The following is a 56,841-nucleotide window of genomic DNA, read 5'->3' on the forward strand; positions in this document are numbered from 1 at the left end:
AGGTGGGTTCGCCTCTGCGGTGGGCGCTTTCGTCGTCTGTGGACTGTTGCTGGCGTTGTGTGGTCTCGTGCGACCGCTCGAGCGGCTCGTCGAGGCGATCCCCGGGCCGCTCGCGAGCGCGATGCTCGCGGGGGTGCTGCTGACGCTCTGCGTCGCCCCGTTCCGGGCGGTCGTCGCGACGCCGGCCGCCATCGCGCCGGTCATGGTGACCTGGCTCGTGCTCGTCGCGGTCGCGCGGCGGTGGGCCGTCATCGGTGCGCTCGTCGCGGCGCTCGTCGTCATGGCGGTGCAGGGGGTCTTCGGGCGGCTCGACCTCGGGTCGGCCGCGCCGTCCGTCGTCCTCGTCGCACCGACCTGGGACGCGACCACCCTTCTCGCCGTGGCGGTCCCGCTCTTCATCGTCACCATGACGAGCCAGAACATCCCCGGCATGGCGGTGCTCGCGTCGTTCGGCTACCGGCCCGGCATCCGCGGTCCGCTGCTCTACACCGGTGGTGCGAGCGCGCTGGGAGCCATCGGCGGCGCGCACGCGATCAACCTCGCCGCGATCTCCGCGGCGCTGGCCGCCGGGCCCGAGGCGCACCCGGACCGCAGCCGGCGCTGGGTCGCGGGTGTCGCGTGCGGCGTCACGTACCTCGCCTTCGGCCCGCTCGCCGGGATCGTCACGGCAGCAGCGCGTTCGGCGCCCGCCGGCCTCATCGAGACCATCGCGGGCCTCGCCCTGCTCGGCACCTTCGCGAACGCGGCAGCGGCCGCGCTGACCGACGTCTCGAGCCGCGAGGCCGGTGCCGTCACCCTCGTCGTGGCCGCGTCGGGCATCACCGTCGCCGGGGTCGGCGCCGCCTTCTGGGGGCTGGTCGCCGGCGTGCTCGTCCTCGTCGCCCTGCGACTCGAACGTCGCCGCCGGGACCGGCTCACCGGCTAGTCACTCCTCGGAGGCGCCCGCGGAGGCCTTCTTGGAGCGGGCCGCGCGGGCAGGAGCCGTCTTGGCGGCCCGCTTCGCGTCGCGGGCGGCCTTCTTCGCCGTGGCCGACGCCTTGGTCGTCTTCTTCGCGGCGACGTAGCGCTCGGGGTCCTTGTCCTTCGGGGTGATCCCCTCGGCCCAGCGGACCGCCTCGTAGCGCAGGAACTGGACCGCGATCTCGTGACGCAGCTCGAGACTCGCGCGCTGGCGGAAGTCGGCGAGGTCCTGGCGCTCCTCCTCGCCCATGTGGTCGCTGTTGTGGACGTTGGCGTCGACGACGGCCGTCCACCACGCGTCGGACCCGGTGCGGCAGCGCCCGACCTTGCGCACGGACTTGCGGATGTCGTTGTGGTCCTTGACGGCGTCCTCGACCTCCTCGTCGACGGACTCGGCGTCGGCGCCGCCCGTGCCGATGCGCAAGAGCTCCGGGTAGAAGTAGAGCTCCTCGGCCTCGGCGTGCGTCTCGAGGAGGATCTCGAGCCGCTTCCAGACGGCGGCGAGGCCCTCGTGGTCGTCGCGCGGCCACTCCTCGAGCATGGCGAACATCCGTCGCTGCTCGTCGTGCTGGCGGAGGATGACGTCGGTGATGTCCACGGGAGGGCCTCTCTGTCGTCCGGCGGGTTCCGGATCCACTGTGCCGCATCCATACCCGATGCCGTCGTGGGCTTGGCCGTTTCGCGTATCACCGGCGCCCGCTGGTGCCACCGTTGGTCGGGAGAGTTCACCGGCGCAGGGATGGGTGGTGGGTCCGCATGACGAGCAACGACCTGGTCGTGGTGCTTCCGGGGATCACGGGCAGCACGCTCGGGGTCCGGGGGGAGGACGGCTCTCCGGCGAGCGAGAACCTCATCTGGGCCCCGAGCGCCGGGGCCGTCTGGAAGCTGCTGACCGGCGGCCAGTCGATCCTCAAGAAGGTCCTGCCGGAGGGGATCGGCGACGATCACCCGGGCGACGGCGTCGAACCCGTCGCGCTCATGCCCGACGTCCACGTCCTGCCGGGCATCTGGACGCCGATCCGCGGCTACGACGTGCTCGTCAGCGCCCTCGAGAAGCAGGGGTACCAGCGGGGCACCGGCGGCAAGCCGGCCACGCTCATCACGTACGCGTACGACTGGCGCCTCTCCAACCGCTACAACGGCGCGCGACTCAAGACCGTCGTCGAGCCGGCGCTCGAGCGGCTGCGGGCGCAGGGCGGGGCGTATGCCGACGCGAAGGTCGTCTTCGTCTGCCACTCCATGGGTGGCCTCGTCGCCCGCTGGTACATCGAGAAGTGCGGCGGCGCCGAGGTGACGCGCAAGCTCATCACCCTCGGCACCCCCTGGCGCGGTGCGACCGACGCGCTGACGCAGCTCGTCAACGGCGTCAAGAAGGGCATCGGCCCGCTGTCGGTCGACCTCACGGACTTCTCGCGCAGCATGCCCTCGCTCTTCCAGCTGCTGCCGGAGTTCGCGTGCATCGGCAACGCCGGGGGCTACGCGAAGACGACCGAGGTGTCGGTGCCCAACGTCAGCACCGCGATGGTCGCCGACGCGATGGCCTTCCACACCGACCTCCAGGCCGCCGAGTCGGCCCGGCCGGAGAGCCGGACGTCCGCGCACATGATCGTCGGTATCCGGCAGCCCACCGCGACGACGGTCCAGCTCTCGGGTGGCACGGCCACGGCCTACCAGGACTTCGGCACCGACAACGACTTCGGTGACGGCACGGTGCCGCTGACCGGGGCCGTCGGTCTCGGCGAGGCGCTCGACACGAACCTGGCCGTGCGCGTGCCGGACCAGCACACCAACCTCCAGTGCAACCAGCTCGTCCTCGACCAGGTGCAGGAGATCCTCAGTGCCAAGCCGGTCCGTCGGCGCGAGATCACCGACACGAACGTGCGCGCCGTCGTGCCCGACCTCGTGACCCAGGGGCAGGCCCTCAAGGTGGCCTTCGACCTCGAGGCGGACGACCCGGGCGTCGACCCGCCGCGCAAGGCCGTGACCGTCACCGTCACGAGCGAGCAGGGCACGGTGCTCGCGAGCGTCGAGCCGACCCTGCGCAGGGGCCACGGCGTCGCGACCTTCGACGACCTCCCGCCCGGCACGCACACCGTGAGCGTCAGCGGCTCGGGACCCACCTCGACCGTGCGACCTGTCACCTCGACGACGCTCGTCTGGCCGAGGTCCACCGGCTGACGGTGTCGGCGACGGGTGGTTGGGTGAGGGGATGACCTCAGAGACCACTGGATCGACGATCGGCTGGGACTGCGTCGCGCTCGACTGCGCGGACGCGGCGGGAGTGGCGCAGTTCTACGCCGACCTGCTCGGTGGCCGCGTGGAGGCCGACCCCGACGGCGACTGGTTCAACGTGCTGTGGGACGGCCCGCGCATCGCGACCCAGCTGGCACCGGGGCACGAGTCGCCCGACTGGCCCCGCGGCCAGCAGCAGGCGCACCTCGACTTCGTCGTCGTCGACATCGCCGCGGCCCACGAGCGGGTGCTCGCCCTCGGCGGCACGGCCCTCGACCCCGTCGAGCCACCTGAGGCGGGTCCTGAGCGCGGCTTCCGCGTCTACGCCGACCCTGCCGGCCACCCGTTCTGCCTCTGCCGCCCGACCCCTGACGCCTGGGGCTGAGGCCGGCCCGCGGCCGTCAGCCGAGGCCGAGCCCGTCGAGCGAGGTCGACGGCTTCTGGTCGGGCAGCCGCAGCATGCGGAACGAGTTGGCGAGACCCAGCAGGCCCGCGATGAGCGGGACGAGCAGCGCGATCTGGAGAGAGCGGTTGCGGGCCTCGTCGTTGATGGCCAGCACCTCGGCCTCCACCTCGGCGGGCTGGCCGGAGATCTGCTGCTCCAGCTGGCTGTTGCTCATGATCTCGGCGTCGTGCTCGAGAGCCTGGGCGATCTGCTGCTGCTGCGCGGCCGGGATGACCGGGCTGCTCTGCGCCAGCTGGGTGAAGCCGACCGAGAGCGCGGCGAGCATGAGACCGCCCGCCATGGCGAGACCGAACGAGAGGCCGAAGGACCCGGCGGCGGAGTTGACGCCGGCAGCCTCGCTGACGCGCTCCTCCTCCACGGGGGCGAGGGTGTAGTTGTTCAGCTGCGACACGAGGAGGCCGAGGCCGCAACCGGTGATCGCGAGCGGGACGACGAAGTACCACGCGCTGTCGGCGCGAGGCACGAGCGGGAGGATGACGGCGACACCCAGACTCGTGAGGACGAAGCCGGTGCGGATGATCGACGCCGGTCGCCGGTCACCGGCCCTGCGTCCGGCCACCAGGGCCGCTGCGAACATCGTCAGCGACAGCGGGGCCAGCGACAGGCCGGACTGGAGGGCGTTGTACTCCAGCGTCATCTGGAAGTAGAGCGGGAGGGCGATCATGGCGCCGCCGAGGGTGACCTGCTGGAGCAGCTGGCCCGAGACGCCGGCCGTGAAGTTCGGGTGTCGGAACAGGTCCGGGTCGAGCAGGGTGACCTGTCCGGCACGCTTGCGCCGGCGGAGCCACCGGGCCAGGAGCACGAGCGCCGTCGCCCCGACGACGAGGAGCAGGCCGACGTACCGACCGCCCTCCTGCCAGACGAGGATGCCGAGCACCACCCCGCCCATGCCGAGGGCGGACAGGATCGCGCCGACCACGTCGATCTCGCGCGAACCGGTGTACTCCACGTCCCGGACCAGCCGGATCTGGCTCAGGACGACGACGATGATGAGGACCTCGAGAGCGAACCCGACGCGCCACGACAGGTACGTCGTGACGAACCCGCCGAGCAGCGGGCCGATCGCGGCGGCGATGGCTGCCGAGGCGCCGACGAGCGCGTAGGCCTGCTTCTGGGCCGCCCCGGAGAAGTTGCCGTGGATCAGTGACTGCATCGCCGGAAGGAGCAGCGATGCTCCCAGGCCTCCGATGATCGCCCAGAAGATGATGATCGCCGTGAGGCTCTGGGCGAGGGTCATCGCGAGCGCACCGATGGCGTATCCGAGCAGACCCAGGACGTAGGCGCGCTTGCGCCCGACGAGGTCGCCGACCTTGCTGTTGATGAGGATGAAGGCGGCGGAGACGAGCGCCTCGAGCGCGATGGCCGACTGGACCCCGCTGGCCGTCGTGTCGAGGTCGGTGATGACGGCCGAGATCGACACGTTCATCAAGGAGGTGTCGACCACGAGGACGAACATCGCCATGGCCAGCAGGAGCATCAGGCGGCGGCTCCCCGGCACCTCGGGGTCCGAACCTTGGGCGGGGTTCTGCGTCATGTCACCCTCTCGGCCACCGAATGGCCGAAGTCTACCGACGTCGAAGGACGGCGTCAGTCAGTCGAGGACGATGCCGAAGTGGGCGACGAGGGCTGCGCGCACGGCGTCCTCGTCGGCGAGAGCCGTCTCCTCGCGTCGGCCCTGTGTCGTCGTGATGAGCCGGTCCCCGCTCAGGGTGACCCGTCCCGTCGGGGTCAGCAGCGACGCGAGCCGTGACCGCGTGAAGTGGCTGTCGGGCGAGGTCTGCTGCCACTCGTTGCGCGCCGCGAAGTCGGAGAGCGGGTGGGGCACCGTCGAGAAGCCGAACCGGTCGCGCCAGTCCTCGCCGTCGCGGCGCTCGCGCGAGACCCATGTGTCGTCGCGCCGCACGAGTCCCACGAGGTGGCCGCGTTCGCGTCGCTCGACGCTGTCGCGCAACGGCAGCGGCTCGATGAACCCCTCGCCGAACCCGACGTCCGCGAGCACGGGCTCCTCGAGCCGGCCGCCCGACACGACGAGCGCGACGTGGTCGCAGTCGTCGGTGAGCCCACCGGCCGCCGTGGTCACGCGCGCGGAGACGAGGTCGACGGCATACCCGAGGCTGCGCAGCAGCAGGGCGAAGAGGCCGTTGAGCTCGTAGCAGTAGCCGCCGCGCCGGGCACCGACGACCTTGGCCAGCAGCGACGCGCGGTCGAGTCGGATCGGACGGCCGAGCGAGATGTCGAGGTTCTCGAACGGCACCGCCAGCAGGTGTGCCCGGTGCAGTGACGCGAGCGCCGTCGGGGTGGGGGACTCGGGAGCGGCCGCGCCGATGCGCCGAAGGTATGCCGTCGCCTCGGTGGCCGTCAGCGTGTCGGTCGTCGTCAGTGAGGTCACCCCGTCATCCTGCGACCTCGAGCCACCTCGAGGTCAAGCGGGCGCCGGAAGTGGCAGCGTCACGCCGACCATCGTCACGCCTCGGCCGTCCCACTCGTAGGCCGTGCGTTCGAGCAGGTCTCCCGCGGCGGACCGGAGGACGGCCGGGTCGAGCGACGGGACGTCGAGCGGGCCGCGCTCGAGCACCTGGGTGCCGTCGTCGTAGCGGACGAGGACCTCGAGGCGGCGGGGGAGACGCGGCGGTCCGTCGAGCGAGAGCACGCGCGCGACGGCACGCTCGACGCAGCCGTCGAGGACCGCCACGACCTTGGACCGGGTCCGCGTCGCGGGCAGCGACCGGCTCGCGCTGACCGACCTGCGCGGTCCGGGGAGGCGGATCGTCGCGTCGTCGGTGCCGCGTGCGATGGAGACGAGGCGCCGGGCCATCGCGGTGGTGACGAGGCGCTTGAGGTCGTCCTCATCGAGACCGTGGAGGTCGGCGACGACGAACAGCCCTGCGGCGTGGAGCTTCTCGTACGTCGTGGGACCGACGCCCCAGAGCTCGTCGAGGCGCAGACGAGGCCGGACCCGCGCCTCGAGCTCGGCGTCGACGACGACGAGGCCGTCGGGCTTGGCACGCCGGCTCGCGAGCTTGGCCATGAGCTTGGTGCGCCCGACGCCGACCGAGACCGGGAGCCCGACCTCGGCGCGGGCGGCCGCGCGCAGGGCCACCGCCATCCCGCGCGGATCGCCGCGGTCACGTCCGGTGACGTCGAGGAAGGCCTCCTCGACCGATCCCGGCTCGACGAGGGGCGTGAAGCGGCGGAACACCTCGAACAACCGGACGGACGCCTCCTCGTAGGCCTCCGCGCGGTAGCCGGTGACGAGCACCTGAGGCCAGCGGCGCTGGACCTGGCGCAGCGGCATACCGGCGTGGATGCCGAGTGCACGTGCCTCGTAGGACGGGCACGCGACGACCTCGTGCGCTACGACCATCGGCCGCCCGCGGAGCGCCGGGTCGTCGCGTTGCTCGACGGAGGCGAAGAACGCGTCGGCGTCGGCGTGCAGGATCACCACCGGCCCAGTCTCCGCCCGGCCACCGACAGGCCCGACGGATGGCGCGCGTGGTGGTGCTGCGCCGGGTGGGGTGATCACCCCACCGACTGCCGCATCATCCGCGACACGATCCGCCGGATCATGCCCGGGCGCTCAGTAGCCGGCGTGGTCGAGGGCCTCGGTCGTCAGCTGGCGGCCGAGCTCGATCATCTCCGCCGCCCGGTGGAAGTCGAGGGTCCGGACGGCGTTCGACGGCACGGTGACGAGCACGTCGGGCGGGTTGCTCGCCATCCGGTAGCGCGAGATGAGGGCGCTCATCGTCTCGAACGACATGTTGAGCAGGTCGACGAGCCCGACGTCGGCCGACCGTACGACGAGGGCCTCGCTCGGCGTCTGGGGCAGGTCGGCCACGGCCTCGGGAGGGATCGGCTGGTCGTGGGGGAGGTGGTCGTGGTCGCGGGAGTGCCCGCCGAAGCGGCTCGTGATGGCGCGGATCCGCTCGGACTCGAGCACCTCGGCGGCGCTGCGCCGCAGCCGGGTCGTCCACTCCTCGCGCGACACGGGCTCCGACGACTCCTTGACCGGGGTCGTCGCCCCTCCGGTGGCCCGCATGCCCGACAGCGAGATGGCGATCGTCAGGTCCGCCGAGGACGCGGCGGTCGGCTCGATGGGGATGGGGTTGATGAGTCCTCCGTCGACGAGGACCCGGCCGTTGATGACGGCGGGGGTGATGACGCCGGGGATGGCGATCGACGCGCGGATCGCGTGCTCGACCGGCCCGCGCTGGAACCACACCTCTCGGCGCGCGTTGATGTCGGTCGCGACGGCGGTGTACGGGATCGGCAGGCTCTCGATCGTCGCTCCGTCGAGGATCTCCCCGACCTTCGCGATGATCCGCTCGGCCCGGATCGCGCCGTTGGGCGAGGTGATGCTGAGGTCGAGCAGCCGCCACACCTCACGCTGGGTCAGGCTCCGGGCCCACTCGGTGTACGCGTCGAGCTTGCCCGCGGCCGCCACTCCGCCGACGAGCGCGCCCATCGACGTGCCCGCGATCGACACGATCTCGAAGCCACGCTCGGCGAGCACCTCGAGCGCGCCGACGTGGGCGTAGCCGCGCGCCCCGCCCGACCCGAGCACGACCGCTGCACGCATCCCCTCAGCCACGTCCTCGACGATAGTCCGCGTCCCGGACGGCTCGCGCGCCGGTCAGGACGTCAGGAACCAGATCTCCATCGCGTCGAGGCGCTCGCGGTCGGCGACCATCTCGATGCCGGTGACGAGGTCGCGGTCGTCCACCGTGAAGCGGAAGGCCACCATCGCCTCGCCCCGCAGCGTCCACACTGCGCCGATGCCGCCGTCGAAGGCCGCGAGCCGTGCCGACCTGGCGCCGCCGTTGAACCGCTGCGCCACGGCCTCGGGTCCGCGGAGCACGTCGGGAGAGCCCATCGCGACCGCTGCCTCGTCGGCGCTCAGCACGACGTCCGGGTCGAGCATCTCGAGCAGGGCGGAGAAGTCGCCGCCCCGTGCGGCGGCCAGGAAGGCGGTGACGACCTCGCGCTGCCGGGTCCGGGCCGGGGCGGACTCGTCCGCGTCGGCCGCGCGCACCCGGCGGCGGGCGCGGCTCGCGAGCTGCCGGGTCGCGGCGGGGGAGCGGTCGAGGATGTCGGCGATCTGCTCGAACGGCATGCCGAAGAGGTCGTGGAGCACGAAGGCGAGCCGCTCGGCCGGGGCGAGCGTGTCGAGGACGACGAGCAGGGCCAGGCCGATGCTGTCGGCGAGCTCGACCTCGCTCGCCGGGTCGGGGGCGGGGCGCGTCGGCTGGGTCGGCGCGGTGCGCGCGTCGCCACCCGCGACGAGCTCGGCGAGGCCGGCGTCCCAGCTGTCCTCGCGGCGCGAGCTGCGCGACCGCAGCATGTCGAGGCTGATCCGCCCGACGACGGTCGTGAGCCAGCCCGCGAGGTTGGTGACCTCGGTCGTGTCGCTGCGGCTGAGGCGCAGCCACGCCTCCTGCACGGCGTCGTCGGCGTCCGCGCCCGAGCCGAGCACGCGGTAGGCCACGGCGCGCAGCCGCGGCCGCTGCTGCTCGAACTCTCGGGCGAGCCACTGCTCGCGGGTCCCGTCGTCCATCTCGTCACATCCTCCGGTCGTGATCCGTCATAGCACTGACGAGCCGGCGCCACCCGATGTGACACCACCGCTCGACAACCCACCGGATCACCCACCCGATCACCCACAGGAGACCACGATGTCCGCCGTGAACACCCTCATCTACCCCGTCACCGACCTCTCCGCCGCGAAGCAGGTCTTCACGACCCTCCTCGGCACCGAGCCGCACACCGACGAGTCCTACTACGTCGGCTACTCCGTCGACGGCCAGGAGATCGCCCTCGACCCGAACGGGCACCGCAAGGGCCTGACCGGTGCGACGCCCTACTGGTCGGTCGACGACCTCGAGGCGACGGTCGCGGCACTCACCGCGGCCGGCGCGACCGTCAGCCAGCAGCCGACCGCGGTCGGTGGCGGCCGCACCGTGGCGGTGCTGTCCGATGCCGATGGCAACATGATCGGCGTGATGCAGGGATGACCGCCGACGACGTCACCGACAGCACCGAGGGCGTATGCCGTCCGGCCGCCGACGTGCCCCCGTCCCCTCCTCCTCCGCGCCCCACGGCGGAACGGGTCCGGGACACCCGGGAGCTGCTGGACCGGGAGATCGACTGCTGGGTCGCGACGACCGACCCCGCGACCGGTGCGCCTCACCTCGTGCCCCTGTCGTTCGACTGGGACGGGCGCGCGATGCTGCTCTCGACCGGTGAGCGCAGCGTCGCGGGACGCGGTCTGGCGTCCGGCGCAGGAGTGCGGATCGGGCTCGGTGCGACGCGTGACGTCGTCATGGTCGACGGCTCCGTCGAGGTGGTCCCGACCGCCGCGCTCGAGCCCGCCGAGGCCGATCGTTTCGCCCAGCGGACAGGTTTCGACCCTCGGGAGACCTCGGGTTCGTACGTCTTCTTCCGGGTCGTCCCGAGTCGCATCCAAGCCTGGCGCGAGGAGAACGAGCTGCGTGACCGCGACGTGATGCTCGATGGCCGCTGGATCACGTCCGACGACTGACCGAGCCTGACGAGTTCGACTGTGTCACAGTCGATCCCACGCCCACCACAGGTCGACGGGGCGGCGGCTCCGAGGGGGCGTGACGGCATACGCGATCGGCGTCGGTGACGCCGCGTGACGAGGGGCCGGGAGGGATGTCACCGACACCCGCCCGGCCCCTCACGGCTGCCCGCAGCGAGGGGCGGGTCTTGCGCCCCCGCGCCGACCTGTGCACTATGGAGGTGCAGATGTAAGCGCTTACAGGGCCGGGGAGACCCGGTCAGGGGCTTGGTCGCGACACATCACTCAACGACGAGACGCGAGAGGTGGGACCCATGGCGACAGCACGCAAGAACCCGGACGGCACCGCCTCGGCGGGCGCCACCATCTACTCCGTCGCCGAGCGCGCCGGCGTCTCCATCGCCACCGTCTCCCGCGTCCTCCAGGGCGCCGGCACCGTGTCGACGACGACGGCCCAGAAGGTCCTCGACGCCGTCGACCAGCTCAACTACGTGCCGCTCGGTGCCGCCCGCAGCCTCGCCGTCCGCCACCACGAGGCGCACGGTCTCGTGCTGCCCGAGCTCACCGGTCCCTACTACTCCGAGCTGCTCATGGGCTTCGAGTCCCGGGCCGCCGAGCTCGGCCAGAGCGTCACCCTGATGCTCACCGACGGCAAGGCCGATCTCGCCCGTGCCGTGCGCCAGCTCGCCACCCGGGTCGACGCCATCGCCGTGCTCGGCTCGGCCGCCATGCCGCCCGCCGTCGCCCGGGCCCTCCACGGCCAGAAGCCCGTCGTCATCATCGCGGGCACGCCGCAGGAGGGCATCGAGAGCGTCCGCGCCGAGAACGCCCACAGCGCCGAGCAGCTCACCGAGCACGTGCTCGCCCACGGCCGCACTCGACTCGTCTTCGTCGGTGACCCCGAGGGCGCGCCCGACATCGCGGAGCGCCACGCCGGCTTCGTCGCCGCCCACCGGGCGCGCGGCCTGGAGCCCGCTGCCCCGGTCCGCGTCCCGTTCCGCGAGGGGGAGGGCGCGGCCGTCGCCGAGCGCATCCTCGCCGGCGAGATCGAGGCCGACGCCCTCGTCTGCGCCAACGACGAGCTCGCCCTCGCGATCATGAGCCACCTCCAGGACGCCGGCCGCGACGTCCCCGGCGACATCGCCGTCGTCGGCTGGGACGACGTCATGACCTCGCGCTACGTGCGCCCCGGCCTCACCACCGTGCGCCAGCCCGTCCACGAGCTCGGCGTCATCGCCGCCGAGCGCCTCCACCAGCGCGTCTCCGGCGGGCTGCCGCAGCTCGAGCCGCAGATCCTGCCGACGGAAGTCGTCGTCCGCGGGTCGTGCGGCTGCCCCACCCGCTGACCGCCGCGCGCGACGCGCCTCCGCCCATCCCCCTGCCCCCGTCCGTCCCTCCCCCAACCCCCGACACCGATGTCGGAGACACCCGAGAAAGTGAGACACCGATGAGACGCACCACAGCCATCACGGTCGCGTGCATGACTGCCGCGGCCCTCACCGTGACCGCCTGCGGTCGCAGCGCCGAGAACGGCGGCACCACCGCCGGTCAGACAGGCGCCGCGGTCAGCACCGGCAAGGCCACCGGCACGATCACCGTCTGGGCGATGGGTGCCGAGGGGGACAACCTGCCCAAGCTGACGAAGGACTTCGAGGCCGCCAACCCCGGCGTCAAGGTCCAGGTCACGGCCATCCCGTGGGATGCCGCGCACGACAAGTTCACGGCCTCGATCGCCTCCGGCAACACACCGGACGTCGCCATGGTCGGCACGACGTGGATGGGCGAGTTCGCGAGCAGCGACGCGATCGACCCGACGCCGGCGCAGATCGACAAGTCCGCGTTCTTCGAGGGTGCCCAGAAGACCACCGAGGTCAACGGCACGTCCTACGGCATTCCCTGGTACGTCGAGACCCGCGTGCTCTTCTACCGCACCGACCTCGCCAAGAAGGCCGGCTACGACAGCGTGCCCACCGATGCACAGGGCCTCAAGGACATGGCCAAGGCCATGCAGACCAAGGCCGGCGCGCAGTACGGCATCGGCCTCCAGGCCGGTGGCGAGGGCTCGTGGCAGACCCTCATGCCGTTCGCCTGGAGCGACGGCGCCGACCTCACGAAGGACGGCGGCAAGTCGTACAACTTCGACAGCCCCGAGATGGTCAAGGCCGCGAAGTACTACCAGTCGTACTTCACCGACGGCATCTCCAACAAGAGCGCCCCGGCGACCCCGACGACCGAGCCCGACTTCGCGAGCGGCAAGGTCCCGATGTTCATCTCCGGCCCGTGGATGATGTCCGCGGTCGAGAAGGTCGGCGGCGCCGGCTTCAAGGACAAGTACAACGTCGCGCCGATCCCCGCCGGCTCGGCCGGGTCGTCGTCGTTCGTCGGTGGCTCGAACTTCGTCGTCTTCAAGAACACGAAGAACCGCGACACCGCCTGGAAGTTCGTCCAGTGGCTCGCCGACCCCAAGGTCCAGTCGAAGTGGTACACCATCTCGACCGACCTCCCGTCGGTCAAGAGCGCCTGGCAGGACCCCGCGCTCGCCTCGGACAAGAAGCTCGCCGTCTTCGGCAAGCAGCTCGAGACCGCCAAGGCGCCGCCGTCGTTCCCGACGTGGGAGCAGGCCGTCAAGGGGCTCGACACCGAGATGGAGAAGATCACCAAGACCGGCGAGGACCCGGCCACCGGTCTCAAGACGGCCCAGCAGCAGGCCGAGTCCATCGGCACGGGAATGTGATCCGATGACCGCCCAGACCGGCACGACCGGGTCCCCCGCCGGACCCGTGACGCCGCCTCCGGTCACCGCCCCGGGACGACCCGACACAGGGTCGTCCCGGGGGGCGGGCGACGGAGGCTCCCCCGGCCGGGTCGGCTCGGCCCGGCGACGGGAGGGGCGGGCGGCCTGGATCCTCGCGATCCCCTTCTGCCTGCTCTTCCTCGCCTTCACGGCCTGGCCGGTGGTCCAGTCGCTCTTCATGAGCATCACGGACACCAAGGCCCGCGACCTGCGACACCCCTTCAGCGTCAACATCATCGGCCTCGACAACTTCACGAAGGCCCTGTCGGACCCGACCTTCCGCAAGGCCGCCGCCAACACGGCGTACTTCGTCCTCGTCGGTATGCCGCTGACGCTCGTCGTCGCGCTCGCCGCCGCGGTCGCGCTCGACAAGGGGATCACGCGTTTCCGCGCGGTCTTCCGCCTCGGCTTCTACATGCCGGTCATCACCTCGATCGTCGCGGTGGCCGTCGTGTGGCGCTTCCTCCTGCAGGACCCGGGTGGCCTCATCAACACCGCCCTCGGGTGGTTCGGCATCACCGGGCCCAACTGGCTCGGTGACCCGAACTGGTCGATGCCGGCGCTCATCATGATGGCCGCGTGGCGCAACTTCGGCACCGCGATGATCATCTTCCTCGCGGGGCTGCAGGCCGTGCCCGCCGAGCTCCACGAGGCGGCCGCGATCGACGGCGCCAACGCCTGGAAGCGGTTCCGCTACGTCACCATGCCGCTGCTGCGACCGACCCTGCTCTTCGTCATGGTCACGACGGCCATCGGCTACCTCCAGTTCTTCGAGGAGCCGTTCGTCATGACCAAGGGCGGCCCGCTCAACAGCACGATCTCGCTGTCGATGTACACCTACCAGCAGTTCGGCTTCGGCAACTACGGTCTCGCGTCGGCGATGAGCTACATCATCTTCGTCGTCATCGCGATCGTCACGGCCCTGCAGTTCCGCCTGCTCCGAGAGAGGACCTGAGATGTCCGTCGACACCGCACCGCGACCGACCGGTCCGACAGCCCCGGCTCCGGCACCGACGTCGAAGGCGAGCAGGACCGGATCGGGCATGGTCGGCTCGAGCCAGGGCAGCCGCTGGTGGCTCTACGTGCTGCTGACCGTCGCGCTCGTCGCCGTCATCGCCCCGTTCGTCTGGATGGTGCTCGGCAGCTTCAAGGGTGAGGGCGAGCTGCGCCAGGTCCCGCCGACGTGGCTGCCCGAGAGCGCCTCGCTCGACAACTACACGCAGCTGTTCAGCAAGCTGAACTTCGGCCAGTTCTTCACGAACTCGATCGTCGTCGCCGTCGTCGTGACGGCCGGCAACCTCATCTTCTGCTCGATGCTCGGCTACGCCCTGGCGATGCTCGACTTCAAGGGCAAGAAGGCGATCTTCATCGCGGTCATGGGCACGCTCATGATCCCGGGCGTCGTGACCTTCGTGCCGCTCTTCGTGCTCGTCGCGAACGCCGGCCTCATCAACACCCTGCCCGGCCTCTTCCTGCCGTTCCTCGTCAGCCCGTTCGGCGTCTTCCTCATGCGCCAGTTCATCCTCGGCCTGCCGAGGGACCTGCTCGACGCAGGGCGCGTCGACGGTGCCGGTGAGCTGCGGATCTTCTGGAAGATCATCCTGCCACTGTGCGGACCCGCCCTCGCGACGCTGGGCATCCTGACGTTCCTCGGCAGCTGGAACAACTTCCTGTGGCCGCTCGTCGTGGCGCAGTCCGAGGACAAGTACACCCTCCCGGTGGCCCTGGCCCTCTACTCGACCGGTCAGAACAGCACGAACTACGGGCTGCTGCTCGCCGGCGCCACGGTCGTCATCATCCCGATCCTCGTCGTCTTCCTCATCTTCCAGAAGCGCTTCATCGAGGGCATCGCCACCACCGGCCTCAAGTAAGCCGTCCCCACCCCGGAAACAGGAGCACTGCACCATGTCCGAGAAGAAGCTCTACACCCCCAGCCGCCGCTCGATGCTCGTCGGGGGCGCGGCCTCCGTCGCCGCCTTCGCGCTCGCACCCTCGGCGTCCGCGTCGACCACCGGCGCGCGCCAGGCGCCCGCCTTCCTGCGCTCGTCGGGCCCGAATGCCGTCCGTTCCCTCCAGGGCGCCACGGTGCGCACGTGGGCGGCCGACACGTGGCGCAGCCTCGTCGCGATGACCGACCCGAGGACCGGCCTGCCGGCCGACAACATCCCGGCCTCGCTCGCCGCCGGCGACCGCTCGGGCTACACGTCGCCGACGAACATCGGCGGCTACCTCTGGTCGACCGTCGTCGCCCGCGAGCTCGGCATCATCACCCGTGGCGAGGCGACCGCCCGCCTGATCCGCACGCTCAAGACGGTCGAGCGGATGGAGCACCACACGCCGAGCGGCATGTACTACAACTGGTACGACGAGGCGACCGCCACGGCGCTGCACACGTGGCCGGACTCGGGCGACAAGGTCGTCCCGTTCTGCTCCAGCGTCGACAACGGCTGGCTCGGCGCGGCGCTGCTCGTCGTGGCCGGGTCCGACAAGGCCGCCGCCCCGTGGGCCAGGCGCATCTTCGACCGGATGCGCTGGGACTCCTTCTACAACGACAACAGCGACCCGGCCCACCAGGTGCGCGCCGGCGGTCTCATCCACGGCGGGTTCTACCCGTACGAGGACGGGCGTCCCGGCGGCACCTACCAGGGCACCCACATCGGCGGCGACCCCGTCTGGCTCACGACGCACCACTACGACACGACGGTGTCGGAGACCCGCATCACGAGCTACCTCGGCATCATCACCGGTCAGATCCCCGCGAAGCAGTACTTCGCGATGTGGCGCACGTTCCCCGCGACGTGCGACTGGTCGTGGCACGAGATGCAGCCCGTCGGCGAGAACCGCACGTACTACGGCCTCGACGTCTACGAGGGTGCCTACACCTACCGCGGCATGCACATCGTGCCCGGCTGGGGCGGCTCGATGTTCGAGGAGCTCATGCCCGACGTCTTCGTCGACGAGGCCGCCTGGGCGCCCCGCTCGTGGGGTCGCAACCACCCGCTCCACGTCCGGGCCCAGCGTGAGCACGGGCTCATCGACGCCGGGTACGGCTACTGGGGCTTCAGCCCGTCGAGCAACCCCGCCGGCGGCTACCGGGAGTACGGCGTCGACGCGCTCGGCCTCAACCCGACGGGCTACATGTCCGACCAGGAGAGCACGAACTACGACCCGGGCTTCGGCGACTGCCGTGCGGCGACGAACCCGAACCCGACCTACGGCGACGGCGTCGTCACGCCGCACGCGTCGTTCCTCGCGATGATGCACGAGCCGGACGAGGCGTTCACCAACCTCGCCAACCTCAAGGCCGACTTCGACTCCTACGACCGCGGCGGCTTCTTCGACGCCGTGGCCGTCCGGTCCGGGACCGTCGCCCGCCGCTACCTCTCGCTCGACCAGGCCATGGTCATGGGCGCCGCGGGCAACGTGCTCGGCAACGACGTCCTCCGTCGCGCCTTCAGCACCACAGCCGTGGAGCGCGTCCTGCGCCCGGTCATCGGTGTCGAGGAGTTCGGCGCGAGCCCGATCGCCTGACCCACCGCAGCCGCACCACCCGCACCACCATCCCGTGGCCGTCCGACCGCACGCATCGGGCGGCCACGGGACCCCTCACCGACGAAAGGCACCACCCGTGCGCCCCGAGCTCTCCACCTCCGAGGACGGCGTCGCCTACCGCGACCTCAACGGCAACGGCCGGATGGATCCCTACGAGGACCCACGCCTGACCGTCGAGGAGCGCGTCGAGGACCTCCTCGGGCGGCTCTCCCTCGAGGAGAAGGTCGGCCTCATGTTCCAGACCGTCATCGAGGCCGGTGCGGACGGCACGGTGCTCGAGCACCCGGGCACCATCAGCAAGTCCCCCACGAGCACCGTCGTGCTCGACAAGCACCTCAACCACTTCAACGTGCACGCCCTCGACGACCCGCGGATGGCGGCCCGGTGGAGCAACGCCCTGCAGGCTCTCGCCGAGGGCACGCCACACGGCATACCCGTGACGGTGTCGACCGACCCGCGGCACGCGTTCATCGAGAACGTCGGGGTGTCGTTCTCCGCCGGCGCGTTCTCGCAGTGGCCGGAGCCGCTGGGCCTCGCCGCGCTGCGCGACGCGGACGCGGTGCGGCGCTTCGCCGACATCGCCCGCCAGGAGTATGCCGCCGTCGGCATCCGCGCCGCGCTGCACCCCACGCTCGACCTCGCGACGGAGCCGCGCTGGGCGCGCCAGGCCGGCACCTTCGGTCAGGACCCGAATCTCGTGACCGAGCTCGGGGTGGCGTATCTCAAGGGCTTCCAAGGTGATTCGCTCGGCCCGGGCAGCGTCGCGTGCACGAGCAAGCACTTCCCCGGTGGCGGTCCGCAGAAGGACGGCGAGGACGCACACTTCCCCTACGGGCGCGAGCAGGTCTATCCCGGAGGGCGGTTCGCCGACCACCTCAAGCCGTTCCCGCCGATCATCGAGGCCGGCACCGCGGGGATCATGCCCTACTACGGGATGCCGGTCGACCTCGTCGTCGACGGCGTGCCGATCGAGCCGATCGGCTTCGGCTACAACAAGCAGGTCGTCACCGGACTGCTCCGCGAGAAGCTCGGCTACGACGGCGTCGTCGTCACGGACTGGGAGCTCGTCAACGACAACCACGTCGGCGACCAGGTGCTCCCGGCACGGGCGTGGGGTGTCGAGCACCTCGACCCGCACGGCCGCATGGAGCTGATCCTCGAGGCCGGTGCCGACCAGTTCGGCGGCGAGGAGTGCGTCGACATCCTCCTCGACCTCGTCGCGCAGGGACGGGTCTCCGTGGCTCGCGTCGACGAGTCGGCGCGCCGCATCCTCGCCGTGAAGTTCCGGCTCGGGCTGTTCGACGACCCGTACGTCGACGAGGACGCCGCCGCCACGACCGTGGGTCGGGGTGACTTCCGTGAGGAGGGGTATGCCGCCCAGGCCCGTTCGGTGACGGTGCTGCACAACGCGGACGATCGGCTCCCGCTCGAGCAGGGGCTGCGCATCTACGCCGAACGCGTCTCACCCGAGGCGGTGGTGCGGCACGGCAAGCTCGTCGACCGGCCCGAGGACGCCGACGTCGCCGTCGTGCGGCTCACCGCCCCGTTCGACCCGCGTTCGGACCTCTTCCTCGAGTCGTGGTTCCACCAGGGCTCGCTCGACTTCCCGCCCGGCCTCATCGCCCGGCTCGAGCGGATCGCCGCGGTCTGCCCGCTCGTCGTCGACGTCGTGCTCGACCGACCGGCTGTCGTCACGCCGCTGCTGCGCTTCGCGTCGGCCGTCGTCGGCAGCTACGGCAGCAGCGACGACGCCCTGCTCGACGCCGTCACCGGCACCATCGCCCCCGAGGGTCGGCTGCCCTTCGACCTCCCGCGGTCGATGGACCAGGTGCGGGCGCACGGGGAGGACGTGCCGGGCTACGACGACCCGCTCTTCGCGTTCGGCCACGGCCTCACGATCTGAGGCACATGGCAAGCAGGCCGGCCCCCGACTGCGTGTTCACGCAGTCTCGGGGGCCGGCTTCCGCGTTCCTGGTTCGCTGCCACGCCGAGAGGAGCACGATGCGACCACCATCGCGCAAGACCTCGAGACAGGGGAACCATGATGAAGTCCAGTCGTGTCGCCACGGTGCTGCTAGCCGGTGCCGGAGTGGTCGCGGGCATCGCCAGCACGGCAGTGCCCGCCTCCGCCGCCATGAACGTGCCCGCCAGCGCAAGCATCGTCAACCGCGTCTGCTCGGGCGCGATCTCGTGGTGGGGCGGCGAGTCCGCCTACTCCACCCAGTACAACGTCGACACGCGCTCCCACGGGACGGTGAAGATCTGTTACGCGGTCTACAAGTTCAACGACAGCAACAGCTCGTACGACTGGTATGCCGCCGATCTGCAGACGGTGTGGACGAACGCCAGCGGCAGCAACAGCAATGCGGCGGCCGTCCTGGGCCAGACCATCTCGTCGGCGAAGTACACGTCGAGCAACGACTACTCGGCGACGCCGACCTACAAGTCCACGACGTCGTGCGGCACGCCGATCAACGTCGGCCTGACGGCGACCACGGGTGTCTTCGAGGCCAGCGTGAGCACCCCGATCCAGCTCTGCAGCGGCTACACCGTGACGCGGGGAAGCTTCGGACAGAAGAGCGCGTCGTGGACGACGCCCAAGGTCGGTAAGTCACCCAGCGTCGAGACGGGCTACCACCAGAAGGTGACGGCCGGACGCCCCACCTACACGTTCACGGTGATGGTGCCCTACTACAGCTACTCCTACAACGGCACCATCTGGGTCCGGGCCGAGAACTACCGCTGGTACACCTACAAGATCTGATCAGCCGGTGTAGCCCTCGACGGTGCGCTCGGAGCGCACCTCGGCGCCGTCGGGGTCCTGGCCGAACTCGCGCCGGGCCCGGCGCTGCCGCAGCAGGTCCCAGCACTGGTCCAGCTCCACCTCGACGCTGCGCAGTCGGGCGTGCTCCTCGTCGACGGTGATGTCGCCGGCCTGCAGGGCCGAGCGCAGTCGGTGCTCCTCGTCGATGAGCGAGCCGATGCGGTCCTGGATCGAGGGGTCGTCAGCCATGGGCCCACGATCGCACGGCCCCACGGGCGCCGTCGAGGGCTAGCATGTGGACAGTGACCACATTCGCGCTCGTCCCGGGTGCAGGCGGCGCTGCCTGGTACTGGCACCGGGTCGTTCCGCTCCTCGAGGACGCCGGCCACGAGGCCGTCGCGGTCGACCTGCCCGCCGACGACCCGGCCGCCGGGCTGTCGGAGTACGCCGCCCTCGTGACCTCTGCGGTCGAGGGGCGTGACGACGTCGTGGTCGTCGGGCAGTCGATGGGCGGCTTCACCGTGCCGATGGTCGCGGCGCGGCGACCCGTCGCCGGCATCGTCCTGCTCAACGCCATGGTCCCGCTCCCGGGCGAGACCGCCGGTGCGTGGTGGGACGCCGTGCGGTCGGAGGAGGCCCGGGTCGCGGCGGCCCGCGCCGGTGGGTGGAGCGAGGAGATCGACCTCGACACGTACTTCCTCCACGACGTCGACCCGGCGGTCGCGGCGACGGGCGAGGAGCACCAGCGACCCGAGGCGGAGCGCGCCTTCGAGACGCCGTGCGCCATCAATGCCTGGCCCGACGTGCCGACCCGCGTCGTGGCCGGCGCCGACGACCGCTTCTTCCCGGCCGATCTCCAGCGTCGCGTGGCGCTCGACCGGCTGGGCCTCGACATCGATGTCGTGCCCGGCGGGCACCTGGCCGCACTCTCGCACCCGACCGAGCTCACGGCATACCTCATGGCATTCCCCAGGCGTCGGGAGTAGGACTGGGGCATGGGAAGGTCCGTGCTCGGCGTGCTCTACGCGCTCGTGATGGTGGCCGTCGTCGTGGCCGTCGACGTCCTCTTCTTCAGGGACCACGCGTGGGCGCGGCTCATGGCCAACGTGGGCATCGTCCTCGTGTTCGGCGCCTTCTACCTGAGGTTCTTCCGATCCGTCTGACCGCCGCACGTCGGGTCGCCGACCTGTGCGCGTGCAAGGCTGGGTCCGTGATCGACGACTTCGCCAAGGCGTACCTCCACGACAACCTGCGCTGGGTCCGGACGTCCCTGCTGCAGAAGCTCGACGGGGTCTCGGAGTACGACGCGCGCCGACCCCTGACGACGACGGGCACCAACCTGCTCGGCCTCGTCAAGCACCTCACGCTGTCCGAGGCGCGCTACCTCGGCGGCATCCTGGGGCGCCCCTTCCCCGAGCCGCTGCCCCAGTTCGACGACGCGGGCTTCGTGAGCCGCGACCAGCTGTGGGTCAGGGCGGACGAGTCGCGGGCCGAGGTCGTCGAGCGCTACCGGCGCGCCTGCGCCCACGCCGACGCGACGATCGAGGCGCTGCCGATCGACGCGCCGGGCCACGTCCCGTGGTGGCCGCGACCGGACGTCATGCTCTTCAACCTCATGGTGCACGTCCTCACCGAGACCAACCGCCACGCCGGCCACGCCGACATCCTCCGGGAGCAGGTCGACGGCGTCGTCGACGACGGCGCCGTCTCGACGAGCGACGCCGCCGACGACTGGGCGGCCCATCGCGAGAGGGTCGAGCAGGCTGCACGCGCAGCGGGAGCCGGCGCCTGACAAAGGGGCTCGCCGCGTGCCGTGCCGCTCTTGCGCCGACCTTGCAGGATTCCTGCTGCTTCGGGCGGGCGGCCTTGCGACGGCGTCGACACACTGAGGTCGTGGCGCCGGTCCGGCGCCACTCGTGACCGACCGTCCCCGGAGGACCGCCCATGTCTGACCCCGCCCAGGCCCCACGCCGGACGTTGCTCGGCCGTGCCGTCCTCGTGGCGGTGGGAGCCGGCGCCGTGGTCCTCGGCGCCCAGTCGATGGGCCCGGCGACCGCGCCGACGCCACGAGCCGCGGCACCGGTGAGCAGCGCGCCGACCGCACCGGTCACGACGCTCGCCCCGGAGAGCGACCTCGTCGACGCCAGCGTCTCCACGGGCCTGCGCCCCGTCACGCGGGCGCTGGGACCCGTCGTGGCCGGACAGCAGTCGTGGGTCCGGATCCCGTGGACGACGGACGTGCCCGTCTGCTCCGTCTCCGTCACGGTGGTGGCGGCCGGTGCGGATGTCGGCTATCCCGTCAACACCGGCGCGTACTCGTCCTTCTACCACCAGAACCGTCTCGCGGCGTCCGTCCGCGACTACACGGCGGTGCGCCTCCTCGTGCCGGCCTTCTCCTCCGCGAAGGTCGTCACGGCCGACGTCACGGCCAGCTTCACGACGACCACGAGCGCCGTGGGCCCGGCCGCGAAAGCCTGTGTCGGCGCGAGTGTCACCCGGACCTACCGCGTAACCCTGCCGGTCCAGCCGTCGTCCACTGCGCCCGCCGCCGCCCTCGCCGATCCCGTTGCGCCGTCGTCGGATCCGGTCGGCTGAGCGATTCTGCCTCAGTCCGGCGTCGACGCCTCACGGCGCCGGCGGGCCGGGACCCCGAGGGTCGTCTCGCGCGCCTCGAGCGTCCACGCCACCTCGACCTCCTCGGCGTCACCGCGCTCGCCGTCGATGCGGCGTGACAGCAGCTCGAGCGCGGCTCGCGCCAGGCCGGTGAGGTCGGGCGAGATCGTCGTGACCGTCGGGTTGGAGTAGCGGGTCTCGGCGATGTCGTCGAACCCGACGATGGCGACCTCGTCCGGCACGTCCACGCCGGCCTCGACGCAGGCGCGCAGGGCGCCGATGGCCATGAGGTCGTTGAAGCAGAAGACGGCGTCGGGAGGCTCGGGCAGCGCGAGCAGCCGTTGCATCGCGGCGTGGCCGTCGGCGCGCTCGAAGTGGGGCACGCCGATGACGAGGTCGGGGTCGTAGGGGAGACCGGCACCCTTGAGCGCCTGGCGGTAGCCGCGCAGGCGCATGGACGCGGTGCCCCTCGTCGTCTCGCGCCCGACCGCAGCGATGCGTCGACGCCCTTGTGCCACAAGGTGTTCCGTGGCGGCTCGAGCTGCCGCCACGGAGTCGACCGCGATGTGGTCGAAGCCGGTGGGGACGGGCCGCTCGCCGAGCAGCACCATCGGCAGGCTGTCGGCCCGTCGCCCGATCTCGTCGGGGGAGAGGGCGAGCGGCGAGAAGATGACGCCGTCGATGACGTGCGACCGCATCCCCTCGAGGACGACGCGTTCGGCATCGGCGTCGCCGCCCGTCACGTCGAGCAGGACGATGAAGCCGAGCGCGGCCGCCTCCTCCGTGATGCGCGCCGCGAGCTCGGCGAAGTAGGGGGAGTCCATCGCCGGCACGGCGAGGGCGAGGAACCCGGCGCGACCGTGCTTGAGGCTGCGCGCCGAGAGGTTGGGCCGGTAGTGCAGCTCGGCCATCGCGGCCTCGACGCGCTCGCGCGTGCTCGCCTTCACGTGGGGGTGGTGGTTGAGCACGTTGGAGGCGGTCTTGACCGACACTCCCGCACGCTCCGCCACGTCCCGCAGCCGCGCCGCCAACCGTGCCTCCGTCCGTGCGGAGCCCTGTCCGGCCCCTGGATGCCCCCGTGGGCCCCCGTCGAGGAACAGGCTAGCGCCCGACGACGCGCTGCGTGGCGACCTCGGGACACCTCTGGACACTTTTCGGTAACCGTTGTAATTTTCAGGCCAGACGCAAATGGGTAACCGTTGTAAAACGGTGCGGCCCGAACGCCGACGGTCAAGGAGGACCGCATGGGACGAGCGATGGTGCGGCTGGACCCCGCCTACACGGTGGGGCCCGTGCGGCCGAGGACCTTCGGGTCCTTCGTCGAGCACATGGGCCGGTGCGTCTACACCGGCATCTACGAGCCGGACCACCCCGACGCCGACGAGCTGGGCTTCCGCACCGACGTCGCCCGGCTCGTCCGCGAGCTCGGGGTCACCGTCGTGCGCTACCCCGGCGGCAACTTCGTCTCGAACTACCGCTGGGAGGACGGCATCGGGCCCAAGGCCGACCGCCCCACCCAGCTCGACCTCGCCTGGCGCTCCGTCGAGACCAACCAGGTCGGCACCGACGACTTCGTCGACTGGGCGCGCGGCGTCGGCGTCGAGCCGATGATGGCGGTCAACCTCGGCACCCGCGGCGTCCAGGAGGCCATCGACCTGCTGCTCTACTGCAACGCCGACACCGGGACGTCGTGGCCCGACCGGCGGGCCAAGAACGGCCACACGGAGCCCCACGACATCCGCGTCTGGTGCCTCGGCAACGAGATGGACGGCCCGTGGCAGATGGGCCACAAGACGGCCGAGGAGTACGCCCGGGTCGCCGAGGAGGCCGCGCGCGCCATGCGCCGGGTCGACCCCGGCCTCGAGCTCGTCGCCTGCGGCTCGTCCAACCGCGGCATGCCCACGTTCGGCACGTGGGAGCGGGTCGTCCTCGAGCGCTGCTTCGACCTCGTCGACCACATCTCGGCGCACGCCTACTACGAGCCCGTCGACGGCGACGTCGACTCCTTCCTCGCGAGCGGCGAGGACATGCACCGCTTCATCGAGTCGGTCGTCGCGACGGCCGACCACGTCGCCGCGGTCCGCGGCTCCGACAAGCGGATCATGGTCTCCTTCGACGAGTGGAACGTGTGGTTCCAGGAGCGCTTCCACGGCGAGAGCTCCCTCGAGGTCCGCGAGGCGCCCGAGCTCATCGAGGACGTCTACGACGTCACCGACGCCGTCGTCGTGGGGAGCCTGCTCATCACCCTCCTCCAGCACACCGACCGCGTCTCGATGGCCTGCCAGGCGCAGCTCGTCAACGTCATCGCCCCCATCGCCACCCGGCCCGGCGGCGCCGCGTGGAAGCAGACGATCTTCCACCCCTTCGCGCTCACGGCGAGGTATGCCCGTGGCACCGTGCTGCGCCCCGCCGTCGCCTGCGACGTGGTCGAGACCAAGGCCTTCGGGCCGGTCGACTCCCTCGTCGTCACCGCGACCCACGACCCCGACACCGGAGACCTCACCGTCTTCGTCGTCAACCGGAGCCGCACCGAGACGTCCGAGCTGACGCTCGACGTCGCGGCCGCCGTGGGGGGCCACCCCACGGCATACGCCCTCGTCGAGCACCTCCAGGTGCACGACGACGATCCCTCGGCCACGAACACCGAGGACCACCCCGACCGGGTGACCCCGCGCCCCGGGGACGCCGCGGTCGACGTCACCGCCGGCACCACCCTCACGGCAACCCTGCCGCCCACCTCCTGGCACTGCATCCGCCTCACCGAAGGGACCGTTCAATGACGAACACCACGCCCCGCCCGCAGTCACCCCTCACCCCGCTCTCGCGGCGCACGATCCTGTCGGGAGCGCTCGGGATCGCCGGCGTCGCCGGTCTCGCCGCGTGCGGCTCCGGCTCGAGCGGCGTCCCCGGCCAGGCACCTGCCGTGTCGGCCGGCGGGGGAGCGACCGGCTACAGCGGCCCGAAGGTGGCCCTCCAGTTCTGGAACGGCTTCACCGGCGGTGACGGACCCTTCATGAAGCGCCTCGTCGACCAGTTCAACACCGAGCACGCCAACATCGCCGTCAGCATGAACACGATGCAGTGGGCCGACTACTACGCCAAGCTCCCGGCCGCCGTCACGGCCGGCAAGGGCCCCGACATCGGCATCATGCACGTCGACTCCGTCGCGACGAACGCGGCCCGCAACGTCATCCAGCCGCTCGACGACGTCGCGACCGCGCTCAAGCTGAGCGAGTCCGACTTCGCTCCCGTGCCGTGGAAGGCCGGCATCTACAACGGCAAGCGCTACTCCATCCCGCTCGACGTGCACCCGCTCGGGTTCTTCTACAACAAGGCCGTCATGGAGCAGGGCGGTCTCGACCCCGAGAAGCCGCCGATGACGGCCGACGACTACATGGCCGCGCTCGAGACGATGAAGGGCAAGGGCATCGAGGGCCACTGGGCGAGCCCCTTCCCCTTCACCGGCGGCCTGTCGATCCAGTCGCTCATCTACCAGTTCGGCGGCTCGCTCTTCTCCGACGACGCCAAGCAGGTGCTCTGGGCCGACGACGCCGGCGTCAAGGCGCTCACGTGGTTCCAGGACCTCGTCACGAAGGGCTACTCGGCCGGCAAGATCGCCCAGGACGCCGACATCGTCGCCCTCCAGAACGGCAAGACCGCCTTCAACTGGAACGGCATCTGGACGATCAACACCCTCAAGGAGAAGTCGGGCCTGCAGTGGGGTGTCGCGCCGCTGCCCAACATCGGCGGCACCAAGGCGGCGTGGGCCGGCTCGCACCAGTTCGTCCTGCCGACGATGCGCACGCCCGACGAGAACAAGCAGGTCGCGGCCCGCGTGTTCCTCAACTGGATCAGCACGAAGAGCCTCGAGTGGGCCAAGGGCGGCCAGGTGCCGGCCCGCAACTCGGTGCGCGAGTCGGCGGAGTTCAAGGCGCTGACCGACCAGGCGACGCTGGCCAGCCAGATCGACGACCTGCACTTCCCGCCGCCGGTCGCCGGCATCGGAGACGCCATGCCGGAGTTCGACAAGGCGGTCAACGCCGCCGTGCTCGGCGGGCAGGACCCCAAGACCGTCCTGTCCGACGCGGCCGGTCGCGCGACGAAGATCCTCGAGGCCAACGCCAAGAAGTACGGGGCCTGACCGCATGGCTGTGACGACGGCACAGCCCACGAGACCCCCCTCGGGAGCGACGCCTGCGCCGGGTGGGCGTCGCTCCCGGGGAGCGACATCCGGCATCCACGGGTCCCGGTGGACGCCCTACCTCTTCCTGTCGCCCTTCCTGCTGCTCTTCATCACGTTCGTCGCCGTCCCCGGGGTCCTCGGCATCTGGATCTCCCTGCACGACTGGGACTTCCTGCTGCCCAACAAGCCCTTCGTCGGGGCCCAGAACTACGCCGACCTCCTCGACAGCGGGTCGCCGCAGTTCGAGGCCTTCTGGAACGGGATGAAGGCGACCGGCATCTTCGTCGTCATCAGCGTCCCGTTCCTCGTCGTGCTGCCGCTGCTGCTCGCGATCCTGCTCAACCGGCGCTTTCCCGGCCGCACGTTCTTCCGGGCCGTCTTCTTCGCCCCGTTCGTGCTCGGGGTCGCCGTCGTCGGCCTCATGTGGCGCTACCTGCTCGACCCGTCGTTCGGCATGGTCAACGGCCTGCTCTCGGCGCTCGGCCTGCCGGGCGACACCGCGTGGACGACCGAGCAGCCGTGGGCGTGGATCTCGCTCGCCGCGGTCACCGTCTGGTGGACCATCGGCTTCAACGCCGTCATCTACCTCGCGGGTCTCGCCGACATCCCGGCGGAGCACTACGAGGCCGCCGAGATCGACGGCGCGACGCCGTGGCAGAAGCTGCGCTACATCACGATCCCCGGCCTGCGACCCGTCCTGATCTTCGTCGTCGTCACGACGGTGCTCGCCAGCGCCAACATGTTCGGCCAGAGCTACCTCATCACGCGGGGCGGGCCGGGCGACTCGACGCGCACGGCGATCATGGAGATCACCGACCTCGGCCTCTCGCAGTACCGGATGGGCCAGGCCTCGGCGATGAGCTACGTGCTCGCGGTCTTCCTCGCGCTCATCTCCCTCGTCAACGTCTGGGCCCTGAGGGAGAAGAAGTCGTGAAGCGCCGCAACGGACCCCTCTTCTGGCTCGGCATGGGCGTGCTCAGCGTCATCTTCATCGGACCGCTGCTGCTCGTGCTGCTCACGGCGTTCAAGTCGCAGAGCGAGTCGCGCACCGTGCCGCCGACGTACTTCCCGTCCGAGTGGAGCCTGCGTGCCTTCGACGTCCTCTTCTTCCAGGACGCCGCGAGCCCGGTGCTGCGGTGGTTCCTCAACTCGATGCTCGCGGCGACGATGCACGCCGCGCTCGTCCTCGTCGTCTGCTCGCTCGCGGGCTACGCCCTGGCCCGCATGGAGTTCCGCTTCAAGAAGGCGATCTTCGGCGCCATCATCCTCACCCTCTTCGTGCCGGGCTTCATCTTCCTCATGCCGAACTTCCTGCTCCTCGACAAGCTCGGCTGGCTCGACCAGATCTGGGCGCTCGTCGTGCCCGGAGCGGCGGGGGCGTTCGGCGTCTTCTTCATGCGGCAGTTCTTCATGGGCCTGCCCAGGGAGCTCGAGGAGAGTGCCAGGCTCGACGGTGCAGGGCCCTTCCGCACGTGGTGGTCGATCGTGCTGCCCAACGCGCGACCGGCGCTCGTCACGCTCGGTGTGCTCAGCTACCTCGCCAACTGGAACGACTTCATCTGGCCGATCTACGTCCTCTTCTCGCCGGAGCGGCTCACCCTGCCCGCGGGTCTGAGCCGCCTCCAGGGCGCGTACACGATCGACTACCCCGTGGTCATGGCGGGCGCCATGCTCGCCGCGATCCCCGTCCTCGCGCTCTACGTCTTCGTGCAGCGCTACGTCATCGAGGGCGTCGCCAGCAGCGGCGTCAAGGGCTGAGGAGTCCGTATGCGTCCCCTGACCTCCCCGCTCGGCCGCGCCGTCCGGCGCGGAAACGCTTGTCTCGCAGCCTTCGTCGTCGCCGTCGGCGTGAGCGCCGTGGTCCCTGCGGCCGCCGCGTCCGCCGGTCGTATGCCGGCCGCCACAGCCCCAGCGACGGCCGACAACGCCGTCTCGGACGCGTTCTCGGACACCTTCGCCGACCCGTCCGTCATCCGCGGACGCGACGGCTGGTGGTACGCGTACGCGACGTCCGACCCGCTGCGCGCGGGTGACGCACCCGGAGCGATCCACATGGCACGCACCCGCGACTGGTCGAGCTGGGAGTACCTCGGCACGGTCTTCGACGCGGGCAACCGGCCGTCGTGGGCCACCTCGACCGCCGGCCTCTGGGCGCCCGACATCCGTTACGTCGCAGGGCGATACGTCCTCTACTTCACCGTGACGGACACGACGCTCAACCCCGGCGACGACTCCGCGATCGGTGCCGCGACGGCGCCCTCGCCGTCGGGTCCCTGGACTCCCGCCCCCGCGCCGGCCGTCCCACCCCGGCCGGCGTCGGGTGGCGGGTTCCTCTGGACGTTCGACCCGGCGGGCTTCACGGACGTCGACGGCCAGCGCTACCTCTACTACGGCAGCTACTTCGGCGGCCTGTGGGCGACGAGGATGTCGGCCGACGGCCTGACCCCGGTCGGCACGGCCACGCAGGTCGCCGTCGACAACCGCTACGAGGGTTCGTACGTGGTGCGCCACGGCGACCTCTACTACCTCATGGGCTCGGCCGCGAACTGCTGCGCCGGCCCGACGACGGGCTACTCCGTCTTCGCCGGCCGGTCGCGCTCACCGCTCGGCCCGTTCGTGGACGCCGAGGGCACCCCGCTGCTGACGTCGCGCGTCGGCGGCACGACCGTGCTGACGCAGAACGGCAACCGCTTCGTCGGCGCCGGCCACCACGCGGTGGTGACCGATGCCGAGGGACGTGACTTCATCGCCTACCACGCCATCGACCGGACGAACCCGTGGCTGACGACGACCTTCGGCATCAACCGTCGACCGATGCTCCTCGACCGCCTCGACTGGGTCGACGGCTGGCCGCGCACCCGCGCCGGGGCCGGACCGTCCGACACCCCGCAGCCGGCGCCGTCACTGGCCTCCGGGCTCGGGATCACGCCGACCGACCCGTCGAGGAGCGGTTTCACCGGGCTGGATGACGGACCTGTCGACGCCGTCACCGGAGACACCGGACTCGTGCACGGCACCGCCTCGACGAGTGCCGCGGCGCCGTCCGGGCCGCTCCACGTGCGCCTCGACCACCGCGGCACCGAGCCGCTCCGGGTCCTGCTCGGGCGCGACCCGGCCGTCAAGGTCACGCTCGACCCCAAGGGCGGGCGCCTCACGGCCCAGACCGACCGCTGCGGCACCGTCCGCTCGTCCACGACGACGCTGCCCGCACTCCCGGCCGGAGCGTGGCGCACGCTGACGGTCGAGGCGACGTCCGACGGGCTGACCGCCGAGGTGACCGAGAGCGACCTCGCCGACGTCGTGGCGCGGGTGAGGGTGGCCGGCGACTCCCGTCCCGCCGCTGCGCCGGTGCGCCTCAGCAGCAGCAGTGCGGTCGTCGACAACGTCGTGGTCAACCCGGCGGCAGCGGATGCGACAACGCTGGCGCCCGTGCCGGTGGCCGGGGCCCTCCTCTCCGCGGAGGAGTTCGACGACCCGAGCCTCGCCGGGTTCACCTGGGTGCGGCGCAATCCGGCCGTCACCGTCTCCGGCGGGAGCCTGCACTGGCCCGTCGAGGGCACCGACCTCGTCGGCGGTGGCAACACCGCGAGCGTCCTGCTCCACGACACCCCGGGCGACGGCGACTGGATCGCCGAGGCGAAGACGACGCTCGACCTCGGTGTCGACACCGTGCGCAACTACCAGCAGTTCGGTCTGCTCGCCTACGAGGACGACGACGACTTCGCGCGCCTGTCCAACGTCGCGATCTGGAACACCCGGCAGACCGAGTTCGGCCGGGAGACTGCCGCCGACCCGGATGCCCCCGACGGTCCGACGAGCTATGGCGGCGCCATCATCGGCACCTCCGCCCCGACGCTGTGGCTGCGGCTCGCCCACCACCGCGACGCCGCCGGCGAGCACCTCTACCGGGCCGGCACGAGCCGCGACGGGGTGCACTGGACGTGGGGAGCGACGTGGACCTTCCGCGCCGACACTCACCCGCGCATCGGGCTCGTCGCGCACGGCGGCGCGAGCCCGGCCGTCACCGCCGAGGTCGACCACCTGCGGTTCTACGCGTCGAGCTGGCCGGCCGACCCGGCGGCAGGATGAGCCGCACCCGCAACTCCCAGACCGCCCACACCACCGTGGCCCTCGCCCTCGCAGCCGTGCTCCTCGCCGGCTGCGGGGGCGGGACCCCGACCCGCCCCGGAGGCACCGTGACCACACCCGCGACGCAGTCAGCACCGGCCGCGACGAACCCGGTCTGGCCGAGCAACTTCCCCGACCCGCAGATCCTCCGGGACGGCGACGGCTGGGTGGCCATCGCCACCAACGGCAACGGGATGAACGTCCAGACCCTCGTCAGCGACGACCTCGCGACGTGGACCCAGGGCAGCGACGCCCTGCCCCAGGTCGCCTCGTGGAGCACGCCCGGCAAGGTGTGGGCTCCCGAGGCACACCGGTTCGGCACGAAGTGGGTGATGTACTACACGACGATGGCGCCCGACCCGGCCATCCAGTGCATCGGCCTGGCCGTCGCCGACGACCCCAAGGGCCCGTACCGCGACTCGAGCAGCAAGCCACTCGTCTGCGAGCAGGACGAGGGCGGCTCCATCGACGCGTCCCCCTTTGTCGCGACGGACGGCACGGCATACCTCTACTGGAAGAACGACGGCAACGCCGTCGGCAGGGACACGTGGATCTCGGTGCAGCGCCTGTCGGCCGACGGGACGCGGCTCGAGGGTGAGCCGAAGCGCCTGATCCGGCAGGACCTCCCCTGGGAGGGGACCCTCGTCGAGGCGCCCTTCGTGTGGGAGCGCGACGGCGTCTTCCACCTCTTCTACTCCGCCAACGACTACGGCAGCGACAAGTACGCCGTGGGGCACGCGACGGCCTCGTCGCCGACCGGCCCGTTCACCAAGGATGAGGACCCGGTCCTGACGGGCACCGACGTCGCGGCCGGTCCGGGCCACTGCGCCCTGCTGGAGACGAAGGACGGGCGCGTGCTCATGGTCTACCACGCGTGGGTGCCCGACTCGATCGGCTCGGAGGTGCCCGGCCGGACCATGTGGCTCAGCGAGGTCACCTTCGACGGGAAGACGGTCTCGGTCACACCACCGGCGACGCGGCTGCCGTCCGGGTTGTGAGGTCTGCGGTGTATCAACCACCGTGGGCGCGGCTCTGAGTGTCAGGGGAAACGGTGCGGGGCAGGGGGGCTGCCCCGCACCACACCCCGGATCGCTTGGGCGGCTGGCCCGTTGAGGTACGTTAACCGCCATCAGGGCCCGGGATCGCAGACCTGATCAGTCGCGAGCCGGGCCCTCAGGCGTGCCTTGGGGCTTCAGGCCGGCCGGCTCACGTGCGGGCCTCGGCGAGCACCTTCCCGGTGCCGGTGCGCACCTCCAGCGCCTGGATCTCGTTGGGGCGCAGTGCCGTCGCGCCGGTGACGCGGGAGTAGCCGGCCGGCGTCGCCCGCCACGACGCGGCGCTCGTCGCCCTGCCGCTCCGGTCGATGACCCAGAGGGCCAGCTCACCGTTGGTCGGCATGTCCTCGCAGTTGACGTCGAGCTGGGTGCCCCAGCCGCGCGTCACGAGGGCGATGTCGATCCGGACCTGGCTGCCCGCGACGGCGGCCGCAGCGACGTGCGTCGTCGGCAGGGTCGGCGTGGTCGGTGTCAACAGCTGCGGACCGAGCCAGGCGCCGGCGGCGAAGAGCACGACCGCGGCTGCGGCGGCCACGACGGACATCCACGCCCGACGCCGCCGGCGGCGTCGGGCGACCTCGCCGAGGAGGGTGACGAGGTGCTCGTCGTCGTGGTCCGTCATGAGGGGAGCGGGCACGGCGACGGGGGTGTCGGTGAGGTGCGGACCGCCCTCGGGGCCGGCGAGGTCGAGCAGCCGCGGCATCCCGGAGACCTGGCCGAGCTCGGTCTGGCACTGCCGGCACGAACGCAGGTGCTCGCTGAAGGCGCGGTGGTCGTCGTCGGACAGGCCACCGAGCACGTACGCGCCGAGCAGCACGTGCAGGTCGTCCGATCCGGTGGTCATCTCGTCACTCCCATCTCGTCGAGGATGACGCGCAGGTTGCGCACGGCGTAGTAGGCCCGGGATTTCACGGTGCCCTCGGGCACCCCGACGCGGGTGGATGTCTCGGCGACGGTCAGGCGTTCGAAGTAGAGGTAGCGCACGATCTCTCGGTGGTTGGTCTGGAGGCGGCCGAGGGCTTCCTCGACGAGTACCTGGTCCAGGGCGCGGTCCAGGGCGGAGTCCGCCTCGGCCACGTCGACGAGCTGCGCCTGCTGGGGCCGCCGGCCGGCGGCACGGTGCTGGTCGACGATGAGGTGGCGGGCGGTCGTGATGAGGTAGGCGCGCAGGTTGTCGGCCTCGGGGGCCTGCTTCCAGACGCGCAGGATGACCTCCTGGACGATGTCCTCGACCCGGTTGGCGTCGCTCGTCGCGCGCCAGACGACGCGTCGCAGCATCGGCCCGTGCTCGCGGTAGATCTCAGCGACCGCCTCGTCGTCGAGCGGCATTCCGCAGCCACCTCCTCACTCGTGCTCCACCGTCCAGAGACGCCTGCGCGGCCCGTCAGGTTCAGTCCTGTCCACCCCTGAACCGTCTCACGCCGGGAGACGTATCCGACATGGACGCCACCCGGGCGTCGAGATCGAGGAGGTCATCATGATGCGAACCCGATCCATCAGCACGACGGCGCTCGCCGCCGCGGTCCTGGTGCTCTCGACGGCCTGTGGGTCGTCGACTCCCGAACCCTCCAGCCCGGCGCCCCCGGCACCGTCGGCCTCCACGTCTGCCGGAACGTCGACCGGAGGTGGCGGCGCCGAGGTCACCGAGCTCAAGACGGCGAGCTCGTCACTCGGGACGATCGTCACGGACGGCAAGGGCATGACGCTCTACATGTTCGACAAGGACACCAAGGGTGGCTCGACGAGCGCCTGCTCGGGTCAGTGCCTCGCGGCCTGGCCTCCGGCCCTCATGGGCGCGGCCGCGCCCACGGCGTCCGGGGTCACCGGCACGGTCGCGGCGATCGACACACCGGACGGCAAGAAGCAGCTCACCCTGGGTGGATGGCCGCTCTACTACTGGGCCAAGGACACGAAGCCCGGTGACGTGACGGGGCAGGCGGTCAAGGACGTGTGGTGGGTGCTCGACGCCGCCGGGACGCCGATCAAGACCAAGCCCTAGGACCTACGGTCGGGGCCGGCCCGGCCTAGCGTGGGGCCATGTGCCCCGCCGACCTGCCGAATCCGGCCCAGCACCCCGTCACCGGCGGCCTCTTCCTGTCGCCGGTGCCGGCGGGCTCGGGCTGGCCGGGTGACCCGGCGACGTCCGAGACGCCGGTCGCGGCCACCCCGGCGCAGGTGCGCCGGCTCGCGCAGGGTGCGGACGGCATACGCGAGCTCGATGCCCGCATCAGCGTGTGCCGCGCGTGCCCGCGCCTCGTCGGGTGGCGTGAGTCGGTGGCGACGGAGGGACGTCGCGCGGCGTTCGCCGACCAGCCCTACTGGGGGCGCCCCGGGCCCTCCTTCGGGGACGCGGACGCAGAGGTGCTCGTCGTCGGCCTGGCACCGGCGGCCAACGGCACGAACCGAACGGGTCGGATGTTCACCGGCGACCGCTCCGGCGACTGGTTGTATGCCGCCCTCCACCGGGGTGGGTACGCGAGCCAGCCGACGTCGGTGGCCTCGGGTGACGGGCTCGTGCTGACAGGCCTGCGCATCGTCGCCGCCGTCCGGTGCGCCCCACCCGCCAACAAGCCCACGACCGAGGAGAAGGCGACCTGCGCGGCGTGGCTCGACCGGGACCTCGAGCTCTGCGAGCCGCGGCTGCGCTCGATGCTCGCCCTCGGGTCCATCGCCTGGGACGCGGCGCTCGGGGCGGCCCGCCGCCGGGGGTGGGACGTGCCGAGGCCCAAGCCGAGGTTCGGCCACGGCGCCGAAGCCGTGCTGGCGACCGCCAGCGGGCGGCAGGTGCGCCTCGTCGGCAGCTACCACGTGAGCCAGCAGAACACCTTCACGGGCAAGCTCACCGAGGCGATGCTCGACGAGGTCATCGCGCGCCTCTGAGCGGGGTCGTGGCAGGATCGCCCGTCGTGAGCGAGGCACCAGGATTCAGGCCGGTCGTCGGTGTGGCGGACGCGGCCCTCGACCAGCGGCTCTCCGACGAGCTCGACGTCGTCAACGCCGCGGCGACTGCAGGCACGCCCGCGGCGCGCGAGCTGACGATCCGGGTCGACGACGCGTCGGGGGAGCTGGCGGCCGGCGTCAGCGGCTGGACCTGGGGAGTCGCGGCCGGCATCGGCATGACGTGGGTGCGCGAGGACGTGCGTGGGACCGGGCTGGGGGAGCGGCTGCTCGCCGACTTCGAGTCCGAGGCGCGCTCGCGTGGATGCACCCACGTCTTCGTCACGTCGTTCACGTTCCAGGCTCCCGGCTTCTACGAGAAGCAGGGCTACCGCGAGATCTTCCGCTGGGAGGGCGTGCCCACGGCGGAGGCGGCTGACGTGCACTTCCGCAAGGAGCTCTGAACGCGGGGAGGCGTCTCGAGTCGCGCTGAGTAGGGGCGACGATGCGCCGGCGGCGGTCATGGGCGAGGGTGGGGGTGTGGAGCCACGCAGCGTTCGCCCGTACATTGTCGCCCTCGGCCTGCTCTGGATCGTCCCCGCCGTCCTCGTGCTCGTGCTGCACCTGACCCTCCCGGACTACAACGCCTCGGGGCAGTGCACCGGTCTCGGCTTCGGCTGCGCCCCGGCGCCCTCGGACGCCGTCCTCTTCCTCGGCTACCTGGCGGCCCTGCCGCTCTTCCTCCTCGGCATGGTGGCCTGCCTCGTCATCGCCGTCGTCCGTGCTCGCCGTGACCGGCGCGCCGCCGGCCGCGAGGATGCCGGCGCCGCGGAGGGCCGCGAGGACGGCGACCTCCTGGGCTGACGGGGTCGGTGCCCTGACGTCAGAGGCCGTCGACGAGCCGCAGGACGTCGATCCCTAGGACGGCGAGCATCGCGGTCGTCGCCACCACTCCGGTGGCCAGGGCGATCGGGAGGGCCGCGAGGACGGGCGGCCACGCGGCCGCTCGGGTCCGGAGGGCCAGTCGCGACAGGCCCAGGGCGCCGAAGACGTTGGCACCGATGCCGACCGCCAGCGCCAGCTCGTAGCGGTCGACGTCAGGCTCGTCGATCGAACCGAGGCCGGCCACCGAGGTGAAGCCGTAGGTCAGGGCGTGCAGGACGAGCAGCGCGAACGCGAGGCCGGCCAGGAACACCGTCGTCAGGACGCCGATGGCCAGAGACCACCACGGCAGGCTGAGTCCCCAACGACTCTCCACCGCCTCTGTCGTGTCCATGCCGGCCATCGTCGCAACTCCCGTCGTGAACCGCGTGCGTATGCGTACTCGACCGGGGCCGCCAGGCGCGGTCAGAGACGTCGGGCGTAGCCGAGGAGCTCGGGGCAGGGCAGGAACGAGCTCCTGCTGCGCTCACCGGTCGGCTGCCAGCCGTGCTTCTCGTAGAAGCGGCGGCCCCGGCCGTTGCCGGTGAAGACCCGGAGTCGGGCGCGCGTGATGCCTCGCTCTCGCAGACGGTCGAGGACGTCGTCGTGCGCGAGTGCCGCCAGACCCGTGCCCCAGTGCTCGACGGCGATGCCGAAGTGCAGGAACTCGTCACCACGGATGGCGGCGAACCCCGCGACGGCGTCGCCGTGCAGGACCACGAAGCAGTCGGTACCCAGCAGGTCGAGCTCACGCAGCCACCGGTCGGCGATCGCCTCCCTCGGGAACGGGTGCTGGTCCTGCGGGAAGACGTCGGCGAGCCCGAGCACCGCACCCGGCTCCTGGACGGCAACGACCCCCGGCACGTCCGCCGCGGTCATCATCCTGAGAATGGTCATCCGCGGTGCCTCTGGTCCTCGCCGGAGGGGGACGAGCCACCCGTTCGGCTCGTCTCACGTGCCGGCACCCAGTGGAGGACGACGGCGACGAGCAGCAGTCCGACGGCTAGTCGTGCGACCCATGCAGCCCATGTGACGGACTGAGACGTGCTCGGGCCGGTGAGCAAGGACAAGAAGGTACGCATGGAGCGGGTCGCGCCGGCCCAGCGGTCTGAGGGCGCCCCGTCCCCGAGGTCTGCTGCCTGCGGATCGGCGAGGACGAGCGACGCCATCGACGCGATGACGCCGAGGCTCGCGCTGGCGAAGGCCAGCAGTCGTCGGGACTCGAGCCGGTCGGTGGCCCACGAGTGCCGCGCGTCCATCGCGGCACCGAGTGAGAGCACCAGACCGAGCACGACGAGGGAGCCGAGGCACGTGGTCAGCAGGCCCGCCGCGGCGAAGAAGGCCCAGTCGATGAACAGGGACGGTGCGGTGAGCAGTGGCCCCGCGCCACGGGCGGAGCCGAGCAGCAGCGAGACGGCTGCTCCGAGGTAGGCCGCCGCGATCGAGGCAGCGGCCGCAACCAGTCCCGGCAGACAGGGGCGCAGGAGCTCCGTGAGCGGGAGCGGTCCGTGTGACCGGGGGCGAGACCAGAGGAGGCGCGCGGGCCACCGAGACCGAGGACGCACGAGGATCACTGTGACGAAGGCAAGGCCCGGAACGACGATCGACGTCGAGGCGAGGACGTCCTCGTCGAGGCTCGGACCCACGCCGGCGGTGATCAGGAGGTTGAGCAGGGCCCAGACGCCGGTCAGCACCCAGCCGGCCCGCTCGCGCACGGCGCGACTCGCTGCGTCCCCTGTCACGTGGGGAGTATGACCCAGACCTCCGCCTCGAGCGGTCAGGTCGGGGTGAAGTCGACGAGGTGCAGGTGCAGGGTGCCGCCGGTGGGGGCGGGGTAGCGCCGCCCGAGTCGTGCCGGGGGCCGGGATCGGCCCGGTTGGCCGGTGTCGGGAGCCAGGACCAGGTGTGGTGGTGATGGTTTCCGGGTTGGTGGTTTCTGGGGTGGGCCGATGAGCAGGCCGGTGTCGGTGTGGAAGGTCAGGCCGTCGGGGCGGGTGGGGTCGCCGGTGATCGTGAACTCGCCGCGGTGGTGCCCGTCGTGGTGGAACGGGCACAGTGCGAGGAGGTTGGGGGTGTCGGTGGGGCCGCCGTCGCGCCAGTGGGTCAGGTGGTGGATCTCGAGGTGGTGGGTCGATCCGCAGCCGGGGAAGCGGCAGCCGCGGTCGCGGTCGAGGACCAGGACGCGGGTGCGGTGCGGCACGACGCGCTGGGTGCGGCCCACGTTGACGGGGTGCCCCTGCGTCTCCCAGACGGGGGTCAGGCTCCCGTCGCAGGTCAGGCCGTTCACGATCGTCTGGGGCAGACGGGGTCGTCCGGTGAGCCAGCCGCCGTCGGTGTCGAGGTGGACCTGAACCCGGTACCGCGCCCGCCGCGCAGCACCACCCGAAGCAGCACCACCCGCACCGCCCGTCCCGTCGCTGCCTGTCGTGGCGGCGTCGAGGGAGCGGGTGGCCAGCACGATGAGCGCGTCGGCCCAGGTGACGCGGGGCCGGCCGCCGTCGGTCTCGGTCCACGTCGGGTGCAGCAGGTCGCCGTTGAGCAGCTGCCGGTCGGGCTCCTGCCCGTCGGCGGTCAGGGTGTGGAAGAGGTGGTCCTTGGCCTCGGCCAGGGCGGCTTCGACGAGGGCGCCGACCTCGGCGGGGGCGTCGTAGCGCAGCCGGAACCGGCCGTCGGCGTCGAGGCCCATGCTCAGGTGCCCCGGCTCGACCGGCACCGGCTCGCGCCCGACCACGACCCTGCCCGCAGCATCCTCACCGCCCGCAGACTCCTGCGCACCCGGACCGTCCGCGCTGCCGCCACTGCTTTCGTCGGCAGGTACCTCGCCGGGCAGGCCGCGGCCGCGGCCGTCGACGCTGTCGGGCTGCAGGGTGAAGTCGTAGCGGGTGACGGTGCGCTCCAGCTGGGTCACCGTCGCGTGCTGGGCGAACTGGGCCACGCTCGTGTCGAACGCGGCCGGGGTGTGCCGGGCCACCACCGCGGCCTGGTCCAGGCTGATCCGCCCCTCCCGCAACGCCGCGACGGTGGCGGGCAGCTCCAGCGCCCGGCGCGCGAGCAGCACCACCGCGCCGGCCTGGCCCCGCGACAGCCCCGCCCGGAGCATCAGCCAGTGCTCCGGCGAGCGCAGCCCCGCCGCCTGCCACGACCCGTCGGCGAGGACCGCGACGAGGAGGTCGACGAGCCGGGCGTGCGCGTCGTGCAGGTCGGCGGCCAGGGACGCGACGTGCTCCCAGTCCCGCTCGAACTGCTGCACGCTCCGGCTCTGCTGCATACCCCTAATCGTACAGGTGTTCGAACGACTCGACAAGGCTTATCCACACCGAATCCCTTGCAGCACAGACGTTCTCACTAGTATGCACGCCTCAGCGATATGACCGAGCCTGCAGCTCGAAGAGCTCCGCGTAGGCCCCGCCGGCGGACATCAGCTCGTCGTGCGTGCCGTCTTCCGCAACGCGTCCGTCGACGAGGTGGACGACCCGGTCGGCCGCTCGCACCGTCGACATCCGGTGGCTCACGATGACGGTGATCCCACCTGTGAGCCGGCTCGCCGCACGCGCCCGCTCGAGGTAGCCGCCGAGGATCGCGTCCTCGGCCTGCGCGTCGAGGGCCGACGACGGCTCGTCGAGCAGCATGAGCAACGGCCCCTCCCTGAGTGTCCCCCGGGCGATCGCGAGCCGCTGCCACTGGCCGCCGGAAAGCTCTGTGCCGCCGGCGAACTGCCGACCGAGCTGCATGTCACGTCCATCCGGGAGTCCCTCCACGAGGCCGGCAGCATCGGCGCGGTCGAGCGCCGTGTCGACGCGTTCGTCTGTCGCACCGGCCAGGTCGCCCATCGCCACGGCCTCGCGCAACAGCACGTGCGGCGTCGCGTGGTCCTGGAAGACGGCGCCGATCCGGGCCTGCCAGTCCGCGTGCGGGATGTCGCTGAGCGGCCGGCCGTCGACGAGGATCGATCCCGTCGTCGGGTCGTGCAGGCGGGCGAGCAGCGAGACGAGCGTCGACTTGCCTGCGCCGTTCTCGCCGACGAGCGCGACGGTCGTGCCACGCTCCAGCACGAGGTCGACTCCGGCGAGGCTCGGCTCCGTCGCGCCCGGGTAGGTGAACGACACGCCCCGCAGCTCGAGGCCACCACCCAGGGCCGCCGGCGCGAATCCCGACGGTGTGACGAACCCTGCTGCATACTGCTCCACCTCGTCGAGGCGCGCGACGTGCTGGGAGGTCTGCACGGCATACGCGACGATCCGTTGGAGCATCCCGACCATGTCCTCGATCTGGGGCACGAGGAGCACGAGCACGACGAGCGAGCCCACGCCGACCGACCCTTTACGCACGAGCCCGAAGACCGCCAGCAGGCTCAGGGCGAGCACGGCGATCCAGGCGAGCCGGGAGAGGACGGCGAGCGTACGCGTGCGGCGCGCCGCCGCTGCCACGGCCGCGAGCCGTTCGTCGAGGGCCGCGTCCTGCGCCTCCAGCAGCGTGGCCGGTGCGCCGCTGCAGCGGACCTCGATGCCGGTCGCCGGGTCGCGCGCGATGTCGAGCAGACGGTCGGCGACCCGGACGGCCTCGGCGTTCTCGCGCTCGGCGTCCATGCGCGCGCGGATGGCGCGGCCCGACGCCCATGCCGGGAGGAGTGCCGCCGGGATGAGCAGGGTCAGCCACCAGGTGATCGAGGCCAGGACCCCTGCCAGTGCCACGGTCCCGGCGACGGCCGCGAGATCCGTCGACAGGCGGATTCCTGCGTTGCCGAGCTGCCGCGCGTGCCGACGCACGAGCGCGACCCGGTCGGCCATCTCCGGCATCTCGTGATGGGCAACCGTCGGGATGCGGGCGATGACCTGGAGGACGTGGTGATGGGCGTAGCGCTCGCCGAGGTCGTCGACGAAGAACCAGACGAGCGGCCACGAGACCGACTGCAGCACGGCGACGACGATTCCCGCACCCACGAGCCACAGCCCGCTCGTCACACCGGCAGCGTCACCAGCGCCGAGACCGTCGACGATCCGTCCCACCCCCAGCGTGGCGAGGGGTGCCAGCACGGCCGCCACCAGGGCGATGGCAAGACCGACCGTCGCGAGCCACGGGGCTGCCGCCAGCCCGAGCCGCAGCCACAGCCGGACCCGTCGCGTCAGCGTGCTCATCGCTGCTCCCCGGCGAGGAGGCGTGACGACTGCAGCGAGAAGAGCCGCGCGTAGGTGCCTCCAGCCGCCATGAGCTCGTCGTGCGACCCGTCCTCGGTGATGCGCCCGCCCTCCAGGACGACGAGGCGGGGGATGGGCCGCAGCACCGAGAAGCGATGCGACGCGACGAGCGACGTGATGCCCGACGTCAGGGCGAGCTGTCGCTCGACGAGGTGGGCCTCGGACCGGGCGTCGAGAGCAGCTGCCGGTTCGTCGAGCACCATCATGCCCGCGCCGTGCGCGAGCCCGAACGTCGCTCGTGCCAACGCGATTCGCTGCCACTGCCCTCCACTCACGTCCTGTCCGCCGGGGAAGGATGCGTCCAGCACGGTCTCCCACCCACCGGTCAGGTCGTCGATGACGCCCGCAGCGCCGGAGCGGGCTGCGGCCGCCTCCAGCTCGTCTCGGTCGGCCTCGGTCCAGCGGTGCCCGGCTCCCATCGTGACGTTGTCGCGCGCGCTCAACGGGTAGCGGCAGAACTCCTGTGTCAGCACGGCGACCCGACGCTGCCAGCGAGTCACGTCCGCGTCCGACATCGTCGCGAGGTCGACCCCGTCGACGACGACGCATCCGCGGTCCGGTCGCAGGGTCCCGGTCAGGAGCCGGATGAGGGTCGACTTGCCCGCGCCGTTGACACCGACGAGCCCGACGTTCTCGCCCGCGTCGAGGTGGAGCGACAGCCCGTCGATCACGGGGACGTCGCGGCCGGCGTACGAGAAGGTGATGTCGCGCAGCTCGACGGTGGGCGGGCGCCCGTGCCCGCCACCACGGAGGGCGTATGCCGTCCGTCCGCCCCGAGTGACCGCGGATCCGTCCGTGGCAGTGGGGGACTCGGGCAGCGGCTGCCCGTAGAGGCGCTCGGTCTCCTCCAGGTCCGCGAGGACAGCCGCGCCCCGGACGAAGAGCGGCAGCCCGCCGATCTCGGCCTGTGCGAGGAGCAGCACGAGCGGGATCACGGTCGCGACCGCGCCGACGTCGAACCGCCCGTCGAGGGCGCCGCGCACGACGTGGACGACGACGCCGACGGCGATCGCAGCCCGGCCGCCGTCGAGGAGCAGGGTCCAGACCGAGTTGTGGATGCGCTTGCGCCAGAACGGCCTCCACGACAGCCCCATCCGTTGCCAGTAGCGAGCCCCGAGCCAGTCGGCCAGCCCGAAGACCCGCACCTCCTTCGGGGCGAGCCCCGTGGCCAGGCCGAACGCATACTCCGCGTGGCGTTGGTGCTCCGTGGCCCCGACCCACTGGTCGAGCTCGCGGCGCATGAGGAGCGCCCGCGCGACGGCCACCGCGACAGCGGCGCCGACCAGGAGCAGGGCACTCGGCCAGCCCACGGCGGCCCCGACCGAGATCGTCGCCCCGACGAGGGTGAGGACGCCCGTGACGGCGACACCACCCTGCATGAGGCCCTGGTCGACCTCCCAGACGCGCGACCGCACTCGCTGGGCGCGGTCGAGGAAGTCGGGGTCCTCGAGGTGCTCGATCCGGACGGGGGAGACGAAGAGCCGACCCAACCGGCCGAGGACGTCCTTCTCCGTGCGCAAGCTGAGGTCCTGGAACACCGGCTCCTGCGCTCCGGAGATGACGACCTGGGCGGCGAGCACGGCGACGAGGCCGCCGAACTCCAGTGCGATGGTGCCCGTCGGGCCGCCCGCGGCAGCCGCAGGGAGGTCGGCGACGAGCCCGCCGACGAGCCAGGGCACGCCGACGGCGACGGCGGAGACCAGGAGCGCGTTGACGCCGACGAGCACCACCCCGAGCGGGTGCACGCGGTACTGGTGGCGCACGAGTCCGAGCACGCTCACCCCTGTCGTCGTGGACGCTGACCCGTCTCCGGTCTACCCGACTCCACCTCCCGGTGCATCCCGTTAACGTGGGGCGCATGGCAGACAGCGCGATCGCGGGCACGTCGTGGGTGGTCCAGGAGCTCGGCGGCACGGTCACGACCGACCCGAAGCCCGAGCTGTCGTTCGGCGACGACGGCCGGCTCACCGGCACCACCGGCGTCAACCGGGTCATGGGCCGCTACGAGGTCGCCGAGGGGCTGCTCACCGTCTCCGATGCCGCGACGACCCGCATGGCCGGCCCGCCGGAGGCGATGGAGCAGGAGCAGCGTCTGCTCGCCCTCTTCGACGCGCCCCGGGCCTTCGTCGTGACGGGCGACCGTCTCGAGGTCGGCGACGGCGAGACCCTCGCCCTGCTCGTGCGCCCGGGCGCCCAGCCCGTCTGAGGCCACGAGAGCCGTCCGGCGTCGGTTAGCGTGGATCACATGACGGGCCAGCCGTACTGGGAGAGCCCCGTGGACAGGCAGATCCGCGAGGCGCAGGAGCGTGGGGAGTTCGACAACCTCCCGGGTGCCGGCAAGCCCCTCGACCTCAGCGACTCGGGCGATCCCGACTGGTGGGTCAAGCGCTTCGCGGCGCGCGAGAACCTCGATCTCGGGGGCGCCCTGCCGGGGGCGCTGGGGCTGCGCAAGGAGGCCGCGGGCTATCCGGAGTCGCTCGTCGACGTGCGCACCGAGGCGCAGGTCCGCGAGGTCATCGAGGACTACAACAAGCGCGTCCTCGCCGACCGGCTGCGACCTGCGGTGGGCAACCTGCCGCCGCTCATCGCCAAGACCCTCGATGTCGACGAGATGGTCGAGCGCTGGCGGCCGCTGCGCGCCGCGCTCGAGGAGCAGCAGCGGACCGTGCGGGAGGAGAAGGCCGCCGCGGCTCGCGCCGCAGCGCTCGAGACCCGGCCGTCCTGGTGGCGCCGTCTCCTCGGAGGCTGAACGCGCCCTACCCAAGCGGCCGCCTCCGTGTCACGATCACGGTGAGCCGTGACCCCACGCGGACGACCTCGCGCGGGGCCACCCGTCGCAAAGGTGCGCATGTCCACAGCCTCCGGACTCGAAGCGGCCCTGACTGCGTTCGAGGACCCCGCAGCCAAGGCCCGCGACCTGCTGCGCCTGCACCGGGCCTGGGCGCACACGCACGAGGTGCCCTCCGGCGCCCGGGGGGTCGTCGCCCGCTCGTGGCTGCGCCAGACGCCCGAGGGCGACAAGATCTCGACGCCGATCTCGGACCACGCGCTGCTCGCCCGCCGGGAGCGCTCGCGCCTGCTCGCCTCCGTCGTGCCCGTCCTCAAGGACCGGCTCCTCCCCCTCGCCCACGAGGCCGGCAACGAGCTCGTCATCAGCGACGACGAGGGCTACCCGTTGTGGATGTTCGGCCCGTCGCCGATCCGCCGCCGCAGCGACGGCCTCGGCTTCGTCGAGGGCGCCCGCTGGCGCGAGGGCGACGTGGGCACCAACTCGCTCGGCACCGCGATGGAGGAGCGGCGACCCGTCCAGATCTTCGGCCCCGAGCACGCCCGGGAGGACCAGCACGCGTGGGTGTGCACGAGCGCCCCGATCCTCGACCGCCGGGCGCGGACGCCGCTCGGCGTCGTGACGCTGAGCGGGGCCTTCCGCACCGCCCACCCACACACGCTCATGCTCGTCACCATGGCGGTCCGCGAGGCCGTCGAGACGCTCGCCGGCCAGCACGAGCGCGACCTGCGCCGGGTCGCCCGCGCGAGCGAGTCGTATGCCGGGTCGGGCCGTTTCGTCGTCGTCGACCGTCACGGGTGGGTGGCCCGGGCGGAGGGCTTCGGCGTCGGCGAGCGTGTCTGGGTGCCCGGCAGCCTGCGCGAGGGCACGGTGTGGGTGCCCGAGATCGGGCAGGTCCGGGCCGAGGCGATCACGGGCGGCTGGGTGCTCCACGAGTCGGTCAGCGCCCCGGCGTCCGTCGAGGTCGTCCGCCACCCGAGCCCGCGCCTCCTCGTCACGACGGCCGGATCGACGGTCGAGATCGCCCTGTCCGAGCGGCATGCCGAGATCGTCGGCCTCCTCGCGCACCATCCGGCCGGGCTCGACACCGCCGCCCTCATGGCCCTGCTCGACGGCGCGACGACGCCTGTGACGATCCGGGCCGAGATGTCGCGCCTGCGCAAGCGGCTCGGCGGCCTCGTCGAGAGCCGGCCCTACCGCCTCACCACGCCCGCGACGGTGCGGCCCGACGCGACCTGAGCACCCGGCATACGCCATCGGGGTCGACCTGCAACGTTCTGCAACCCTGTCCGGCGACCCCACGCCCTCCTAGCGTCAGCACCACGACCCCACCACGTGGACAAAGGAGTTGGCGATGGGTGAGCAGATGACGGCGAGCGAGTGGCTCGGGAGGTTCGGGGATGCGCTGGCCTCCGGCGAGGTCGACCGGGTGACCGGTCTCTTCGGGGACGAGTGCTACTGGCGCGACCTCATCAGCATGACGTGGAACATCCACACGTCCGAGGGCCGCGAGCAGGTGGCCGACATGCTCGACGGCGTCGAGCGCGGCGCGTGGCCCACCGACATCGAGCCGACGAGCGAGTCCGAGGCCGACGGCGTCCACGAGGCGTGGTTCACCTTCGGCAACGCCACCTTCACCGGCAAGGGCCTGGTCCGCGTCCGCGACGGCCAGGCGTGGACCCTGCTGACGAGCGCGCAGTCGCTCAAGGACCACCCCGAGCCGTCCGGCACCCGTCGACCGCGCGGCGCCGAGCACGGCGTCAACGTCTCGACGGAGAACTGGCTCGACAGGCGGCAGCAGGAGGTCGAGTCCTACGGCGTCGATGCCGAGCCCTACGTCCTCGTCGTCGGCGGCGGGCAGGGCGGCATCGGCCTCGCCGCGCGCCTCAAGCGTCTCGGCGTCCCGACGCTCGTCGTCGACAAGTACCCACGGCCCGGCGACCAGTGGCGCAGCCGCTACCACTCGCTGTGCCTGCACGACCCGGTCTGGTACGACCACATGCCCTACCTGCCCTTCCCCGACCACTGGCCCGTCTTCACGCCCAAGGACAAGATGGGCGACTGGCTCGAGAGCTACACGAGGGTCATGGAGCTCGACTACTGGAGCAACAGCGAGGCGACGTCGGCGACCTTCGACGCCGAGACGGGCGCGTGGACCGTGCACGTGACCCGTGAGGGGCGCGAGGTCGTGCTCCACCCGGCGCAGCTCGTCCTCGCCACCGGGATGAGCGGCATCGCCAACGTGCCGACGCTGCCCGGGCAGGACGTCTTCCAGGGCGACCAGCACCACAGCAGCAAGCACCCGGGCGGCGCGCGCTACGCCGGCAAGAAGGTCGTCGTCATCGGCTCGAACAACTCGGCCCACGACATCTGTGCCGACCTGTGGCAGAACGGCGCCGAGCCGATCATGCTCCAACGGTCGAGCACGCACATCGTGCGGTCCGACTCGCTCATGGACCAGGTCCTCGGCCCGCTCTACTCCGAGGAGGCCGTCGCGAGCGGGATCGACCACGACACCGCCGACCTCGTCTTCGCCTCGATCCCCTACAAGATCCTCGCCGACTTCCAGCGGCCCGCCTTCGACGCGATCCGTGAGCAGGACAAGGACTTCTACGCCGCGCTCGAGGCGGCCGGCTTCGACCTCGACTTCGGCGACGACGACTCGGGGCTCTTCCTCAAGTACCTCCGGCGCGGCTCGGGCTACTACATCGACATCGGCGCCTCGGAGCTCGTCGCGAAGGGGGCGATCCGGCTGGTGCGCGGGCAGGTCGACCACCTGACCGAGCACGCCGTCGTCCTCACCGACGGCACCGAGCTCGAGGCCGACGCCGTCGTCTACGCCACCGGCTACGGCTCGATGAACGGCTGGGCCGCCCGGCTCATCAGCCAGGACGTCGCCGACGCGGTCGGCAAGTGCTGGGGCCTCGGCTCCGACACGACGAAGGACCCGGGCCCCTGGCAGGGCGAGCTGCGCAACATGTGGAAGCCCACGCGACAGGACAACCTGTGGTTCCACGGCGGCAACCTGCACCAGTCACGGCACTACTCCCGGTACCTCGCGATGCAGCTCAAGGCCCGGATGGAAGGCATCGACACCCCCGTCTACGCCCTCGCGGAGACCCACCACCTGGCATGAGTCTGGGTGAAGTCTGGGAGTTCCATGCCATTTGAATGGGAATGCCCCCGCGGCGGGTCTCGAGACCCCCGCGGGGGCACGCCCGGGGCTACGGTCGAGCGGCCCACCCGCACCCCGAGCAGCCCCAGAGGTGAACCCATGAGGCGTCCCACCCGCAGAACCACCGGCCTCGCCGTCGCAGCCGTCGGCTCGGTCATCGGCTCCCTGGTCGTCGCCAGCGCGTCCCCGGCCCTCGCCCACGGCGACGCCGGCGGCCGCCACGACCAGACCCTGACCCCGCGCACCCACTTCGTCATGGCCGCCGACGGCTCGAGCGGCGCCCGCGCCGACGGCGCCGGCATCCCCAACATCGACTCGGTCAAGAAGACGATCTACAGCTACTACGGAGACCCCGGCACGGGCCTGGCCAACCGGACGAGCTCGCCCTACATCTCCGAGATGGGCCGGATCACCCGCGGTCTCCGGGCCCAGCTCGAGCGGACGTATGCCGCCGCGGAGCGAGCGGGCAAGAAGCCGGCCATCGTGCTCGACGCCGACGACACGACGCTGTGGACCTACGACATGGAGGTCGCGGACATGAAGTTCGTCTTCGACCCCGTGCGTCAGGACTACTGGGTCCAGCACCGGCTCTTCCCGGCGACGCCGACCATGGTCGACCTCGTCAACGAGGCCGACGCGATGGGCTTCACGATCTTCGGCCTGACCGGTCGCGGCGCGGCCCAGAAGGACGCGACGATCGGCAACCTCAAGGACGTCGGCTACAACGCCTTCACCCCCGACCACTACTTCACGAAGTGGGCCGGCTCGACGCCTCCGGCCTACATCACGTGCGCGACCGCGAAGTGCACGACGGTCGAGTACAAGGCCGGCACGCGCAAGCACATCGAGCAGGACCTCGGCTACGACATCGTCCTCAACATCGGCGACCAGTGGTCCGACCTGCAGGGTGGTCATGCCGACCGCAACGTCAAGCTGCCCAACCCGACGTACTACCTCCCGTCGCCCGACCTGCCCGGAGTCAGCGAGCCCCGCCTCGCGCCGCGCACCCACTTCAGGATGAAGCCGGACGGCTCGAGCGGCCTCACCGAGAGCGGCGAGGGCATCCCCAACATCGACTCGGTCAAGAAGACGATCGCCACCTACTACGGCGACCCCGGCACCGGCATCGCGGACAGGACGAGCTCGCCATACATCACCGAGCTCGCAGCCCTCGAGCGGCGCACCACCCAGCGCCTCGCCAGCGAGTGTCGCCAGGGCGTCCGCGCGGGCTCGAAGCCGGCCGTCGTCTTCGACGCCGACGACACGACCCTGTGGACGTACGACATGGAGGTCGCCGACATGAAGTTCGTCTTCAACCCCGTGCGCCAGGACTACTGGGTCCAGAACAAGCTCTTCCCGGCGACGCCCGGGATGCCTGCTGTCGTCAAGGCCGTCGCCGACTCCGGCTGTGCGGTCATCGGCCTCACGGGCCGCAACAGCGGCCAGCGCGCGGCCACCCTCGCCAACCTCCACGAGCAGGGCTACCCGCAGTTCAGCGACGACCTCTACTTCACGAAGTGGCGCTCGAGCGAGACCCCGCCGGCCTACATGCAGGGCCACTGCAAGGCCTACCCGACGTGCACGACGATCGAGTACAAGTCGACGACCCGCGCCCACATCGAGCAGGACCTCGGCTACGACGTCGTCGCCAACCTCGGCGACCAGTACAGCGACCTCATCGGCGGCCACGCCGACCGTGCGGTCAAGCTGCCCAACCCGACGTACTACCTGCCCTGACCACCCGGCCCCGACGGGCCAGCACGACGTATGCCGTCACGACCGTCACCGACGGGCGTGACGGCATACGTCGTCGTGGGCTCCCTTGCGGCTCAGTGCTGCTGGGAGTCCTCGTGTGCGACGGAGCGCACGAGGTCGGCGACGGAGTCGACGATGCGGCTCGGGCGGTAGGGGAAGTGCTCGACCTGCTCGCGGCTCGTCGAGCCGGTGAGGACGAGAACGGTGCGCAGGCCCGCCTCGAGCCCGCTGATGATGTCGGTGTCCATCCGGTCGCCGACCATGATCGTCGTCTCGGAGTGCGCGTCGAGGCGGTTGAGGGCGCTGCGCATCATGAGCGGGTTGGGCTTGCCGATGTAGTAGGGCTGGCGGCCCGTCGCGGTCGAGATGAGGGCGGCGACCGAGCCGGTCGCCGGGAGGGTGCCGGCCGGGCTCGGACCGCTCGGGTCGGGGTTCGTCGCAATGAAGCGGGCGCCCTTCTCGATCAAGCGGATCGCGCGGGTGATGGCCTCGAACGAGTAGGTCCGCGTCTCACCGAGCACGACGTAGTCGGGGTCGCGGTCGGTCATGACGTAGCCGACGTCGTGCATCGCCGTCGTCAGGCCGGCCTCGCCGACGACGTAGGCCGAGCCGCCGGGGCGCTGCTCGGCGAGGAACTGGGCCGTCGCCAGGGCGGAGGTCCAGATCGCCTCCTCCGGCACGTCGATGCCGCTGCGGAGCAGCCGGGCGCGCAGGTCGCGCGGCGTGAAGATCGAGTTGTTCGTCAGGACGAGGAAGCCCCTGCCGGACTCCTTGAGCGCCGTGACGAACTCGGCGGCGCCGGCGATCGCGTCCTCCTCGTGCACGAGGACGCCGTCCATGTCGGTGAGCCACGTCTCGACGGGCCGGTGATCGGTCATGGACCCCATTGTGGCGGGTCGGGCGGCCGCGCCGCTCAGGACGCCGACTGGGCGATGGCGAGGTCGACGCGGTCGGCCGTCAGGGCGTGCTGGATGACCATCGTGGCCGCGCCGATGACGCCGGCCTGCACGCCGGTGGTGGCCGGCACGATCTGGAGCACGCCGGTGGCGAGCGGGAGCGAGCGGCCGTAGACGACCTCGCGGACGCCGGCGATGAGGCTCTCGCCCGCCTGGACGAGCGAGCCGCCGATGACGATGACCGAGGGGTTGAGCAGGCTGACGCACGTGGCGAGCACCTCGCCGATGGTGCGCCCGGCCTGACGCACCGCGAGGGCGGCGGGGATGTTGCCACCCCGGACGAGGTCGACGATGTCCTTGTTGGACTCGGCGACGATGTCGATCTGCTTGAGCGCCTTGGAGATCGCCGGTCCGCTGGCGACCGCCTCGAGGCAGCCGACGTTGCCGCACGAGCACAGGACCTCGGGGGCGTGCGGCGCCGCGACGTGGCCGAGGTCGCCGGCGGCCCCGACCGCCCCGCGGTGCAGGCGCCCGCCGCTGATGATGCCGGCGCCGATGCCCGTGGCGACCTTGACGAAGAGGAGGTGCTCGACGTCGGGGTGGGCCATCGCGTGCTCACCGAGCGCCATGATGTTGACGTCGTTGTCGACGAGAACCGGCACGTCGAAGTCGCGGCGCACGTGGGCCGGCACGTCGTAGCCGTCCCAGCCGGGCATGATCGGCGGTCGCATCGGGCGTCCGCTCGAGTGCTCGACGGGTCCGGGCACGCCGATGCCGATGCCGATGAGGTCTCGGGGCTCGCGGCCCGCCTGCTCGAGGAGCCGGCGGCTCGTCGCGACGAGCCAGTCGAGGACGACCTCGGGGCCGTCGGTGATGTCGAGGCTCTCGCCGATCTCGCAGATCGGACGGCCGCTGAGGTCGGTCAGGGCGACCCGGCCGTGGGTGGCGCCGATGTCGGCGCCGACGACGACGCGGGCCTCGGGGTTGAAGGCGAAGCGGACGGGCGGTCGGCCGCCGGTGCTGACGGCCTCACCGCTCGGGGCGAGCAGGCCGGTCGCGAGCAGCGCGTCGACGCGTGCACCGACCGTCGACCGGGCCAGGCCGGTGAGCTTGGCGAGCTCGGCGCGGGTACGGGGCGTCTCGTCGCGGAGCAGCTGGAGCAGCTCGCCGGCACCACTGACGGCGGTGGCGGCATACGCGGACGACGATGGCTCTGGACGCACGTTTCAAGTCAAGCACAGACGGCTTCGGTATGTCATGCGACGGCTTTCGTGTCTCAGCGCGAAAACTTTTGCTTGACGTGCCGACAAAAGTGGGTCACGGTGTGACGCATGGAATCTCGACGGCGAGATGTAGCAGGCACCCCTCTCCTGCGAATGACAAACGTGGTCAAGCGTTTTCCCGGGGTCGTGGCCCTCGGTGGCGTCGACCTCGACGTGCAGTCCGGCGAGGTGCACTGCCTGCTCGGCCAGAACGGCGCGGGCAAGAGCACCCTCATCAAGGTGCTCGCCGGCGTCCACGAGCCCAACGAGGGCACCATCGAGTGGGCCGGCGACGCCGTCACCCTGCACCACCCCCAGGCCGCGATGGACCTCGGCGTCGCGACGATGTACCAGGAGCTCGACCTCGTCGAGGGCCTCACCGTCGCGGAGAACATCTTCCTCGGCCACGAGCCCACGCGCTTCGGCTTCTCCCAGCGCACGTCCGCCCGCCGCGAGGCGGCCCGGCTGCTCGCCCGTCTCGGCCACCCCGAGATCTCGCCCGCCGCCGAGGTCGGCACGCTCTCGGCAGCGTCGTGCCAGATCGTCAGCATGGCCCGCGCCCTCTCGCGCGACGCGCAGCTCATCATCATGGACGAGCCGTCCGCGGTGCTCGACGCGGGCGAGGTCGCGCAGCTCTTCCGCGTCATCCGCGAGGTCACCGACCAGGGCGTCGCCGTCGTCTACATCTCCCACCGCCTCGAGGAGATCCGCGAGATCGGTGACCGCGTCACGGTGCTCAAGGACGGCAAGACGGTCGCGACCGGGCTCGACGCCAAGTCCACCCCGACGCAGGAGCTCATCCGACTCATGACGGGTCGCTCCATCGAGTACGTCTTCCCGCCCAAGCCCGAGGTCGTCGTCGACGCCGAGCCCGTCCTCCGTGTCGAGGGCCTCAGCCGGGCCGGCGAGTTCGGCTCGGTGAGCTTCGACGTGCGACCCGGTGAGGTCGTCGGGCTCGCGGGTCTCGTCGGCTCGGGACGCAGCGAGGTCGTCGAGACGATCTTCGGGGCCCGCAAGCCCACGAGCGGCACCGTCAGCGTCGACGGCACGGTGGTGCGCGGCGGGTCCGTCGCGGCAGCCGTCGCCGCCGGGATCGGGCTGTGCCCCGAGGAGCGCAAGAGCCAGGCCCTCGTGCTCGGCGCCTCGCTCGCCTCGAACATCACGCTGGCGACGCTCCCGCGCTTCTCGCGCGGCGGCCTGCTCGACGGGTCGGCCGAGGTCGAGGCCGCCGAGGAGCTGCTCGAGTCGCTCGACGTGCGTCCGCGCGGCGTCCACCGTGAGTCGCGCACCCTCTCCGGCGGCAACCAGCAGAAGGTCGTCCTGGCCCGCTGGCTGCTCCGCGGCTGCAAGGTGCTGCTCCTCGACGAGCCGACCCGTGGCGTCGACGTCGGCGCCCGCTCCGAGATCTACGCGCTGATCCGCCGCCTCACCGACGAGGGCGTCGCCGTCGTCGTCGTCTCCAGCGAGATCCCCGAGGTCCTGGGGCTGTCCAACCGGGTGCTGGTCCTCGCCGACCGCACCGTCCGTCACGAGGGCCCGGCCGACGAGCTCGACGAGCACGCCGTCCTCGACATCATCCTGAAGGGAGACGCGGCATGAGCGCCGACGTCACGAAGGTCGACCAGGCAGGGGAGCCCGTCGCCGGCCGCGCCGAGGGGGACGCCACGGCCACCCCGAGCGGGCCACCGGTCGGTGGCGCCGCACCCCGGAAGGACGGCGGCCTCGCCGGCTTCCTCAGCGGGCCGGCCGGCCGCAACGCGGGCCTCGTGCTCGCCCTCATCCTCCTCGTGGTCGTCGGCATCGTCACGGCGGGCGACCGCTTCGCCAGCCCCGAGAACGCCCTGACGATCCTGCGCCTCGGCTCGGTCATCGGTGTGGTGAGCGTCGGCATGACGTTCGTCATCTCCGGCGGCGGCATCGACCTGTCGGTTGGCGCCATCGTCGCCCTCTCGTCGGTGTGGGCCACGACGGTCGCCACGCAGACGATGGCGGCGAACGTCCACTGGATCGTCATGGTGGTCGCGGCACTCGTCGTCGGCGCCGTCTGCGGACTCGTCAACGGGGTGCTCATCGCGTACGGCCGGATGGCCCCGTTCATCGCGACCCTCGCGATGCTCGCCGCCGCCCGCGGGCTCGCCGAGATCATCGCCAAGCGCCGCACCCAGATCATCCGCGACCGCGGCTTCATCGAGTTCTTCGGCGGCAGCGTCCTCGGCATCCCCGTCCTCGTCATCATGTTCGCGATCGTCGCCGTCGTCGGCTGGGTCCTGCTCAACCGCACGACGTTCGGCCGGCGCACCCTGGCTATCGGGGGCAATCCCGAGGCGGCCCGTCTCGCGGGAATCCGGGTGCAGCGCCAGACGATGTACCTCTACATCCTGCTCGGTGTCGCCTGCGGCATCGCGGCCGTGATGATCATGGCCCGCACGACGACCGGCACCTCGACGCACGGCACGCTCTACGAGCTCGACGCGATCGCGGCCGTCGTCATCGGCGGCACGCTCCTCAGCGGCGGCCGCGGCACCATCGTCGGCACCGTCCTCGGCGTCCTCATCTTCACGACGCTCACCAACGTCTTCACCCTCAACAACCTCGACACGTCGACGCAGGCGGTGGCCAAGGGGGCGATCATCGTCGCCGCCGTCCTGCTCCAGCAGCGGGTCTCCCGCACCAGGTCGGGCTAGCCGAACGGCCCGGTCGACAGCAGCACCACCAGCACGGCAGAGCACCACTCACACCGCACCACCCCTCTTCGCTCACATAGGAGTCAGCGTGTCCGCATCACTCTCCCGTTCGACCAAGCGCGTCGCCGTCCTGGCGATCGCCCTGAGCTCGGCACTCGTCGCCGCCGGCTGCACGAGCAACGACCCGGCCACGACTCCCGCGGCCTCGACCCAGCAGGCCAGCAACGCGGCGAGCGACAACGACGCCCCCGGCAAGAAGGTCGTCATCGGCTTCTCCGGCCCGGCCGCCGACCACGGATGGCTCGCCGCCGTCAACAACTCGGCCCTCGCCGAGGCGAAGAAGTACAGCGACGTCGAGCTCAAGTCCGCCGAGGGCACGAACGACGCCAGCCTCCAGATCAGCCAGATCGAGACCTTCATCAACGACAAGGTCGACGCGATCGTGCTGCTGCCGACCGACGGCGCGGCGCTCACCGAGGTCGCCACCAAGGCCATGCAGGCGGGCATCCCCGTCATCAACGTCGACCGTGAGTTCTCGAGCCCGTTCGCCGCGCGCGCGACGATCCTCGGTGACAACTACGGCATGGGCGTCTCGGCCGGCACGTACGCCTGCAAGATCGTCAAGGACAAGAACCTCACCAACCCGGTCATCGCCGAGATCGCCGGCATCGACGCCCTGCCCCTGACGCAGGACCGTTCGAAGGGCTTCGCCGACGCGCTCAAGGCCTGCAACCAGACCGTCGACAACCGGGTCGCGGCCGAGTTCACCGTCGAGTCCGGCGAGAAGCAGGCGTCCAACCTGCTCCAGGCCGCACCGAAGATCGACGTCCTCTGGAACCACGACGACGACCAGGGTGTCGGCGTCATGGCCGCGCTCGACCAGGCCAACCGCCACGAGATGGCCTTCATCGGCGGTGCCGGTTCGGCCAACGCGATGCGCTGGATCCAGGAGGGCAAGATGGAGGCCACGGTCATCTACCCGCCGACCCAGGCTGCCGACGGCATCAAGCTCGCGCGCCTCATCGCCCAGAACAAGGGCCTGAGCGACCTCGTCCAGGTCGAGGTGCCCAACCGCGTCGTCCTCAACGCGCCCGTCGTGACCAAGGAGAACGTCGAGCAGTACCTGCCTCTCGGCTTCGAGTCCTGACCGGTCGGTGCCCGCGCCGCCGCACCGGTGACGCGGGCACCGCACCGCACCCGCAGGACCGAACCGTCAGCGGTACCACCCCACGTCGGATGTGAGGACGTCATGAGCACACCCAGCAAGCCCACCCTCGGGGTCGGGATGATCGGCTACGCCTTCATGGGGCGGGCCCACTCCCAGGCCTGGCGCAACGTGCGCAGCTACTTCGACGTGCCGGCCGCGCCGGGTCTCGTCGCCGTGGCCGGGCGCAACGAGGCGGCCGCGCGCGACACGGCCGACCGCTTCGGCTGGGCCGGGGTCGAGACCGACTGGCGGCGCCTGCTCGAGCGTGACGACATCGACATCATCGACATCTGCACGCCGGGCGACACCCACGCCGAGATCGCCGTCGCCGCGCTCGAGGCCGGCAAGCACGTGCTCTGCGAGAAGCCCCTCGCCAACTCGGTCGGGGAGGCCGAGGCGATGGTCGTCGCCGCAGAGGCGGCCCGGTCGCGGGGGGTCCGCTCGATGGTCGGCTTCACCTACCGCCGGGTCCCGGCCATCGCGTACGCGCGTCGCCTCGTCACCGAGGGACGCCTCGGTCGCATCCTCCACGTCCGCGGCGCCTACCTCCAGGACTGGCTCGTCGACCCGCAGTCGCCGCTCACCTGGCGCCTTCAGAAGGAGCGCGCCGGCTCCGGGGCGCTCGGTGACATCGGCGCGCACATCGTCGACCTCGCCCAGTTCGTGACGGGCGAGCGGCTCACCGGCGTCAGCGCGCTCACCGAGACCTTCGTCCGCGAGCGCCCGGTCGCCGACCCGACGACGGTCGGCACCGGCGGGATCAGCGCGTCGGCCGCCCAGAACGGCTCGGCCACCACCGGGCCGGTGACCGTCGACGACGCCGCCGTCCTCGTCTCGCGGATGAGCGGGGGCGCGCTCGCCACGTTCGAGGCGACGCGTTTCGCGAACGGCCGCAAGAACGCGATCCGGCTCGAGATCAACGGGACCGAGGGCTCGCTCGCCTTCGACTTCGAGGACATGAACGTCCTGCACGTCTTCGACGGACGTGTCCCGAGCCGGGACGCCGGCTTCACCCGGGTGCTCGTCACCGAGTCCAGCCACCCCTACGTGGCGTCCTGGTGGCCGCCCGGCCACGTGCTCGGCTATGAGCACGGCTTCACCCACCAGGCGGTCGACCTGCTGACCGCCATCGCCGAGGGCACCGACCCCCGGCCTTCCTTCTCCGACGGGCTCCAGGTGCAGCGGATCCTGTCGGCGGTCGAGACGAGCGTGGAGCGGGAGGGGTCCTGGACCCCGATCGACGGGGCCCACGCGACGTCACCGGCCATGTCCTGAACGTTGCGGTGGTGCACCCGACCTCGCCTGTCAGAAAAGGAGATTCGGCTCAACCGCACGTCTAGTCTCTGTCACCCCCTGAAGGAGCAAGCTCACATGCACGACAATGACGTCAACCCGCTCAAGCTCGTCAGCAAGCTCGGCCTCAACCGTCGCCAGTTCTTCGCAGCCACGACCGGCATGGCGGCCGCAGTCGCCATGACCGGGGCCGCCGCGGCCCAGGCCGCCCCCGGCGCCAACGGCGTCCTCATCCCGGCGCCCCGCCGCGGCATCATCCTCTACACCGTGCGCGATGCCGTCAGCCGCAACCCGCTGACCTCGCCCTACGCCTCCGGTTTCAAGGAGGTGCTCACCGAGCTCTCCTCGATCGGCTACCGCCAGATCGAGTTCGCCGGCCTCACCCAGAACGCCAACTCGGAGGGCGGTGCCAACCTCAACACCGTCGAGGGGGCGACGCTGCTCCGCTCGTGGCTCGACGACCTGGGCCTCCAGGCCGAGGGCAACCACGGCTCCGTCCCGTCGACGATCACGGACGCCAACATCGCGGCGTTCGACACGGCCTGCGAGATCGCCAACATCCTCGGCATGGGCCACATCGGCACGGGCAGCGACCCGACGAGCAGCGCCTACGTCGCCGACTGGGAGGCCGCCGCAGCACGCTGGGACTTCTACGGCGAGCGGGCGTCCCGCCACGGCCTCAAGCTCTACACGCACAACCACGACATCGCCTACAGCTTCCTGCTCGACAGCGGGCCGCTCGACGCGAACGGCCGGCCGACGCGCTCGTCCGGCATCCGTCGCCTCGAGCACTTCCTCGCCAACACCGACCCGAAGCACGTCTATCTCGAGATGGACATCTACTGGGCGCACGTCGCGCAGTACAAGCACAAGACGTACACCGCTCCGGACGGATCGGTCGTCACGTCGCTCTTCGACCCGGCCGCCGTCGTCGCCGCCCAGACGAACCGCTTCCCGCTCTTCCACGCCAAGGACGGCAAGATCGACACGACGCAGGCCAACGGCTACGTCATGGCCCCCTTCGGCCAGGGCGACATCGACTACTCGACGTTCCTGCGTCGCGTCGGTGCCAAGGGCTCGCACAACCCGATGTGGGAGATGGACACGGCACCGGGCAACGCCACGACGGCCCCGAACCAGTCGATGGAGCTCTCGAAGGTCAGCTACGACAACATGGCCGCCCTTCGCGGCTGACGCCGTCCCCGTTCCCACGGGGGCCGAAACACGAAACGCCGACCCCCGGGGAGTGCAAGTGCCGTTGCAGCGGCGCGCTCCCCGGGGACCGGCTTCGCCCGTCTCTGTCAAGAAGGACGTACCGATGAATGCTACTTCGCGATCCAGGGCGAGGAGGCTGGTTGCCACAACTGCGGCAGCCGTCCTCGCCTGCACGGCGCTCGGCGCCGTGGCCACCCTCCCCGCCCAGGCGCACGACGGGGTCGACCACGGCTCCGAGCCGGCGCTCGACTGGTCGAACTACGAGAAGATCACGCTCACCAAGGACACCGG

The 56,841-nt window shown here is 71.4% G+C and carries 55 protein-coding genes (2 of these 55 cut by a window edge); 37 read left to right on the forward strand and 18 right to left on the reverse strand.

Annotated elements, in window-relative coordinates:
- A protein-coding gene (locus H283_RS0102080; protein WP_020141852.1) for a benzoate/H(+) symporter BenE family transporter crosses the window boundary here: on the forward strand, positions 1-925 show its 3' portion. It extends 320 nt beyond the left edge of the window; the window shows 925 of its 1,245 coding nt (coding positions 321-1,245); its start codon lies off the left edge, out of view; it ends in the stop codon at positions 923-925.
- Here the strand turns inward: H283_RS0102080 and H283_RS0102085 are convergent, their stop codons facing one another.
- On the reverse strand, positions 926-1,558 hold the full coding sequence (locus H283_RS0102085) for a hemerythrin domain-containing protein (RefSeq protein ID WP_020141853.1): 633 nt from the start codon (positions 1,556-1,558) through the stop codon (positions 926-928). It lies immediately after the preceding gene.
- A gap of 158 nt (positions 1,559-1,716) precedes the next feature.
- Here H283_RS0102085 and H283_RS0102090 point away from each other — a divergent pair, with 158 nt between their 5' ends.
- Positions 1,717-3,138, forward strand: a complete 1,422-nt coding sequence (locus H283_RS0102090; protein ID WP_020141854.1) for a triacylglycerol lipase — start codon at positions 1,717-1,719, stop codon at positions 3,136-3,138.
- Positions 3,139-3,169: 31 nt separating this feature from the next.
- Positions 3,170-3,577, forward strand: a complete 408-nt coding sequence (locus tag H283_RS0102095) for a VOC family protein (RefSeq protein ID WP_020141855.1) — start codon at positions 3,170-3,172, stop codon at positions 3,575-3,577.
- A gap of 16 nt (positions 3,578-3,593) precedes the next feature.
- Here the strand turns inward: H283_RS0102095 and H283_RS0102100 are convergent, their stop codons facing one another.
- From H283_RS0102100 to H283_RS0102120, 5 genes are all read right to left on the reverse strand, one after another.
- Complete coding sequence (locus tag H283_RS0102100; protein ID WP_028785267.1) at positions 3,594-5,192, reverse strand: MFS transporter; 1,599 nt, start codon at positions 5,190-5,192, stop codon at positions 3,594-3,596.
- A 57-nt stretch (positions 5,193-5,249) separates the two neighbouring features.
- On the reverse strand, positions 5,250-6,047 hold the full coding sequence (locus H283_RS0102105; protein ID WP_020141857.1) for an arylamine N-acetyltransferase: 798 nt from the start codon (positions 6,045-6,047) through the stop codon (positions 5,250-5,252).
- 33 nt (positions 6,048-6,080) lie between these two features.
- Complete coding sequence (locus H283_RS0102110) at positions 6,081-7,103, reverse strand: DNA polymerase IV (RefSeq protein ID WP_020141858.1); 1,023 nt, start codon at positions 7,101-7,103, stop codon at positions 6,081-6,083.
- 132 nt (positions 7,104-7,235) lie between these two features.
- Positions 7,236-8,234, reverse strand: a complete 999-nt coding sequence (locus H283_RS0102115) for a patatin-like phospholipase family protein (RefSeq protein WP_020141859.1) — start codon at positions 8,232-8,234, stop codon at positions 7,236-7,238.
- 54 nt (positions 8,235-8,288) lie between these two features.
- Positions 8,289-9,209: a sigma-70 family RNA polymerase sigma factor gene (locus H283_RS0102120; protein ID WP_020141860.1), complete on the reverse strand. Its 921-nt coding sequence runs from the start codon at positions 9,207-9,209 to the stop codon at positions 8,289-8,291.
- A 118-nt stretch (positions 9,210-9,327) separates the two neighbouring features.
- Here H283_RS0102120 and H283_RS0102125 point away from each other — a divergent pair, with 118 nt between their 5' ends.
- The 9 genes from H283_RS0102125 to H283_RS0102170 all read left to right on the forward strand — a co-directional run bounded on the left by H283_RS0102125 (position 9,328) and on the right by H283_RS0102170 (position 19,303).
- Positions 9,328-9,666, forward strand: a complete 339-nt coding sequence (locus tag H283_RS0102125; protein ID WP_020141861.1) for a VOC family protein — start codon at positions 9,328-9,330, stop codon at positions 9,664-9,666.
- Complete coding sequence (locus H283_RS0102130; RefSeq protein ID WP_020141862.1) at positions 9,663-10,193, forward strand: hypothetical protein; 531 nt, start codon at positions 9,663-9,665, stop codon at positions 10,191-10,193. Before H283_RS0102125 ends, H283_RS0102130 begins: the two co-directional genes overlap by 4 nt.
- Positions 10,194-10,507: 314 nt before the next feature.
- Positions 10,508-11,539 (forward strand): LacI family DNA-binding transcriptional regulator, encoded by a 1,032-nt coding sequence (locus H283_RS0102140; protein ID WP_020141864.1) that lies wholly within the window; start codon positions 10,508-10,510, stop codon positions 11,537-11,539.
- Between the two features lie 101 nt (positions 11,540-11,640).
- Positions 11,641-12,927, forward strand: a complete 1,287-nt coding sequence (locus H283_RS0102145; protein ID WP_020141865.1) for a sugar ABC transporter substrate-binding protein — start codon at positions 11,641-11,643, stop codon at positions 12,925-12,927.
- A 4-nt stretch (positions 12,928-12,931) separates the two neighbouring features.
- Positions 12,932-13,942, forward strand: a complete 1,011-nt coding sequence (locus H283_RS0102150) for a carbohydrate ABC transporter permease (RefSeq protein ID WP_020141866.1) — start codon at positions 12,932-12,934, stop codon at positions 13,940-13,942.
- A 1-nt stretch (position 13,943) separates the two neighbouring features.
- On the forward strand, positions 13,944-14,858 hold the full coding sequence (locus H283_RS0102155) for an ABC transporter permease subunit (RefSeq protein WP_020141867.1): 915 nt from the start codon (positions 13,944-13,946) through the stop codon (positions 14,856-14,858).
- A gap of 34 nt (positions 14,859-14,892) precedes the next feature.
- On the forward strand, positions 14,893-16,518 hold the full coding sequence (locus H283_RS0102160) for a glucoamylase family protein (protein WP_020141868.1): 1,626 nt from the start codon (positions 14,893-14,895) through the stop codon (positions 16,516-16,518).
- 97 nt (positions 16,519-16,615) lie between these two features.
- Positions 16,616-18,442, forward strand: a complete 1,827-nt coding sequence (locus tag H283_RS0102165) for a glycoside hydrolase family 3 protein (protein ID WP_020141869.1) — start codon at positions 16,616-16,618, stop codon at positions 18,440-18,442.
- Positions 18,443-18,580: 138 nt separating this feature from the next.
- Positions 18,581-19,303: a hypothetical protein gene (locus H283_RS0102170; protein WP_196805890.1), complete on the forward strand. Its 723-nt coding sequence runs from the start codon at positions 18,581-18,583 to the stop codon at positions 19,301-19,303.
- On the opposite strand, the gene H283_RS0102175 is transcribed toward H283_RS0102170, so the two are convergent.
- On the reverse strand, positions 19,304-19,552 hold the full coding sequence (locus H283_RS0102175) for a DUF2630 family protein (RefSeq protein ID WP_020141871.1): 249 nt from the start codon (positions 19,550-19,552) through the stop codon (positions 19,304-19,306).
- 44 nt (positions 19,553-19,596) lie between these two features.
- Here H283_RS0102175 and H283_RS0102180 point away from each other — a divergent pair, with 44 nt between their 5' ends.
- From H283_RS0102180 to H283_RS0102195, 4 genes are all read left to right on the forward strand, one after another.
- Complete coding sequence (locus tag H283_RS0102180; RefSeq protein WP_156022921.1) at positions 19,597-20,289, forward strand: alpha/beta fold hydrolase; 693 nt, start codon at positions 19,597-19,599, stop codon at positions 20,287-20,289.
- A 9-nt stretch (positions 20,290-20,298) separates the two neighbouring features.
- Positions 20,299-20,466, forward strand: coding sequence for a hypothetical protein (locus tag H283_RS28010; protein WP_020141873.1), 168 nt, complete (start codon positions 20,299-20,301; stop codon positions 20,464-20,466).
- A 47-nt stretch (positions 20,467-20,513) separates the two neighbouring features.
- Entirely contained in the window at positions 20,514-21,095 is a 582-nt protein-coding gene (locus H283_RS0102190) for a DinB family protein (protein ID WP_020141874.1), read from the forward strand.
- A gap of 152 nt (positions 21,096-21,247) precedes the next feature.
- Positions 21,248-21,898, forward strand: coding sequence for a hypothetical protein (locus tag H283_RS0102195; RefSeq protein ID WP_020141875.1), 651 nt, complete (start codon positions 21,248-21,250; stop codon positions 21,896-21,898).
- Between the two features lie 11 nt (positions 21,899-21,909).
- Here the strand turns inward: H283_RS0102195 and H283_RS0102200 are convergent, their stop codons facing one another.
- On the reverse strand, positions 21,910-22,926 hold the full coding sequence (locus H283_RS0102200; RefSeq protein ID WP_255324754.1) for a LacI family DNA-binding transcriptional regulator: 1,017 nt from the start codon (positions 22,924-22,926) through the stop codon (positions 21,910-21,912).
- Between the two features lie 234 nt (positions 22,927-23,160).
- Between H283_RS0102200 and H283_RS0102205 the strand changes: the two genes are divergently transcribed.
- The 6 genes from H283_RS0102205 to H283_RS0102230 are packed head-to-tail and all read left to right on the forward strand — an operon-like array spanning position 23,161 to position 31,225.
- A complete protein-coding gene (locus tag H283_RS0102205) occupies positions 23,161-24,696 on the forward strand; it encodes an alpha-N-arabinofuranosidase (RefSeq protein ID WP_020141877.1) in 1,536 nt (511 codons plus the stop codon).
- The gene (locus tag H283_RS0102210; protein ID WP_020141878.1) at positions 24,693-26,057 is read left to right on the forward strand and encodes an ABC transporter substrate-binding protein; all 1,365 of its coding nucleotides are present in this window, start codon (positions 24,693-24,695) and stop codon (positions 26,055-26,057) included. Before H283_RS0102205 ends, H283_RS0102210 begins: the two co-directional genes overlap by 4 nt.
- 4 nt (positions 26,058-26,061) lie before the next feature.
- Positions 26,062-27,033: a carbohydrate ABC transporter permease gene (locus tag H283_RS0102215; protein ID WP_020141879.1), complete on the forward strand. Its 972-nt coding sequence runs from the start codon at positions 26,062-26,064 to the stop codon at positions 27,031-27,033.
- Entirely contained in the window at positions 27,030-27,857 is an 828-nt protein-coding gene (locus H283_RS0102220; RefSeq protein ID WP_020141880.1) for a carbohydrate ABC transporter permease, read from the forward strand. The genes H283_RS0102215 and H283_RS0102220 overlap by 4 nt, the downstream gene beginning before the upstream one ends.
- 9 nt (positions 27,858-27,866) lie before the next feature.
- Positions 27,867-30,188 (forward strand): family 43 glycosylhydrolase, encoded by a 2,322-nt coding sequence (locus H283_RS0102225; protein WP_020141881.1) that lies wholly within the window; start codon positions 27,867-27,869, stop codon positions 30,186-30,188.
- The gene (locus tag H283_RS0102230; RefSeq protein WP_020141882.1) at positions 30,185-31,225 is read left to right on the forward strand and encodes a glycoside hydrolase family 43 protein; all 1,041 of its coding nucleotides are present in this window, start codon (positions 30,185-30,187) and stop codon (positions 31,223-31,225) included. Before H283_RS0102225 ends, H283_RS0102230 begins: the two co-directional genes overlap by 4 nt.
- Before the next feature lie 208 nt (positions 31,226-31,433).
- Here the strand turns inward: H283_RS0102230 and H283_RS0102235 are convergent, their stop codons facing one another.
- Both H283_RS0102235 and H283_RS0102240 read right to left on the reverse strand, forming a co-directional pair.
- Positions 31,434-32,126 (reverse strand): zf-HC2 domain-containing protein, encoded by a 693-nt coding sequence (locus H283_RS0102235; RefSeq protein ID WP_020141883.1) that lies wholly within the window; start codon positions 32,124-32,126, stop codon positions 31,434-31,436.
- On the reverse strand, positions 32,123-32,611 hold the full coding sequence (locus H283_RS0102240; RefSeq protein ID WP_020141884.1) for a sigma-70 family RNA polymerase sigma factor: 489 nt from the start codon (positions 32,609-32,611) through the stop codon (positions 32,123-32,125). Before H283_RS0102240 ends, H283_RS0102235 begins: the two co-directional genes overlap by 4 nt.
- A 148-nt stretch (positions 32,612-32,759) precedes the next feature.
- On the opposite strand from H283_RS0102240, the gene H283_RS0102245 reads away from it, so the two are divergent.
- The 4 genes from H283_RS0102245 (at position 32,760) to H283_RS0102260 (ending at position 35,023) form a co-directional block, all read left to right on the forward strand.
- Complete coding sequence (locus tag H283_RS0102245) at positions 32,760-33,281, forward strand: hypothetical protein (protein WP_020141885.1); 522 nt, start codon at positions 32,760-32,762, stop codon at positions 33,279-33,281.
- A 38-nt stretch (positions 33,282-33,319) separates the two neighbouring features.
- On the forward strand, positions 33,320-34,162 hold the full coding sequence (locus tag H283_RS0102250) for a uracil-DNA glycosylase (protein ID WP_020141886.1): 843 nt from the start codon (positions 33,320-33,322) through the stop codon (positions 34,160-34,162).
- Positions 34,163-34,188: 26 nt separating this feature from the next.
- Positions 34,189-34,623: a GNAT family N-acetyltransferase gene (locus H283_RS0102255; protein ID WP_028785274.1), complete on the forward strand. Its 435-nt coding sequence runs from the start codon at positions 34,189-34,191 to the stop codon at positions 34,621-34,623.
- Between the two features lie 76 nt (positions 34,624-34,699).
- The gene (locus tag H283_RS0102260; protein WP_020141888.1) at positions 34,700-35,023 is read left to right on the forward strand and encodes a hypothetical protein; all 324 of its coding nucleotides are present in this window, start codon (positions 34,700-34,702) and stop codon (positions 35,021-35,023) included.
- 19 nt (positions 35,024-35,042) lie between these two features.
- On the opposite strand, the gene H283_RS0102265 is transcribed toward H283_RS0102260, so the two are convergent.
- From H283_RS0102265 to H283_RS0102290, 6 genes are all read right to left on the reverse strand, one after another.
- A complete protein-coding gene (locus H283_RS0102265; RefSeq protein WP_156022922.1) occupies positions 35,043-35,435 on the reverse strand; it encodes a hypothetical protein in 393 nt (130 codons plus the stop codon).
- A gap of 71 nt (positions 35,436-35,506) precedes the next feature.
- Positions 35,507-35,977 carry a GNAT family N-acetyltransferase gene (locus H283_RS0102270; RefSeq protein ID WP_156022923.1) on the reverse strand — a complete coding sequence of 157 codons (471 nt, stop codon included), beginning with the start codon at positions 35,975-35,977 and terminating at the stop codon, positions 35,507-35,509.
- Entirely contained in the window at positions 35,974-36,822 is an 849-nt protein-coding gene (locus tag H283_RS0102275; protein WP_156022924.1) for a hypothetical protein, read from the reverse strand. The genes H283_RS0102270 and H283_RS0102275 overlap by 4 nt, the downstream gene beginning before the upstream one ends.
- 35 nt (positions 36,823-36,857) lie before the next feature.
- Positions 36,858-38,348 carry an HNH endonuclease signature motif containing protein gene (locus tag H283_RS0102280; RefSeq protein ID WP_020141892.1) on the reverse strand — a complete coding sequence of 497 codons (1,491 nt, stop codon included), beginning with the start codon at positions 38,346-38,348 and terminating at the stop codon, positions 36,858-36,860.
- A gap of 91 nt (positions 38,349-38,439) precedes the next feature.
- On the reverse strand, positions 38,440-40,215 hold the full coding sequence (locus H283_RS23765) for an ABC transporter ATP-binding protein (protein WP_020141893.1): 1,776 nt from the start codon (positions 40,213-40,215) through the stop codon (positions 38,440-38,442).
- Positions 40,212-42,056, reverse strand: coding sequence for an ABC transporter ATP-binding protein (locus tag H283_RS0102290; protein ID WP_020141894.1), 1,845 nt, complete (start codon positions 42,054-42,056; stop codon positions 40,212-40,214). Before H283_RS0102290 ends, H283_RS23765 begins: the two co-directional genes overlap by 4 nt.
- Positions 42,057-42,133: 77 nt before the next feature.
- On the opposite strand from H283_RS0102290, the gene H283_RS0102295 reads away from it, so the two are divergent.
- The 5 genes from H283_RS0102295 to H283_RS0102315 all read left to right on the forward strand — a co-directional run bounded on the left by H283_RS0102295 (position 42,134) and on the right by H283_RS0102315 (position 47,975).
- Positions 42,134-42,481, forward strand: a complete 348-nt coding sequence (locus H283_RS0102295; protein ID WP_020141895.1) for an META domain-containing protein — start codon at positions 42,134-42,136, stop codon at positions 42,479-42,481.
- Positions 42,482-42,520: 39 nt separating this feature from the next.
- Positions 42,521-43,024 (forward strand): DUF1992 domain-containing protein, encoded by a 504-nt coding sequence (locus H283_RS0102300; RefSeq protein WP_020141896.1) that lies wholly within the window; start codon positions 42,521-42,523, stop codon positions 43,022-43,024.
- 99 nt (positions 43,025-43,123) lie between these two features.
- Positions 43,124-44,302: a helix-turn-helix domain-containing protein gene (locus H283_RS0102305; protein WP_020141897.1), complete on the forward strand. Its 1,179-nt coding sequence runs from the start codon at positions 43,124-43,126 to the stop codon at positions 44,300-44,302.
- Positions 44,303-44,417: 115 nt separating this feature from the next.
- Entirely contained in the window at positions 44,418-46,199 is a 1,782-nt protein-coding gene (locus H283_RS0102310) for an NAD(P)/FAD-dependent oxidoreductase (RefSeq protein WP_020141898.1), read from the forward strand.
- Between the two features lie 138 nt (positions 46,200-46,337).
- Positions 46,338-47,975, forward strand: a complete 1,638-nt coding sequence (locus tag H283_RS0102315) for an HAD family acid phosphatase (protein WP_020141899.1) — start codon at positions 46,338-46,340, stop codon at positions 47,973-47,975.
- 92 nt (positions 47,976-48,067) lie between these two features.
- Here the strand turns inward: H283_RS0102315 and H283_RS0102320 are convergent, their stop codons facing one another.
- Both H283_RS0102320 and H283_RS0102325 read right to left on the reverse strand, forming a co-directional pair.
- A complete protein-coding gene (locus tag H283_RS0102320; protein WP_020141900.1) occupies positions 48,068-48,880 on the reverse strand; it encodes an HAD-IIA family hydrolase in 813 nt (270 codons plus the stop codon).
- Between the two features lie 26 nt (positions 48,881-48,906).
- Entirely contained in the window at positions 48,907-50,112 is a 1,206-nt protein-coding gene (locus H283_RS0102325) for an ROK family transcriptional regulator (RefSeq protein WP_020141901.1), read from the reverse strand.
- A gap of 153 nt (positions 50,113-50,265) precedes the next feature.
- Between H283_RS0102325 and H283_RS0102330 the strand changes: the two genes are divergently transcribed.
- The 6 genes from H283_RS0102330 to H283_RS0102355 form a co-directional block, all read left to right on the forward strand.
- Positions 50,266-51,750 carry a sugar ABC transporter ATP-binding protein gene (locus H283_RS0102330; protein WP_028785275.1) on the forward strand — a complete coding sequence of 495 codons (1,485 nt, stop codon included), beginning with the start codon at positions 50,266-50,268 and terminating at the stop codon, positions 51,748-51,750.
- Positions 51,747-52,835: an ABC transporter permease gene (locus tag H283_RS0102335; protein WP_020141903.1), complete on the forward strand. Its 1,089-nt coding sequence runs from the start codon at positions 51,747-51,749 to the stop codon at positions 52,833-52,835. Before H283_RS0102330 ends, H283_RS0102335 begins: the two co-directional genes overlap by 4 nt.
- A gap of 88 nt (positions 52,836-52,923) precedes the next feature.
- Positions 52,924-53,982, forward strand: a complete 1,059-nt coding sequence (locus H283_RS0102340) for a substrate-binding domain-containing protein (RefSeq protein ID WP_020141904.1) — start codon at positions 52,924-52,926, stop codon at positions 53,980-53,982.
- A gap of 102 nt (positions 53,983-54,084) precedes the next feature.
- Entirely contained in the window at positions 54,085-55,317 is a 1,233-nt protein-coding gene (locus H283_RS0102345; protein ID WP_020141905.1) for a Gfo/Idh/MocA family protein, read from the forward strand.
- A 96-nt stretch (positions 55,318-55,413) separates the two neighbouring features.
- A complete protein-coding gene (locus H283_RS0102350) occupies positions 55,414-56,529 on the forward strand; it encodes a sugar phosphate isomerase/epimerase (RefSeq protein ID WP_020141906.1) in 1,116 nt (371 codons plus the stop codon).
- Between the two features lie 208 nt (positions 56,530-56,737).
- Positions 56,738-56,841: the start of a PQQ-dependent sugar dehydrogenase gene (locus tag H283_RS0102355; RefSeq protein ID WP_020141907.1), read on the forward strand. 3,154 nt of this gene lie beyond the right edge of the window; 104 of the gene's 3,258 nt are visible here — the first part of the coding sequence; its start codon is at positions 56,738-56,740; its stop codon lies off the right edge, out of view.

The sequence above is a fragment of the Terracoccus sp. 273MFTsu3.1 genome (genome assembly GCF_000383675.1).
Taxonomy (GTDB): Bacteria; Actinomycetota; Actinomycetes; order Actinomycetales; family Dermatophilaceae; genus Terrabacter.

Bases quoted from the DNA above. Each gene is read 5' to 3' on its own strand.
- H283_RS0102090 (WP_020141854.1), top strand. From the start codon at position 1,717: ATGACGAGCAACGACCTGGTCGTGGTGCTTCCGGGGATCACGGGCAGC.
- H283_RS0102095 (WP_020141855.1), top strand. From the start codon at position 3,170: ATGACCTCAGAGACCACTGGATCGACGATCGGCTGGGACTGCGTCGCG.
- H283_RS0102100 (WP_028785267.1), bottom strand. From the start codon at position 5,192: ATGACGCAGAACCCCGCCCAAGGTTCGGACCCCGAGGTGCCGGGGAGC.
- H283_RS0102115 (WP_020141859.1), bottom strand. From the start codon at position 8,234: ATGCGTGCAGCGGTCGTGCTCGGGTCGGGCGGGGCGCGCGGCTACGCC.
- H283_RS0102120 (WP_020141860.1), bottom strand. From the start codon at position 9,209: ATGGACGACGGGACCCGCGAGCAGTGGCTCGCCCGAGAGTTCGAGCAG.
- H283_RS0102125 (WP_020141861.1), top strand. From the start codon at position 9,328: ATGTCCGCCGTGAACACCCTCATCTACCCCGTCACCGACCTCTCCGCC.
- H283_RS0102130 (WP_020141862.1), top strand. From the start codon at position 9,663: ATGACCGCCGACGACGTCACCGACAGCACCGAGGGCGTATGCCGTCCG.
- H283_RS0102140 (WP_020141864.1), top strand. From the start codon at position 10,508: ATGGCGACAGCACGCAAGAACCCGGACGGCACCGCCTCGGCGGGCGCC.
- H283_RS0102145 (WP_020141865.1), top strand. From the start codon at position 11,641: ATGAGACGCACCACAGCCATCACGGTCGCGTGCATGACTGCCGCGGCC.
- H283_RS0102150 (WP_020141866.1), top strand. From the start codon at position 12,932: ATGACCGCCCAGACCGGCACGACCGGGTCCCCCGCCGGACCCGTGACG.
- H283_RS0102155 (WP_020141867.1), top strand. From the start codon at position 13,944: ATGTCCGTCGACACCGCACCGCGACCGACCGGTCCGACAGCCCCGGCT.
- H283_RS0102160 (WP_020141868.1), top strand. From the start codon at position 14,893: ATGTCCGAGAAGAAGCTCTACACCCCCAGCCGCCGCTCGATGCTCGTC.
- H283_RS0102170 (WP_196805890.1), top strand. From the start codon at position 18,581: ATGATGAAGTCCAGTCGTGTCGCCACGGTGCTGCTAGCCGGTGCCGGA.
- H283_RS0102175 (WP_020141871.1), bottom strand. From the start codon at position 19,552: ATGGCTGACGACCCCTCGATCCAGGACCGCATCGGCTCGCTCATCGAC.
- H283_RS0102180 (WP_156022921.1), top strand. From the start codon at position 19,597: ATGTGGACAGTGACCACATTCGCGCTCGTCCCGGGTGCAGGCGGCGCT.
- H283_RS28010 (WP_020141873.1), top strand. From the start codon at position 20,299: ATGGGAAGGTCCGTGCTCGGCGTGCTCTACGCGCTCGTGATGGTGGCC.
- H283_RS0102195 (WP_020141875.1), top strand. From the start codon at position 21,248: ATGTCTGACCCCGCCCAGGCCCCACGCCGGACGTTGCTCGGCCGTGCC.
- H283_RS0102205 (WP_020141877.1), top strand. From the start codon at position 23,161: ATGGGACGAGCGATGGTGCGGCTGGACCCCGCCTACACGGTGGGGCCC.
- H283_RS0102210 (WP_020141878.1), top strand. From the start codon at position 24,693: ATGACGAACACCACGCCCCGCCCGCAGTCACCCCTCACCCCGCTCTCG.
- H283_RS0102215 (WP_020141879.1), top strand. From the start codon at position 26,062: ATGGCTGTGACGACGGCACAGCCCACGAGACCCCCCTCGGGAGCGACG.
- H283_RS0102225 (WP_020141881.1), top strand. From the start codon at position 27,867: ATGCGTCCCCTGACCTCCCCGCTCGGCCGCGCCGTCCGGCGCGGAAAC.
- H283_RS0102230 (WP_020141882.1), top strand. From the start codon at position 30,185: ATGAGCCGCACCCGCAACTCCCAGACCGCCCACACCACCGTGGCCCTC.
- H283_RS0102235 (WP_020141883.1), bottom strand. From the start codon at position 32,126: ATGACCACCGGATCGGACGACCTGCACGTGCTGCTCGGCGCGTACGTG.
- H283_RS0102240 (WP_020141884.1), bottom strand. From the start codon at position 32,611: ATGCCGCTCGACGACGAGGCGGTCGCTGAGATCTACCGCGAGCACGGG.
- H283_RS0102245 (WP_020141885.1), top strand. From the start codon at position 32,760: ATGATGCGAACCCGATCCATCAGCACGACGGCGCTCGCCGCCGCGGTC.
- H283_RS0102250 (WP_020141886.1), top strand. From the start codon at position 33,320: ATGTGCCCCGCCGACCTGCCGAATCCGGCCCAGCACCCCGTCACCGGC.
- H283_RS0102265 (WP_156022922.1), bottom strand. From the start codon at position 35,435: ATGGACACGACAGAGGCGGTGGAGAGTCGTTGGGGACTCAGCCTGCCG.
- H283_RS0102270 (WP_156022923.1), bottom strand. From the start codon at position 35,977: ATGACCATTCTCAGGATGATGACCGCGGCGGACGTGCCGGGGGTCGTT.
- H283_RS0102280 (WP_020141892.1), bottom strand. From the start codon at position 38,348: ATGCAGCAGAGCCGGAGCGTGCAGCAGTTCGAGCGGGACTGGGAGCAC.
- H283_RS23765 (WP_020141893.1), bottom strand. From the start codon at position 40,215: ATGAGCACGCTGACGCGACGGGTCCGGCTGTGGCTGCGGCTCGGGCTG.
- H283_RS0102295 (WP_020141895.1), top strand. From the start codon at position 42,134: ATGGCAGACAGCGCGATCGCGGGCACGTCGTGGGTGGTCCAGGAGCTC.
- H283_RS0102300 (WP_020141896.1), top strand. From the start codon at position 42,521: ATGACGGGCCAGCCGTACTGGGAGAGCCCCGTGGACAGGCAGATCCGC.
- H283_RS0102305 (WP_020141897.1), top strand. From the start codon at position 43,124: ATGTCCACAGCCTCCGGACTCGAAGCGGCCCTGACTGCGTTCGAGGAC.
- H283_RS0102310 (WP_020141898.1), top strand. From the start codon at position 44,418: ATGGGTGAGCAGATGACGGCGAGCGAGTGGCTCGGGAGGTTCGGGGAT.
- H283_RS0102315 (WP_020141899.1), top strand. From the start codon at position 46,338: ATGAGGCGTCCCACCCGCAGAACCACCGGCCTCGCCGTCGCAGCCGTC.
- H283_RS0102320 (WP_020141900.1), bottom strand. From the start codon at position 48,880: ATGGGGTCCATGACCGATCACCGGCCCGTCGAGACGTGGCTCACCGAC.
- H283_RS0102330 (WP_028785275.1), top strand. From the start codon at position 50,266: ATGACAAACGTGGTCAAGCGTTTTCCCGGGGTCGTGGCCCTCGGTGGC.
- H283_RS0102335 (WP_020141903.1), top strand. From the start codon at position 51,747: ATGAGCGCCGACGTCACGAAGGTCGACCAGGCAGGGGAGCCCGTCGCC.
- H283_RS0102345 (WP_020141905.1), top strand. From the start codon at position 54,085: ATGAGCACACCCAGCAAGCCCACCCTCGGGGTCGGGATGATCGGCTAC.
- H283_RS0102350 (WP_020141906.1), top strand. From the start codon at position 55,414: ATGCACGACAATGACGTCAACCCGCTCAAGCTCGTCAGCAAGCTCGGC.